Below are 57,671 nucleotides of genomic sequence, written 5' to 3' on the forward strand. Positions count from 1 at the left end.
TGGTCCATAACCATCTTGTGCCCGAGGTGAATCTTCCCTGAAGGCATAAAACCGTCCATAACCGAAAAAGGGGCACCTGTCCTCATGGCTTCTGCAATCTGTTCGTAATCACGGTGCCCGAAGATAACTCTTCTCCGCATATACATATGTGGGGAAGGGATTTCAGGAAGCACATCATCAAATGGAGAAATCCCGAATTCTTCGAATAACTTGGAATAATCATTAATCTCGCTTGAACTCCACGGGTCAAGTTTATTCGTCATTAAATCCCTCATTACTGCCAGTTTTCTGGAGGAAAACCTCAGGCAGACAGCTTTTTCTTACTGAAATATTAAAGATATGAACGCAGTTACAGCTAAACTGCCCTCTAAAATTACCTGCTAATATGTAAATGTTTATCTTCGGGCAGCCAGTTCTAGGCTGATACCGGATTTCTAGCAGGATATTATTTTTCTAGCAAAGTACTTGCTTTCCAGTGGATGCTGCTTTTACTTCTTCTGGCTTGCCGTATCCATATAGAAAAAAACAGGCTAAGTGGAATCTCAGTAAAGATTTCTAAAGTGAAAACACTATAAAAACATATAAAAATATCTCTTAAAGTTTCCCTTTTCATTTTCTGCAAACCTTTTCGAAAGGATATGGCGGTTTTGCTCCTTCCGGAATTCTGTCAACAAACTCCAGAAACTCCGGATCGTGCATCGGGGCCAGGCTTTTCTGCTTCTGGAAGTAAGGATAGCTCCTTATTTTCTTCCAGGCGTCTTTTAAAGATTCTTCTTTTATATTCCCAAAACTGAAAGGCGGATAAGGGCCGGCTTTTACATCTCCGTCTGCCGTTATATGCATCCAGCGTCTGCCTTCCATTGCTCCCAACATCTGACCTTCAAAATAAGTATTCGCAAACATACGCGGGCCATCTGGGCTGGAATTTATCCTGTGGTACATCTCAAGGATATTTTTCCTATCCTCATCAGTAAGTACAGGCTCACCCCTGGTTTTGGGCATCGCCTCCCAGACTGAAAATTCATGGACTCCGAGTTCCAAGGCAAGGGAATAAAGAGCAGGCAGTTCCTTAATATTTGAAGGAGACGCGTGTGTCGTCATTACAACCATGAGCCCGGCTTCAAGTGCAAGTTTTATGGCAGAAACTGCTCTTTCATATGCTCCCCTGGAATTTCGGACAGCATCGTGTTTTTCAGGATCAGTTGAGTAAATGCCCACCATAAGGGAATGGAGCCCGGCGTCTTTCAGACGGAAAGCAGTATCTGCTGAAAAATCCGTGCCCCAGGTGGAACAGTTTACTATAGCTCGTTTTTTGTCCACATACCTTATCAGCTCAAAAACCTCTTCTCTTAAGAGAGGATCATTTTCGGTAAATGTGATAATGAAAGTACCGGATTCCAGAGCCTCATCTATTATTCTTTTTATAGAATCCTTATGAAGCTCGTTTTCAACCGTTCCTAGCGGATATCTCGAACTGTTCTGGCGGGTAAGTTCAATTGATACGGTTTCAGGAATATATTTTCCGAGAGCTATCTGTATCTCCGCAAAAATAAGGCGCTTGAAGGCGGGGCTAGGTATCGGTGGGAGCCAGGCCGAGGCAATAACCCTGTTCTCCTCTACGAGAGCTAGCTTTTCCTCCTTTAAGCGGGAATTCATCTTTTTCAGGATAGGACTAAAAGCTGCTTTCAGGGTTCCGTTTGCCGTAAGTTCCAGGATATCCCCGGCATGCCGGAGGTTTACTGACAGCCCGGGCATCGAGAGGATTTCTATATTTTTCTCCTTTGCTTGAATCTCTCTCAATGAAACTTCCGGCGTATCCTTTTTTTCAGCAGTCATTTTTCCTCACAGGTTCTTGATTTGCCTGTTGGATATTTATAATCAACCCCTTTGAAAAAAGACTTGAGAAAAAACCCTGGTACTGCGGCCTAGCCAGACAGTATAATACAACTCTTTTAAAAAAAGGCTTGCCCACAACCCTTTTGAGTAAATGTTTGACCGCAAACCTTTTCAAAAAAGGTTTGATCGAAAAAGAAACGAGACAATGTTTGGATTTGAGAAACTTATCCCCGAACCCTGTCGGCGTGATAAACCGGCGCAACGGTTTCGACCCAGCGGTTTCGACCCAACGGTTAAGGTTAAGCTGCCCGGGCACGAGAATGTAAGTAATCGGCCTGAGCTGCTTTAAAATATTTAACAAAAGCTTAAACCTCAGGCCCTTTCCGAAAAGGCGAGGTTTCCGCTGATTTTCTTTATTTTCACTTTGACCACGTCGCCTTTTGCGGCTCCGGGCACGAAAACCGTATATTTGTCTATTTTTGCAATTCCGTCGCCTTTGGACCCGACTGCATCGATCCGGAGCTCATAGGTTCCGCCTTCTTCGATGGCATCCCTGACAACTACATTGCTTACCTTTCTCTTCTTGACAGGCCTGTGAGCGCCGCAAGCAGAACACTTCAGGACAAGCACCCTGTCCACCTTGACAAGCTGGGTATCTGGGCGTCCGCATTCTGAACACATAACGTATTCGTCCACATAAGCCTGAATGTTATCAGAGATCTGGGCTCTCGTAAATCTTCCCTGGAAGACTGCACGTGTGCCTTCTATTTTCCCTGCAGTCCCAAGTTCCCTTGTGAGATATTTCATCAAGTGGTCAGGGTCCCGGTTAAGGATATCTGCAATATTTCCGAAGTTCTCAAGAATTGTAGTCTTTCCTTCGGAAAAGATTCTGGGCTCAGGGATTACGAATCGAGCATCCGTAGTCTCGGTATCAGGCATTTTTGCCATTGCACGGTTCAAAAGCTCTTCGTAATCGTACATGTTATTGCTCCTTTTGATATTAACATTTTAACTGGTTACTGTACCAGTTCTGCCCCTTCATCGATAACGATTCTACAGGGAGTTGGAAGCTTCTGTCCTGCATGCCAGAGAGCTTTCTTTGCAGCTGCAAAGTTTTGCTTTTCAACAGCCACTGTGAAGATCTTCTGGAATGGGTTTACCCTTGCTGCAGTACCTACATTCTTCCCAAAAGCCCTTCGCATTCCGCTGGATACACGGTCAGCACCTGCACCGGTTGCCTGCTTGTTTTCCCTGAGGACTTCGTGGGGATAGACACGGAGCTTCATGTAAAAGCCCGTCTTTCCGGTATCTTCAATCAGGTGCCTGTTTGCTGTAATACGGGCTGCTTCGAGAGCAGTGTGCCTTATCTGGCATTTTTCTTCTACAAGCAGGGAGATTTTAATCGGGAAGGTTGTGTTTGCTTTGTCTCCCATGTCATAGTGAATAACCTGACTGCCTGGAACACCGCCCATGTATTTTCTTCTGGTAAATGAGCGCTGCCTCACGTTTCTGTACATACTTCCTGGCTTTCGTACCATAAGCTTGATTCTCCTGAAAGATAATGAGTCTAATTTAATTTAACTTAATTTAGCTTAATTTAACTTAATTTAGCTTAACTTAGTTTCACTAAAGTTTGTTGTAACGGATTCCTTTCCGGTTCCTTTCCGCATATAAATGTTTGCATTAAGTTCATAAAGACCATATAGCAAACGATTCAGTATGAGATATGTGCATATAGAGATACCTGCCTGTATTTACATTTATCTGTAAACCTGCCCTGGTGGACTTCAGCAGGCAGCTACTGTATTTTCCCGGCTCCCTGATAGGGATTCGGAATTGAATTTTTATAACCACTGAAAATTTGTATATTCTGGGCTTAAGCGACTTACTCCCTAAGTACTTAGTGGTTTATAAGGTTTATTGATGGCTCCGGGTACTTCTCCAGAAATCCTGCGAGTAGCCCAAAACAGCCTGAAAGCATCATGCTCCCGAAAGGTGCGGCAAAATGCAGTTTACTTGAGATCTCCGCCCGGATTTCGGACTCCGAAAGTTTTTCAAGCATCTGCCTTTTCGGGCCTGTAACTATTATAGATCTAACCTGTTCAAAGCAAATCTTTTCAATACCAGACTGTTCAAAGCCCGGATCTTCCCTTCTATACGCTCCATGCCCTCCGTCTTCGAAAACTTCTTCAAAACCAAGCTTTCCGTTGGCAAGCCTTATGATGTAGTCCTGGAGTTTCTCAGGGTTCATGAGGGAAGTGTGGTGCTCAAAAACTGCCGTAATTCTGTTTTCATTCACAAGCGCTCCTAGGGTATGCCCGTTTCCAATATTAACCACTACAGACGGCTGTACTGCCGCAGAATCAGTAAGCGCTCCAAAGATGGCAGCAGGCCCGGTATCCATGAAAACTGCCATGGTTTTCCGGTCCCCTACAGCTTTAAGAAGGGAATCAGCCTGGGCTTTCATTCGGGTAAAAGCTTCAGGAATTTCTTCGGGCCTGTAGACAAAGTTCTCAAGTTCTCCTCCTTTTTCAATGAGTTCCCGAAGGAGTTCAAAGCGGTAGACTCTGTTACTCTTTTCAGGGGCATTTCCGTGATCCTGCACTGCCACGGCATAGTTTGTCGGCATCTGAACCTCAAAGGCCGAAAGTGCAGCCGAAGTTGATTCAGGATCGAAGTCCTGCATAACAATTTCCTGTACATTCTTTTCGGATGCAAGTTTTTTTGCTTCCGCTTCGGAGACAATTTGAATCCCAAAAGCTTTCACTTTTTCAGTATTATCATTGATGGTTAGAGCGGCCTGTTCAGTGGCATACACCGGAAAACCTGCCTTTAGATGAGCCCTGATAGCAAATGTTGAAGGGCCTCCTCCCATTATGTTTCCTGTAAATACTATCGCTTTTCCTTTTTTGGTTGTCTTCCGTACCTTTTTCGCAATTATCTGGGTAGGAGAAGGCATGACCATAAGCAGGCTGTTTTCCACCTCTTTCTCAGAATTAAAGAGCAGAATATCCTGCGTACCCGTTCCTATGTCCGCTGCAAGTATGAGCATACCTGAGCATTGGTTAATAACCTATTAAAATGTACATAGCGTAGGAATACATAGAAATGAATTTTTAGATAGGATCTTTTTTGCAAAAAAGGCAAATGCGTGAAAATCTTTAATAAGCGTACAAAAAACAGACTTATTTTATTAAGCTGATCTTATAATAATCATAAAACTAAATTTATATTCCCAACTTTCTAAATGCGACACTGCAAATATATTGCAGTTGCGTACAAAAAGTTTGAGATATGCCTAACTTAAAAAATTAACGGGAAAAGTGAGATTCGAACGCACAAGTTCCTACAAGAATAGGCTCTGAACCTATTGCCTTTAATCTAGCTGGGCAAGATTCATCAAAGATTGCCAGATTCACTGGAATGACAAGTTGGCTGTTTCCCTTTCGGTCACTGGCTGGAATATAATATGTTCTAATTTTCAGGAAACATCGCGGCAGAAGATGTCGATTGTTTTGCCGTCAACCTTAACCAGCATCTTACCGTTCTGAACCGTCAAGGCTTGCCCCGTCTTCCAGTGCTTCAGCCCTCCAGTTATCATTTTTACCACACGCTTCGGAATTACCGACATATTCAGATCCAGATGGATGGGGTTCGGCATCCGGAGGTAGCTATTGTTAATGATCACCAAGGCGACATCATCCGTGGCGATACGCAAGAATGCATAGATAAGATCATCCGACCATAGTGTTATAGTCGTCCCGTATTTGAGAGCTTCATTCCCTTTGCGCAGACGTATAAGATCCCGAGTCCATTCATATATCTCATATTCCTTGTGGTACTGCTGTCTCGGATGATTATTATTACCGATCACATGCCATGGGAAATCGCGGCGTAGGTCGCGGTCATCGCCTGCTTTCCATCCCTCGAGACCGACCTCTGTGCCGTAGTAGATCTGCGGTATTCCTCGCATAGTGAACAGAGCGCCGAGGCAGAGCTTCGTAACCCGGATAGCCAAATCAAGCCCAGCGCCTCCACCTGGGTGTTTAGTCCTAGCATGGCTCATGATGCGCCTTTCTAAGTCGTGGTTATCGAGCAATGTTATGAGCATGTTCGCGTCACGGTATCCACCTTTGCCCGGATTGTCATCATCAAGTACCCCCAGCGGCTCCTCATCGTCCAGCCGTGGACGTGCAATCCAATTCTTGAGACTTTCGTCATAAATTAGAGTGGACCGCAGGGCTGTGCATAGGGGAAAATCGAATATCGAATCGAAGTCATGGTAATTCTGATACTCCAAGAGCTTGCTGACGTCATCCTTGTTTTCATATAGTACCTCCCCTATAAGACATACGTGAGGATACTCCCCGCGGATCTGGGACTTAAAATAATACCAGAACTTGGGTTCTACATGTTTGACGGTGTCCATGCGGATGTTCGTGACATTGCCTTTGATGATCCAATCTTCGATGTTATTGATGAAGTAGTCTAGCACCTCAGGGTTATCGTGGTTGAATTCCGGAAGGCCATACAACTCCTTCTTGATGTCGTCTGTTCCGCCGACGTTGAACCAGGAGGAGTCAAAATGTTCCTTCGCCCCATATCCCGCATGATTTACGACCATGTCGAGCACTACCTTCATGCCCTTAGCTTCGCATAAGTCAACAAAGCTTCCGAACGTGCTCATATCCACTGATTCAGGCAAATGAGTGCCGTCGAGTAGGCGACTATCGACTCGCTCGAAGTTGAGAGGCCAATAGTAGTGATAGGGTTCCGAGTTGTTGTGACTTTTGATGTTCTCGTAAACCGGCGTCACCCAAATCGTCGTCACGCCAAGCTCGAGGAGATAGTCAAGCTTCTCGATAATGCCGTCGAGCGTTCCTCCATGGATGCTCGTGTCTGATGGATCAGCAACCCGTTTGTTCTTGCCAAAGAAGCGGTCTGTCACTATGAAGTAAATGACATCGTCCTGGGTAACCTGCTTGTTCATATCGTTGTCTCCAAAGAACAGCTTGAGTCATTTTGCCTTAGAGGCTGTCTGAATATCGTATTTCTCCTGTTTTTTTACATTTTTTATCCGACCTGATTCTCTATTTATTATATTGATAAAAATATATATTAATTTTTGAGTTATTCTGTCAACACTTTGTAACCCTTACTCAAACATTGATAATGCCGATGGAGAAGCAAGTAAAAGTAAGCAGGAAGTTAGATAACAGGAATATATAAGCGGAAATCTAAATAATAGGAATTTAGATAACAGAAAACTGATAACAGGAATTTAAATAAGAAGAATCTGGTAACAGAAATAAAAATGGAGAATGTGACTTTCATGAAAGAATCCACACCGGAAATTCACAAAAAAGAGGCTAAAAAGTCCTTTTTTTTTGCCTTAATCACAATTTCGACCTCAAGATTTGAAAAATACGGAAACCCCGCTTCGCCTGAGGACGCTGAAGACCTTTCAGGACAAGCCATGAAGGATCTTCTCGAAGCGGCTGGCCATAAGGTTTCCTTTTACAGGCTGATTTCCGACGAAAAAACTTCAATTACCGATGCAGTTTTTGCTGCACTTGACAGCTCCATAGATATTATAATTACAAGCGGAGGCACAGGACTTGCACCAAAAGACATTACAATCGAGTCAATAACCCCAATTTTTGAAAAAGAAATTCCAGGCTTTGGGGAATTTTTCAGGTACAAAAGCCTTGAAGATATAGGAACGTCGGTAATCCTCACCAGAGCTGTGGCAGGCGTAATTAAAGGAAAAGCAGTGTTTTGCCTACCGGGTTCGCCAAATGCCGTGAAACTGGCGCTTTCTGAGATTATCATTCCTGAAGCCGGGCATATTGTCAGGCATGTAAGGGAATAAACATTTATTCTTTTTTACCTTTGTGATCTTAAGTATCCATAAAAAATCATTTCTTCCAACATGCTATTGTATAATTCTATCAAATTGGCTATAGTGATGTTGAAATAAGGATGAGCAGTTCCCAATTTATATTCAATTATGTCAAGAGAACGCTCGTAAAGTTGTAGTGATTCGTTAAGTCTTCCTATTTTGTGAAAGGTGTCTGCGAGATTTTTTAGAGTTGCTGCAACATCTGGGTGTTGTGTATCAAGCGTCTTTTCACGAATATCAAGTGCTCTTTGATAAAGTGGAAGCACTTTTTCGTACTCTCCCATTTCATAATAGAGTAACGCGAGATTATTTAGTGTTGTTGCAACATATGGATGTTCTGGGCCTAGCCCCTTCTCGACTATTTTAAGTGTTCTTTGATAAAGTGAAAGTGCTTTTTCGTACTCTCCCATACTTTTATAGAGGCCGGAGAGGTTGTTTAGTGTTGTTGCTACATCTGGGTGTTCAGATCCCAATCTCTTTTCACAAATGTCAAGTGACCTTTGATAAAGTAGAAGTGCTTTATCATAGCATCCCGTCTGATTACCATAACATCCCATCTCATAATAGAGTAACGCGAGATTGTTTAGTGTTGTTGCAACATATGGATGTTCTGGACCCAGCGCCTTCTCGACTATTTTAAGTGTCCTTTGATAAAGTGGAAGTGCTTTATCATAATTTCCCATATCAGAGTAGAGTAATGCGAGATCGTTTAGTGCCATTGCTACTTCTGAATTTTGTGGGCTAAGCATCCGCTCATAACTATCAAATACTTTTTGATAAAGTGGAAGCTCTTTATCGTAATGTCCCATCATTCGATAAAGTTCGGCAAGACCGTTTAGGGTTGATACAGTATCTGGATGCTGCGGACCCAACATCTTTTCACGAATATCAAGTGTCCTTTGATAAAATGTGAGTGCTTTTTCGTACTCTCCCAAGTGACGATAGAGTTCTGCGAGATTGTTTAGTGTTATTGCAACATCTGGATGTTGTGGGCGGAGTTCTGACTCAAGAATTTGCAGTATTTCTTCATAAAGAGGGATAATTAATTGCCAGAATGCTGCTTTGTCGAATGGATCAGATACAGAAATAAACCATCCGCATAATTCTTCTGCTTCAAGTGTCTCTTTTGCATGGTAGAAAGCTTCGATCAATGCGTTTTCGTGCTCTTGGGTTATTGCTTTGATATCAAGATCTTTTAGTTGATTGCCATAGAAGTCAAGCATGAAATTATGAACTTCTTTTTTCAAATCTGGGTCCTGGTAATCCTGCAGGCTTTTCTTCATAAGCTGGTGCATGGAACATTTTCCTTTATCGTCAATGTCCATAAAAGAGAAGCTATGCAGTTTTGAAAAACTAGTCGCAGGATACCCAGTATTAAATTTCTTGACCAATTTTTTGAATAGTTCACGGTTCCAGTATCTGGGAACCGATAAGACTTTCAGTGTCTCTTTTTCTTCCCTGTCAAGATATTTGACAAACCTGGAGAAAATACCTTCTGGAACCTTTGCAAAGTTTTCCGGTGTGGGTTGCTTTTTTTGCTTTATCTTTCTGTATATATCGATGGAGAGTTCAAGATAGTAGGGTACGCCTTCACTGCTCTCAATGAGTACGTTCTGGATATCCTCTTCAGTGATTCCGCACTGTTTTAACAGATCAAGAGCATCTTTTTCTGGAAGTTTTCCAATTTTACGCTGGTCAAGGTAATTTTGCCAGTCATTATCTACTTCTTCCCAGCGAAGGGATTCTTTTCCACAGATTACCCACAGACAGGATTTTTGTATATTTTCAATAAGTTTTCTGAGCCATTCGTCCCTGGAATTAAAACTTCCCTTGTCTCTTTCTTTTTCCCAGAGAGCTTCATAAGTGTCTATGAAAATGACTGCGGAGTCTGAAGTATTCTTCAGGTGATCAGCAAGGTCATGGGCCAAGTAAACAGGCAACCGTTCGTATATTTCTGTAGATTCGAGATCGGGAAGCTTGGAAAAATCTTCTTTGCGTTTCAGGGTCCATTTCTGATAGCGTTCAGGTAAACTTTTGGCAAGGTTATACACGTTTGGTATCAGGTTTACAGGAACAAATTCGTCGCAGATATCTAGAACGTCACGAACAATGCTAGCCTCTGAGTAGTTTTCTTTTACCAGGGGACTATGGGGGTTGATTTTTTTTCAAGTAGGTGGCAAGGGCAATGTCAAAAGAGTTGAATTTGATGCCGTATTTCTGGCGCAGCTGGCTGGAGAGGACTTCAAGGAATTTATATGGCTGCCTGTATTGTTTGGTAGCGAAGTCTATTGAAGTCCATATAACTCTTGTTTGCCGGTCCGATTCACTGTGTTTTTCGAGCAGGGTTGGAAGCTCTTTTCTAAGGCTGGTTTTTCCAATTCCGGCAACGCCATAATAGACCAGGATACTGTAGTCCTTTTGATCGATGATCTGGAAGGCTTTCTCAAAAGCTTCAATGAACTCTTTCCTATCAACGAATGGACATTCTACTTTCTCCTCAAAATTTGTAGGACAAATTGACACTCAATTCCTCCAAAAATCAGTTCCTGATCAGCGTAAATTTCCGACCTATTGAATTATTATTCAACTCGCCCTATATTACAGTACTGAAATCTTTCAATTAATTTCAAAAATCTCTGTATTAAGTGTCAGGTCTAGTTTCCGGAAACCGGGCCTGAGCTTTTGGAAACATGGGCTGAAATATACACAGGTTTTAATAGAAAACTTATGTGTTTTTCCAAGTTCTGCAACATATATCTGTATCCTTGAATAAGAGAAGTTATTTCAGGATCAATATCTTCTGAAGACTTTCAAAACCCAAAAAAATATGCAATCAATTACTTACATTAAGAAGATAATTATGAATATCAACTATCTTGAAATCGGAGTCTGTGGACTTTCTTGCAGACTTTGCCCTATGTATAATACTGAAGCAAAGAGCAGATGCTTAGGATGCAAGAGTCCTACCAGAATGACTGTTGGTTGCCCATTTATCACCTGTGCGTTAAAAAGAAAAGGAATTGAATTTTGCTGGGAGTGCGAAGAAAGCAACACTTGTGAAAAATGGAAGAAACATAGAGAAATCGGTAAAAAATTTGATTCCTTCAAATGTTATCAAACTCTTGAAGAGGATATTTCATTTATATGTAAGAACGGCATTGATAAATTTGACAAAATACAAAAACAGAGAGAGTATTTACTTAAAGAGATGTTAAAAGACTTTAACGAAGGTCGTTCAAAAAGCTATTATTGTATTGCTGCAACTGTTTTAGAACTTGAAGAACTTAAGAAAGCACTGAATCAAGCAAAAAGAGAATCTTATGGACTTAATGTCAAAGAAAAATCAAAGATTCTTCATTCGATTTTAGATAGTATCGCTTTAAAGAAAAAGCATTACTTAAAATTAAGAAAATAATATATGTTGTATCCTGTGTTATCCCAAAATAATTTCATGTACTCAAGACCTTTAGTTCTCCTATAATTTTTTTTCTTGCCTTTTCGTTGAGTCAAATCAGTAGCTGACATAAATATGGTTTGCTATTTCCTCATCAACAGCATATCTGGTCTGGTCAACCTCAAAAAGATATGAGGGAGACCTTCTGAGTAGGGTAATAGGCATTCCAGGGAGGATACCCATAGCTATTAGCTTCTGTAGAATTCCAAGGTTCTTTGTTTCAAGGTGGTCAATTTTTCCGGCTTTTCTGGGTTCCATTGCGCAGAGAGTTATAGGTTTCAGGGATAAGTGTGAGTTTCTGGTTACCATTTGAAGAACTTCCTTATGGATTGAATTATCTTTGCTTCTTGTACAAGTTCATATCCGCAGTTCGGGCAGCACTGCTTGCTGCAGCTGTGAAGTTTTCCGCAGCCAGTGCATTTCGTTTCATCAGCTTTCTCAAACTCGTTTCCGCAGAGTGGACATTTCACAGGCTCACCCCCAAAGAAGTCAGCAGGGTGTTTACAATAAAACCTGTAAGGAATGCAAACGGGAAAATGAAACCCGAAATTGCAAGGGCGGTTTTAAAACCTCTTTCCTTTATCGTCATCATGAACTGGGCTATACAGGGCATGAAAAGGGTAAGAGTAATAGCTGCAACTAAGAGTTGCACACCTGTCAGTAATCCGGAATCATGCATTCCATAAAGTCCAGCTGCCCCGAAATCTCTCCTGAAAAAACCGAAAAGGAAGACATCAGCTGCATCAGGAGGCAGGCCTATCCAGACTGTTGGGTATTCTATTACTTTCAGGGCAAGGGCAAAAAGGCCTGTTAGCCTGCCTATCCAGATTAGAACACTTGCCAGTACAAATAGGGGAAGAACTTCCAGAAAATACCAGTGCATTCTGGAGTAAGTTTTCGCAAGTATGTTCGAAAGCTTCGGTTTCCTGAGAGGGGGCATTTCAAGTATGAATGTAGGAGCTTCTCCTGGCAGGACTCTGGAAGCCAGGAAACCTATCAGGACAAACTCCAGTATTATTACTACAGTCCAGATAAGCAGGCTCTCAGGATTTCTCGAAAGGACTGAAAGAATAATGCCTAACTGTGCCGAGCAAGGAATTGCAAGAGCCAGCAGGATATTTGCAATAAGCCTTTCCCGCTTTGTTTCAAGGGTTCGGGTAACCATTGTAGCCATTGTCGAACAGCCAAACCCGAGCACCATTGGGATTACTGCCCTTCCGCTGAGCCCTATTTTCTTAAACATACCATCTAGGAGCAGGCCAAGCCTTGAAAGATATCCGGTATCTTCAATAATTGAAAACACAAGGAAAAAGGCTCCCACTATCGGAAGTATAAGGGCGATTGCATATGTTACAGCCTGGGTAAAAATCCCGTATTCTCCTACAAAAAGGTCCTGAAGAGCCGGATAAGGTACAAGTGATACGAACTTTGCAGTTACAAAGGGATTTATGTATCCTCCAAAGACTGTATTTTCCAGAAAATCAACAACGGTTCCAGCTGCAAATACACCTACGAACAGATAGAGTCCAAAGTACAGGATTAAAAACAGTGCAGGTATCCCAAGTACAGGATGAATGAGAATACTGTCGATTTTCTCGGAAAAACCGAGATTGCTATTTTGTATTTTACTTCCATTCTTTCCAGTGCCTTCTTCTGCTCTTATTTTTCCGATTTTCCCACTACTTTCGTTCTCGCTTCTCTCAGGCGTCTCCATTACCTGTTCCACTATTCCGTTTACATGTTCCTGACGCTTTATGGTGAACTGGTAGGAAAGAGGAACTTCAGATATCTTTGAGGCGGCTTTCACAAGTTTCCGGATTTCTTCAGAGCTTTTTTCATGGATTTCATCCCAATATTCTAGTGTTTTTTCAGCCCTGTGCAGGTATTCAAGGGCTGTTCTGTCTTCCTGGAGCATTAGGAGTGAGATAGCTCTTCTTGAGATTCCGGCTGAAATTCTGGCTTCTTTTGCAGGGCCAAGAAGACCTTCAACTGCTTCGATATATAGTTCAATTTCTGAGCCGTAGTCAAATTTATGCCTAAACTTTTGCGCATTGTTTCCAGGGGTAAACTCTGAAATTGTAGCTTTAAGTTCCTCTATCCCTTTTCCCTCGCTTGAAGCCGTTCCTACAACCGGGATTCCCAGGGAACGACTGAGCTCAGATATATTGATTTCAATTCCCCTTTCTTCAGCCTCGTCCATCATATTCAGGACAAGGATGAAGGGAAGCTCGGCTTCAAGTAGCTGAAGGGTGAAAGAAAGCATGCGTCTGAGGTTTCGGGCATCTACCACATGGAGGTAAACTGAAGCCTTTTCCTCAAAAAGCAGAAGTTGAGAGACCCTTTCTTCTTCACTTACAGGGAGCAGGGAATACATCCCGGGTGTGTCAATGATTTCATATTCCCTTTCTCCAATCCTTGCTTTTCCATGGGCAATTTCGACTGAGGTCCCAGGATAATTGGAAACCAGGGTATAACTTCCGGAAAGGGCATTAAAAAGGCTGCTTTTTCCCACGTTAGGATTTCCAATAAGTATAATTTTTGGAAGCCCTTTTCCAGGAACATATCCCTTTTTTCCACAGCAACATTCTTTTTCGGGACAGATAACTGGCAGTTTCATACTTTTACTCTCATTTTTAGGTAACCCTAATTATCGATTTTTCCTATTTAGGCATGCCTAATATTTAAGGTTACTGCAAGTAGTAAAATTCTGTCCAAATTTATTGTCTATTTGAGGACCATAATCTTGATTTTTCTCAGTTAATCAAACATCTATGAGCTTAAGTTCCAAGCTTAGCGAATTAATGAAAATTCAATGCCTTTGAAGAGGAAATACTATGAAATATATAAATATTGTAAACATGTTTGAAAAAAATTGAATGGAAAAAGTCTACTTTGTGATTTTTATTTTAATTCTTCTTATATTTATATTTCTGCTAGTATTATATTCACCAAATATAATTGTTCTATTGTATGTGCTTAAAATTTCCTTTATTGGCAAATCCCATGATATAAAACAGGGTAGAATTTACTATTGTTAGTACCCTCATCAAAATACACTGGATGATTTATTGATAAAATGAATATATCTGCCAACATGGGTGAATTGAAAAACTAACATTTGCAAAATCGATTAAGTTGAAACAGATCGGGGGAGTCAATAAAATGAGTCTAAAAAAGACACTGGGTATTTTGCTGGCATTTTGTTTTTTACTATCAGTTACCGCAGCGGTAGTAGGCGCTAAAGAGATGCCCAATATAACTGAAAAGAAGACAGTCAAAACCGCAGAGAAAGCGAAAAACGAAATGAAAGGTTTTTCTATCGATATCGAAAAAGCCACTTTGGAAAATAATAATTTCCGCAAGGTACTCTATACTGCAAAGCACAGCCAATTGGTACTTATGAGCCTCAAGCCCGGGGAAGATATCGGAATGGAAGTGCATGAGAATGACGACCAGTTTTTCCGCTTTGAAGAAGGACAGGGAAAGTGCATAATTAACGGCAATGAATACGAACTCGGTCCAGGATCTGCGGTGGTGGTGCCGGCCGGCGCTCAGCACAATATTATCAACACTTCGAAAAAGAGTTCTTTGAAATTCTATACGATCTATTCACCGCCTGTTCACAAGGACGGCATTGTACGCGCTACAAAAGCGGAAGCCGAAGCAAATCCAGAAGAATTTAACGGCGTGACTACGGAATAAAACCTTAAGAAGTAGAAATAATGCTTTATTTTCCACTAAACGTTTTTCTTTTTTATTTTTAAGTTAAAGATCGGAAATTCCTCGAAAACATTAGTTTACAAACCTCGCCGATGCTGTTGAATCTGTATCCCAAGTATCTCAACCCTTTTTAATGAATATGGAGCTTATAAGGGATTCCAAATCGATTATTGAGTTTCGAGATAGTCTATATCTATATCTATTAGTCAATATCTTATAGTCAATATCTTATGGACCGATAAGTTTTGTTTATTTCATTTTATTTCTCTGCTCATATCCCTGTAGTATTTGAATAGTTCTTGCCCCCATTTTATTGCCTGTGGTTCGAAGCTTGTCAAATACTGGCGATCAAACCTACCACTTTCATTGAATAATCCCAGGCTCATTATCCGGTCAGAGGCAGCAATGAGAGCTGGAATTTCCACCTCTTTTTTTTCCAGAATGTAAAGGCTTGAGTTTTCCATTTCAAGGAATTCTTTTCCCTTTTCTTCGAAATCCTCTACAAGCCGCAAGTATACCGCTTCGCTCAATACAAGGGAAACTTCAATGCCTTTTCTTGCAAGGTTGAGGAAAAGAGCAGGAAATTGAGGATGAAAATAAGAATAAAACATGTGGATACGGCTTGAGTTGGAAAGGATTTTTACAAACTCCGTATTCAGATCAAAAGTATGACTGAGATCGGGCTCTATAAGGTGATAGTCTCCAAGCTCACTAATCCTTTTTATGAGGTGGGAAGGAATGGGGGCGAGCTTTCTATCAACCCAAAATTCTTCATTTTTCTCAAATACTGATAAAGTATCAAGCAGAGGCTGCATTTTTTCTACAACAATTTCCCCTATCGTGCTGAGCCGGTACATTCCTTCTTCATGTATTACCAGATTCTCTTCTTTTAACATCTTTATCTGTGGGAGAAGAGCTGTCCTGGGCACCTGAAGCTTCTCAAGTATCTCTTCGATATTCTTGGGGCCTTCTTTCAGGAGCAGAAGAAAGTATTTTCTCTTCTCTGAAAATAAGATAAGATCAAGCAAGCCTGGATTCATTTTACAGTCGCCGTCCTGAACTTATAAAAAAGGGTTTCGTTCACCGATTACGTTTTCATGGATTTGTTTTTAAATCCTTTATAAGTGCCAAACTGCTAATAAAGATGTCGAAATTATTTGGAAACTTCGTCCTGTTCCTTCCCAGATTGGGAAAATAGCCGTAATTTAGTGAATTTACGGTAAAAAATCCTCTTTCAACTCTTATCTCCTTTCTATCCATTTTTTTATATGTATCCCGGAATAGATCAATAAGTACAGTTAAGTGAAAAGAACAAATGCAGTATCCTTAATGAGAATTTAACTGATTGCTAGTGTAGTTATATGAAACTTAATACTCAGAATGTTAAATTCAAAATTCTATTCATTCAGATTAGATCCAGAATCTTAACTTACTGCTCTCAGGTTTACTAGGAAACGTTGATATAGATGATGATGAGAAAAGGAAGAATCCAGATGAATGGTGAACAGATCCGAGTAAGTAGCAAACAACTCCAAGTAAATGGCAAATGGTTTCTGGAAACAAATAACCCTTTTATTTATTAGTTATATATTTTTCGTAATAACTTATAATAATGTCTATATTATAATAATGAGAATATTCCATAATTGGCAGGATGGATTTTACAACTGCCAATGTGAGGAAGGAAGGGCAATGGAAAAAGAAAAATTATACAGATTAAAAGCCGAAGCAAACCAGCTTTCCCCTATTCTTAATATCGGAAAGAACGGAGTAACGGACACGCTGGTAGAGGAACTAAATAAGCAAATAAAAGCTAACAGGCTTGTGAAGGTAAGGATACTGAAAAGCGCTGAAGAAGGAAAGGACTTAAAGAATATTGCTGAAGAGATTGCTGCCGCTACGAGATCCACTGTGATAGAGGTACGTGGAAGGACCGTAGTTCTGTATAGGTAAGAATTCAGGTGCAGGAACTAACCTTTTCCTGATTCCAATTTTTAGAGAGCCTTTGAATCGAAAACCTGTTCTTTATTTCAATGAGAATAACTTTTTGCCTTTTAGAATGAAGAATAAGGTTTTTCCGTAGAATCTCTGTAATAGGTTAAAGTCCATAAGTATACAACTGCTTTAATATAAACTACTATATATTTCGTTATGTTGGTAAGTTATTTATGCTGCAAAAGCAACATCGAGTTGCAAATTGTTCGCACACGATTTACAGATATTTCATTCTTTCTGAATAATCCCATGACTTGTATAAGAGTTAATGGATGAATAAACTGAATTTAACGGATGAATAAACTGAATTTAACGGATGAATAAACTGAATTATTGTCTGAATTATTGTATACGATTTCAAAATTCCATGTATGTGCACCTAAAGTGCCTGGAAGTTCCTTGAAACGGTTGAGTCGGGGTATTTCTCCTTTTGTTCTCAGATATACTAGGGCAGAGCAAGCCCCCACCCTCCGGAGAGATTGTTATGCTTGAAGATGAGTATCAACTTGAATTTTTCAAAAATAACGGGTTCGTCCGGAAGCAGTGCCAGAAATGTGGCAAGTTCTTCTGGACACGTGACCTTGATCGAAATACATGTGGAGATGCTCCCTGTGATCCTTATTCTTTTATAGGGAACCCGGCTTTTTCCAGGGAATTTGATATCTCCCAGATGCGTGAGTATTACCTCTCCTTCTTTGAAGAGAGGGAACATACAAGGGTCAATCGTTATCCTGTAGTTGCCCGCTGGAGGGATGACCTTTATCTTACCATTGCATCCATTGCAGACTTCCAGCCTTTCGTAACCTCAGGGCAGGTTCCCCCACCTGCAAATCCCCTCACGATTTCCCAGCCCTGTATTCGCCTTAACGACCTGGACTCAGTAGGCAGGAGTGGACGCCATCTTACAACCTTTGAGATGATGGCACATCACGCTTTCAATAAAAGGGATCACGAAATTTACTGGAAGGAACATACTCTGGAACTCTGTGATGAACTCCTTAATTCACTTAAGTTAGATCCCTTTGCTGTAAGTTACAAGGAAGAGCCCTGGGCAGGCGGAGGAAATGCGGGTCCCTGTGTAGAGGTTCTTGTGAACGGGCTTGAGCTTGCTACCCTTGTTTTCATGGACCTGAAAGCCGACAAAAAAGGCGATATTCTCATCAAAGGTGAGACCTACTCGAAGATGGATAACTACATCGTAGATACAGGGTACGGACTTGAACGTTTTGTCTGGGCTTCAAAGGGCTCCCCTACAATTTATGATGCACTTTTCCCTGGCATAGTAAACGAACTCATGGGGCTTGCAGGGCTTGAGCATGAACTAGCCAACTCCGAGTATGCAAATATTCTGTCCCAGAATGCGCGGCTTGCAGGGTTTATGGATGTCAGTGGACAGGCAAATCTTCTGGAACTCAGGAAAAAGGTTGCCTCGAGCATTGGAATGACCGTGGATAAACTCTCGGCTATAATGGAACCCGTAGAAAAGGTCTATGCAATTACTGATCATACTCGCTGTTTGGCTTTTATGCTTGGAGACGGGATTATTCCCTCGAACGTTAAAGCAGGCTACCTTGCCAGGCTTGTCCTCAGGCGGACTTTACGCATGATGGATGACCTAGACATCAGGACCCCACTTTCCGAGATTGTGGATATGCATATCAAGAATATGCCCGAGTATCCCGAGTTCAGGGAAAATTTCCCGGTCATACAGGATATTCTGGAATCGGAAGAAGAGAAATTCCGTAATACAATGGAAAGAGGACGCAGGATTATCCAGAAATCGGCCTCACACTTCAAGAAAACCGGGGAAAAGATTCCTTTATCCCAGTTAACTGAACTTTACGACTCCCACGGAATCCCGCCCGAGATGGCAAAAGAAGTAGCAGCCGAGATCGGAGTAGATGTGGAGTTCCCTGACAATTTCTATTCCATTGTTGGTGAACTGCATAACAAGGCCGAAGAAAAGGAAGAAGAAGTAATTCCGTTTGCAGACCGGCTTAAACATCTTCCGAAGACAAAGCGCAGCTTCTATGACGAGCCCACGCGCTTGGAATTTGAGGCTGTTGTGCTGGATGTCTTTGACAATAACATAGTGCTGGACAACACCTTTTTCTACGCCGAAGGCGGAGGGCAGCCTGCAGATATGGGAACAATCACTACCGGATATGCGGTATACAGAGTGGTGGACGTCCAGATCTATGACGGCGTAATAGTACACACCATAGAGAACTCTGATGGGGATCTTGAGATTAGCAAAGGTGATATCGCCACCGGAAAAGTGGACGAGAGGCGCAGGATGACTCTTGCCAGACATCATACGGCAACTCATATCGTAAATGATGCAGCCAGGAAAGTTCTTGGAAAACATATCTGGCAGGCTGGTGCCCAGAAGTTTGAGGACCACTCGAGGCTTGACCTTTCGCATTATAAGCATATCTCCCCTGAGGAACTGAAGCAGATAGAGCTTCTGGCAAATCGCACGGTTATGGAAAATAAGCGTGTTATTACGGAATGGATGCCAAGGACTGAAGCCGAGCAGGAATACGGCTTTGGGCTCTATCAGGGTGGAGTGCCTCCAGGAGATAAAATCAGAGTTGTAAAGGTCGGAGATGATGTTGAGGCCTGTGCAGGTACACACTGCGTCAGTACAGGAATTGTAGGCCCGATCAAAATCCTGAGGACCGAAAGAATCCAGGACGGAGTAGAGAGGGTTGAGTTTGCAGCAGGAGTTGCAGCTGTACGTGCTATGCAAAAGATAGATTCACTCCTGGCAGGTTCTGCAAAGACCCTAAGTGTACCTCCCGAACAGCTTCCAGCAAGTGTTGAGCGTTTCTTCGGGGAATGGAAAGACCTCAAAAAAGAAAACGAGAAACTTAAGGAAGAACTTGCCCGCGCCAGGGTTTACAAGTTGCTGGGAGAAGCCTCAGAGGTTGCAGGTCTCAAGGTTATTACCGAATTCATTCCAGGGGCTGATTCTCTTGAACTCCAGAAAATCGCTACCGAGTTCCTGAAAAATGAAGATGTGGTGGCCCTTCTTGCAAGCGACATCGAAGGCGTTAAGCTCGTAGCATCTGCCGGACAGAAAGCCTTAAATTGTGGAGTCAATGCTGGCAGTCTTGTCCGTGAAATGTCGAAGATTGTTAGCGGAGGCGGAGGCGGAAAGCCGGCCCTTGCTATGGGCGGTGGAACTGACCCTTCCAGAATTCAGGATGCGCTTGCTCGTGGGCTTGAACTCGTAAAAGAAGCCTGCAAAGAAGTCTGCAAGTAATGGAAATATCGGGCTTTTAATTCCCGAAATTTCTTCTTAATCTTCTTACTTTTTTTATTTTTTTATTTTTATTCTTCTCAATCTATTCTCTGCTTATTCAATTATTCTACCTTTTAGCTACATCTCTATCTTTCAAATTTTTTCAGCCTCATCAACCCTTTTTTCATTCGTTAAATATAACTTCGCAAAGGATCGCAGTTCCATCTTTTACAAAGAGATGCACGGTTTTATTTCCTTCAAGACCTTTTTCAACCTCGTTTCGGACTTCCCAGTAATCTCCGGGCTTCACGCCTGCTCTGAGCACAACACTTCCGACATTCTGACCTTTCAAGAATTTATTAATCTCCTTTGGTTCAAAGGGGCAGACTTTTAGCACAAGGTAATGATTTTTGATCATGGATTGCTTTATCAGGGCATCTGAGGTCAATAAAAGCCTTTTTTTGTCAACTCTGAATTGTTCAAAACTCCCCATAAAAGGCCCAGCCATCTGCATCATGGATTCCACAAGCTCAGGCAGCAGCCCGGCTGCAACTACAGATGGTTCAGGTTCGTAGGCGTTGAGTTTCATTTTGTCAGTTTCCTTTATTTGGGGGAGCCCATACCTTGAAACCAGTCCTTCGCCTGCAGGCAGAGCCACAGCCATGCGGTCATACTGCTTTAGCCCACCGAAGTAAAGGGTCAGACGGTTGAGCTGCCCGTCCAGTGAGATATATTCTTTTTCGCAGTCAAAAGGAATCCTTTCAGGCGGCATCTGGGGCGGGGCTTCAAAAGCAAAATTTCGGGTTTTTTCACCGTAAGCAGCCAGCACTTTCGGAATCCCCGGCTCAAGGCTTGAGACCTTTCTCTCGTTTTCTTCGGCCGGCCGGAAGGGATCAGAAAATATCACATCAACGGCCGGGATCTGCTCTATGACTTTCGGGTCAAGGGCGTCTCCGCAAATGAATTTCACATTATCAAGCCCGTACATTGCACAGTTCTGTTTTGCATATTCGATTTTTTTGGGGTCGATTTCCACTGCATACACGAACTCGCACTGCTGGGCAAAAAAGACGGTTTGTCCTCCTATCCCGCAGCTGATGTCAGCCAGAACCTTACATCTCAAACGCTGCGCCCTGTAACGGGCAATGGGCTCAGGGGTTGCAAAGCGCAGGCTTTCCTTATCCCCGTGCATGGGCTTCTCAAATTGTTTTCTCCGTGCCACGTCGATCAGGAGTAGTAGATAGTTTATGAGATTTAAAGGCAACTGAAAGGGAGGGTAGTTGAAATTCTCTACAAGCGATCACTCATTTTATCCGCATTCTGGTCAAGACTAAGGCTGGCTAAAAACGCAGGTCTTATTACTTTATTTTTAATCCACTTTGGAAATGATCACGACGTAGTTTTTCCCGTATTTTTCGGCACAGGCCGGACAGGTAGTATACCACATATACCATTTCTTGACTTCGAGGCCCTGATTTTTTGCGTAGGCTTCAAAATCCTGGCACCATTCTCCTGTTTTTTCGAAGTCTCCCTCATAGACTTTGCTCAAAAATTTCCCATTTAGTGTTACGTTTTCGGCGCCGTCCACTTCTTTATCAACAGCCAGGTAAAGATCCATGTTGCTTTCTGAGGTATGGTCCGACAAGCAGAGCCAGTCCGGCATTTCTGCACCTGCCCTGGCGACTTTCTCGTTCATCCGCATTATTACCTCTCCAAAATTAAGAGGCATGTAAAACTGTGTGGTAACCGAGTCCTTGACGAACCTTTTATTGTTCCATTCAAACAATTTTCCATCCCAGGGGGAGGGGTCAAACCGAGGACAACATTCCGGAGTTTCGATTTTGGTGGTCATAATTTTACACCCTGCTAAGTAATAACTTTTGATGTTATTTTAGATTTTGGTTTTACTTCTTTAGAGGACGTCGCGTCTATACCTCAAATTTTATAAAATTTATTGTATATTTTGTATTTTTAGATGGTAAAACGGAAAAGATGCCAATATTTCATTTGAGCCTTTACCGAGGGTTTTCGAAAATGGATCTCAGTCTAAATTTTTGCTCAATTTTTGTTTAGCAGGTCTTGCTCATGAGTTAAAAAAGGAATAAAGGACCGAAACGGTAGAAGATTAGAAAAAAGAAATGGAAAGATGGAGTGCTCAACTACACTTGAAACAATAGGAATTTACTGAATGAGGCCTTTTTTACTGCCTGAATTCCCAGCCTGATTAATTGCATTAACCATGCTCAAAAAATTTGTACCAGCTTGCTTTAACTTCCCTCTTACAGAATAACCATGTTTTTCGTATAACTTTAGAGCTTCTTTGTTTTCAGGTTTAACGATCAATGAGGTCCTGGAAATGCCAAGTTTATGAGATTTGAGGGTTGCTACCTTTAACAATCTGCTCCCAACCCCACACGCTCTGTACTGTGGATAAACGGCAAGTGAATCTATATAATATTCTCCAGGTTCTGCCTCTTTTGTTTTTAACATAGGAATTACTTTTCCATGGTAATCCTCGGTATTTGATTTATAAAACTTAGGGAGTTTTTCTACCAATAATTTATTCAAACGTGGAAAATGGTCTGAGGGAAACGACAAAACTAAACCTGCTATCCCGTTACTTCCCTCTGCGACATGTATATTTTGATAACTCAAAATATTGTCAGGCTGTTTATAGAATTTTTTAATAACCTCTTGAACAGCCTTCCGATTAGTAGATCCTGCCAGCACATAAGCACATTCTCCCCAGGCCATACAAATTAATTCTGCTGCTTCATCTGCATCTTCAATTCTGGCCTGTCGAATAAACACAATTATCAAACCTCCATAAATAAAGTTAATATTATAATTTGTTCTCTTATTATTCTAACATTATTTGTTTTCTTACAATCTATTCAAAAATAATTTATTCTATAAACAAGAAAGTTTCAGAACTACTTTTCATGATCGGAAACTTAATTGATAATTCCAAATTCGAAATTTAAAAAAGTATATTTGAGTTTTGGAATCAGCTCATAAGTATCAGCTCATTATTATCTCACTTGTTATTTTTTAAATTTTGAAGAATGACCCAAACCTGTTTGAGGCTATATTCGACACTAAATTCTTGAAGAATCAAGTCTTGCACTTCTCGAGCTAGCCAATTATCCCGTTCTTTAAGCATTTCCTTTAATTGTGTTTTCTGGAAATCTGAGAGTTTTGAGGGGCTTCCGCCTCTAAATTTAGGGATCAAGCCTTCGTAACCCTGAGAGTTCCATCTCTGTTGCCAGAGGTTCCCATTGCTTCTGGAAATTCCAACAATATTTGAAGCCTCTTTAACACTTTTGCCTTCATAACGGGCTTTGATAAATATGAGGCGTTGGACAACCCGACAATTTTTTTCAGCTTTGATCATTTGAACAAGTTTATCGTAACTTAGATGGCGAGTTATTGGGATTTGTTCAGGCTTGGACACACCTAATATAATATATTATATGTATTAAAGTTTATGTAAACAGCTGTAATAGTTCCACTTCTAAACCTACAGTATTATGGCATTTTTCAAAATTAAACGGCTATGCTTCAATTCTTATTTTTGTGGGGTTTGTTTTTGAATCCATGTAGATTACAAAATATATGATACATTAGTTGAGCCTCATTCCTTTTATTGGATCTTGCTCACGAATAACTCTCATTTTAAAGGAACGTGTGGACTTGGCATTGTTTCAATCCTTGTTTTATTGGATCTTGCTCACGAATTGTTCTTACAGTTGCGAAGTCAACCACTGAAAGCGGTTTCAATCCTTGTTTTATTGGATCTTGCTCACGAATGAGATGATCCAGAGTATAGAATTCTATCATCTGTTTATAAGTTTCAATCCTTGTTTTATTGGATCTTGCTCACGAATAACGCTTGCATTCTGACAGTCCTTTATCATCTGTTTATAAGTTTCAATCCTTGTTTTATTGGATCTTGCTCACGAATACCTGATCCTGATTTTGATTTCTCACCGAAAAAAGTTTCAATCCTTGTTTTATTGGATCTTGCTCACGAATCGCCTGCAACGTCGGGGGATGTGGAATCCTTTACAACAGTTTCAATCCTTGTTTTATTGGATCTTGCTCACGAATAGGTTAGGAGAATTAGCAACCCTAGATATGCAGGTAGTTTCAATCCTTGTTTTATTGGATCTTGCTCACGAATCCCGGCATCAGATTACGAATTAGCTCTTTATAGTTGTTTCAATCCTTGTTTTATTGGATCTTGCTCACGAATAAACCTACAATTCGTCTAATTCTGACTAAATAGGGGGGTTTCAATCCTTGTTTTATTGGATCTTGCTCACGAATTTAGATAATGGTAGAATAAACGATAGAAACGTTATAGTTTCAATCCTTGTTTTATTGGATCTTGCTCACGAATTGAAGGGGACATCCTTGCTTGCCTGAAAGACAGTTGTTTCAATCCTTGTTTTATTGGATCTTGCTCACGAATTCTTCAGCACTTGAAAGTTTGAAAAATACTGCAAGGTGTTTCAATCCTTGTTTTATTGGATCTTGCTCACGAATCTTATATTTTTCTTTTAATTCATCGTCTATAGAATCGTTTCAATCCTTGTTTTATTGGATCTTGCTCACGAATAGCATTGATTCCCAGTAACCCTTCCGCGTCTTATGGTTTCAATCCTTGTTTTATTGGATCTTGCTCACGAATCGGTATACATTACCCGCTTGTTGGTCGATCCACCGGTTTCAATCCTTGTTTTATTGGATCTTGCTCACGAATCTATAACAAGGAAAAGAGGAAAAAAATTATGGAGGAAGTTTCAATCCTTGTTTTATTGGATCTTGCTCACGAATTATAGCAATCCTCGTTGGAGGTGAGTGGGACTCTGGTTTCAATCCTTGTTTTATTGGATCTTGCTCACGAATCCACCACCAAACCAGTAGGTATGAGCTAATTCTTTCGTTTCAATCCTTGTTTTATTGGATCTTGCTCACGAATGCTCATACCCGAATATCCTGCGTTAAATCCAACCTGTTTCAATCCTTGTTTTATTGGATCTTGCTCACGAATACCCTAATTCTATCAGCCTCGTTCCTATTTGGACATAGTTTCAATCCTTGTTTTATTGGATCTTGCTCACGAATCGTTTAGTTCCATTTAATACCTCATCATTTTTACAGTTGTTTCAATCCTTGTTTTATTGGATCTTGCTCACGAATATTTTGAGGGATATATGATGAAAGAAATTAAAGATCTTAAGTTTCAATCCTTGTTTTATTGGATCTTGCTCACGAATGGGTTAATCCGTTTGTTTTTAAGTGCTTCTTTGTTCTGTTTCAATCCTTGTTTTATTGGATCTTGCTCACGAATATTTTCATTTTATTCTTCCTTCTTGGCCCTCACGTTTCAATCCTTGTTTTATTGGATCTTGCTCACGAATTTTTTTTGCCTCGTCTTTCTCAGGGACTTCAGGGGAAGTTTCAATCCTTGTTTTATTGGATCTTGCTCACGAATCCATATTCTTATGGTTATGCATATGAGTATGAGCGGTTTCAATCCTTGTTTTATTGGATCTTGCTCACGAATCATAGGGAAACAAAGCTTTGAAAATACCTAATTTTAGTTTCAATCCTTGTTTTATTGGATCTTGCTCACGAATTCACCACGATAAAATCACAAGAGAAAGAAAACACAGTTTCAATCCTTGTTTTATTGGATCTTGCTCACGAATAATCAAAGTCCTGCTGGTCATGGCCGTCTAAGAAAGTTTCAATCCTTGTTTTATTGGATCTTGCTCACGAATATATTGTTAAGGAAGGCATTTCTGAAAACAAAGGGTTTCAATCCTTGTTTTATTGGATCTTGCTCACGAATTTATGGAATTTCGGAGCTGATATACCTGCTTTTTAAGTTTCAATCCTTGTTTTATTGGATCTTGCTCACGAATCCTCTTTCTTTTTTCAAAATCTTCTCTTGTGTAATCGTTTCAATCCTTGTTTTATTGGATCTTGCTCACGAATGAATCCAAGGAGACTTTTCTATACTTTTCACATTAGTTTCAATCCTTGTTTTATTGGATCTTGCTCACGAATTTAATTTCCTTTTTCGTGATAACAAGATAGCAGGAAGTTTCAATCCTTGTTTTATTGGATCTTGCTCACGAATTTCGAATTGTGACAGTATCAGAAGACATATAGAGTGTTTCAATCCTTGTTTTATTGGATCTTGCTCACGAATAGGGCAAAAATTTCCTTTATTTAGCTAGAAAAGGCCTGAAATGAACTAAATTTTAGGACTAAAAATCTTGTTGGAAAATTATCAAACCCTTTATAAATACAAGAAAAACAGGGCTTCTAGCGGTTTGGAAACATTCTATTATATGCCTTTCTTTCTATTTAACTTTTATATTTTAAGGAGTTTTAAGTAAATCTAAAGGCCGGTTTAATTCAATAATGTTTTTGCTATTTTTTAAAACATCGAGTTTAAACTATTTTCTTTACCCAGAAAAATCTATTCAATCCAAAACTAACAAACGAATGATAATAATATTTTGTACTATTTAATTCTATACAATCACCATATTAGTGTTACATACATTTAGGAATGTATTTATAATAAAAAGAGTTTAGTTTAGTTCATCTTAATTTTTGTAAAAAAAGTATTACTATTGCACTATATTTTCTTCGAAACATGTTATTTTTACGGATTTGAGATTACTGAAAGCACTATTGTAGTAGTACTATTTCAATTCTAATATTATGAGAAAGGAGGAGTTTAGATTAAGAAAAACCAGCAATATTTCTTAATAGGGGCAATAGCCATAATTGTTGCGGCCGCTTTTGTTTTTATGTCGACTGGTGAGCCAGACAACCCGAATTATCAGGTCTCTGATGAATCTGTTTCCGGGGGTTCGGATGAATTAATTTCTGAGGGCTCGGATGAGCTGGTGGCTGCAGTAGGAACCCACGGCGGGGAGCCGGAAACCGGTTTTAACCCAATTACTGGATGGGGCTCTAGTCGCGAACCGTTAGTTCAAAGCACTCTCTTTAAAAAAGATAGTAATGGTTCTCTGATTAACGATTTAGCAACAGGGTATTCTGTTAGTGAGGATGGGTTGACCTGGACTGTTAAAATCAGAGATGATGTTAAGTTCCATGATGGGGTACCTTTAACGGCCAGCGATGTAGCATTCACTTTTAATAAAGCGGCAAATTCCAGTGGAAAACTTGATCTCTCCATGCTGGACAATGCGGTAGCCCTCGATAATTACACGATTGAATTCAAATTAAATGATCCGCAGACAACTTTCATTCACAAGCTTGCCGTGCTCGGAATTGTGCCGGAACATGCTTACAATGAGAGTTACGGAGATAATCCAATAGGGTCGGGCCCATACAAATTCATACAATGGGATAAAGGCCAGCAGGCAATCTTTGAGGCAAATCCGGATTATTATGGCCAGAAACCATACTTTAAAAAATTGACTTTACTCTTCATGCAGTCCGACACAGCTTTTGCGGCGGCGAAATCAGGACAGGTTGACCTTGCCGAAATTCCTTCTTCTTACGCTAATCAAAAAGTAGATGGAATGAAAATGATATCCTTTGATTCCGTTGATGCGCGGGGAGTAAGCTTCCCAATGCAGCCCGATACAGGCAAGAAAACGGAAAATGGCTACTCAATCGGAAATAATGTAACTTCCGATCCTGCGATAAGAAAAGCCCTGAGCATTGGAATAGACAGGCAGGCTTTAATCAATGGTGCATTAAACGGACAAGGTGAAGAGGAATTTACGGGTGTGGATAAATTACCGTTCGGAAATAAGGAAGCTGCTTTTGAAGATGGAAATATCGATGAAGCAAAGAAGATTTTAGCGGATAGTGGTTGGAAAGACACCGACGGTGATGGAATCCTTGAAAAGGATGGGTTGAAAGCCGAATTTACTTTATTGTATTATTCAAATGCACAGGATAGACAGGCATTAGCCGTTTCATTGAGCGAGGAAGCCCGAAAACTTGGCATAAACATTAAAATTGAGGGCAAAAGCTGGAATGAAATCGATACTCTGGCGCATTCAACTCCGATAGTTTTCGGTTTCGGTTCACTTGACCCGACTGATTTATACCTGAAATACTACAGCAAAAGCTACAATCCTTCAAACTACAACAATATAATAATGTACAACAATTCGATCGTGGATAATTATCTAAGGACAGCCATAACCAGTACTGATCAGGATACTGCCAATAAAAACTGGCAGCTGGCTGCCTGGGACGGAACAACAGGCTTTTCTGCAAAAGGAGATGCTACTTGGCTCTGGATTGCAACTGTTAATTACCTGTATGTTATGGATGAGGATTTGGATATCGGGACTCCAAAAATCCAGCCTCATGGTGCTGATGCCTTCGGTAATATCCTGGAATGGAAACGCACAGAAAACTAAACCCAAAGCTGGATTTCAGCAAAGCTGAGGAGCAAAACTCCTCAGATACTTTTTTGACGAATTTGCTTAAACTAGTATTTGTCCGTTTTTAGATTACTGTTCTCTTTTTCTATAAATTCGTCAGCTTGCAAGGGGCGCGTCAACGCATCAACTACTTTAATATGCAGAAAAACACGTAGAATTCTTTATTTAGTATTACTAAACTCCTTAAAACTACGAATTAGTAACACATAAATTTCGAAATGTATTTATAGTAAATTGTTTTTAATTGATTTGTCTTAATTTTACCATAAAAAGTATTATTTTATTGTCACCATTAATCAAGAAAATCTTATCCATAATATAAAATTCTGAATCATATGAATAAGCCAAAAATCCTTGCTTTACAGTTCAACTCTTGCTTAAATGTTCATGACTCTGGTAAAATAGAGGAGGTATCTATATTAAGAAAAACCAACAGTATCTACTGGTAGGGACAATAGCCGTAATTCTTATGGTCGCCTTTGTTTTTATGTCGACTGGTGAGCCAGACAATCCGATTTCCCAGGTTTCTGATGAATCAGTCTCCGGCGATTCGGATAAATTGGTTTCTCAGGGCTCGGATGAATTAGTGGTGAATGTAAATTCGCATACTGGTGAACCAAAAACAGGATTTGATCCGCTTCTGGGATGGGGGTGCGGGCATGTAAATTTTGAGCCACTGATACAAAGTACTCTTTTTAAATCAGCTGACGATGGAAGCATAATAAACGATCTTGCTACAAATTATTCTGTCAGTGAGGATGGGAAAACTTGGACTGTGCATATAAGAGATGATGTCAGGTTCACTGACGGTGAAAATTTAACCGCAGAAGATGTAGCATTTACGTTTAATACCGCAATTGAAAGCAACTCCGAACTGGACATGAGTAATCTCGAAAAAGCCACGGCAACAAATAATACTGCAGTTGAATTCCAATTGAAAGAACCTCAATCCAGCTTCATATGGAGACTCAGATACGTTGGGATTGTGCCAGAACATGTATACAAAAAAGAAACCTACGGATCGAATCCGATTGGATCGGGACCTTATAAATTCGTACAATGGGATAAGGGGCAGCAGGCAATCTTAGAATTAAACGAAGATTATTATGGCGAAAAGCCGTACTTCAAAAAAATAACCATGCTATTTTTAGACAAAGATACTGCGTTTGCAGCGGTAAAATCCGGGGATGTGGACGTAGCTGAGATTGAAATTAGCCATGCGAACCAGACCGTAGAAGGATATAAGTTAGTATCTCTTCCGGCAGCAAGGGCACAGGGACTTTCCTTCCCTATGCAGAATAACACTGGTCAAAAAAGCCTTCAGGGAGATCCGATAGGCAATAATGTCACAGCCGACATAGCAATTCGAAAAGCCTTGAACGTCGGCATCGACAGAAAAGCCCTGCTTGAAGGAGTGATTTATGGAAAAGGAGCTGTAGAATATACTGGAGTAGACCAGCGGGACTTCGGAAACCCTGAAGCCAAAATCAATGATTCAAATCTCGAAGAAGCCCGAGAAATATTGGAAAACGCAGGCTGGAAAGATACCGATGGCGATGGAATCCGGGAGAAGGATGGAACTAAAGCCGAATTTAAACTATACTATTCTGCTTCTGATCAAACAAGGCAGGCTCTATCGGTAGCTGTAAGTGAGCAGGCCCGGAAATTAGGTATAAAAATAGACCTTGTAGGCGCAAGCTGGGACGAAATATATGCTAATCAATACAGTTCTGCTGTTCTATACGCTTACAGCAGTATAGATACCTTTAATCTCTACCTGCAGTACCACAGCAAGGTAGCCGATGACACCTACAAAAATCCCGGGCTTTACAATAATTCTGTTGTAGACGGCTATTTGGAAGCAGCTTTAAGGTCTACAGATCAGGATCAGGCTACGAAATACTGGCAGCTAGCCGCATATGATGGAAATACCGGTTTTGGGCCTGCAGGCGATACGACCTGGTTATGGCTTGTAACAATTGATTATCTCTACATGGTGGATGAAACCCTGGATATGGGTACCCCACAAAGAAACGCAGGAGCAGATGTTTTAGGAAATATCTATGAATGGAAAAGGATAGACGCAGCCAGCTTGACTTCTAAATAAGGAATTATCCTGCAACTATGGGAGATTAACCCTGTAACTATGGGTAATTAATCCTGCAATTGGCGAGTAATCAATCCTGTAATTAGTGAGTAATTGAGCCTTCAGTTAGCGAGTATCTGAGTCTGGATATCAGAATACAGACTCAGCTATTCACTTTTACCTCTCTTTTATTCACATCTGGGTTTGATGCGACTGATTGGAAAAGGTAACAAAAACTTCTATTTTACCGAATTTAGTTCTATTCTGGCTTAAAAAAGTACGAAAACACTTCACAATTCCTGGAAATTGTCCACAGACTGACTGGTAGTCATGTTAAAATGGAGATCATTATAAAATAATTACGTATGAGGGAGTAACGTGTCAAACAATGAAAAAATAGCAGGCTTTGTCGGAAAAAAGGCCCTCAGGTTGACAAGTCTTTTGATTGTAGTTTGTTTTGCAAGTTTCATGCTTATCCAGTGTTCACCTATAGATCCCGTTAGAGCCTATATTGGGGAAATGCCAGTAACCGCAGAGCACAAAGCTAAACTTGAAGCTTACTGGGGGGTTAACACCCCTCCGCAGGATAAATTCCTGAACTGGGCTGGAGATATTCTTAAAGGAGACTTTGGGACTTCACTGATTTTTAGAATTCCAGTTATTGACGTCATTAAAGAACGATTTACAGCCTCCCTTGTTCTTATGGGGGTTTCATGGCTGTTTTCAGGAATTTTAGGTTTTGTTTTAGGAATAATCGCGGGTGCAAAGCAAGGCACATGGGTCGATAAGGCAATAAAGACTTATTGTTACGCTCTGGCTGCTGCCCCAACCTTCTGGCTGGCACTGGTGCTTCTCATGGTGTTTTCTGTGTATCTGGGCTGGTTCCCAATAGGATTAAGTGTACCTATAGGGGTTACAGCCGACGATGTGACATTTTTTGACTGGTTTAAGCGTTTAATTCTCCCTGCACTAACTTTGAGTTTATTAGACATTGCTAAAATTACAATGTTCACTCGGGAAAAATTAATCGAAGTTCTATCCAGTGATTATGTCTTATTTGCAAAAGCAAGAGGTGAAAAAGGGCTGGATCTGGTATTGAGGCATGGGATTCGAAATGTTGCGCTTCCGGCCATTACTCTGCAGTTTTTAGGATTCAGTGAGTTGTTCGGGGGCACAGTCCTGGTTGAACAGGTCTTCTCATATCCTGGGATCGGGCAGGCCGCAGTAGCAGCAGGACTGAGATCCGATGTACCGCTGCTTTTGGGAATCGTCATCTTCAGTGCTTTATTCGTTTTCTTCGGAAATCTGATTGCTGATATTATCTATGAATTCGTTGACCCCAGGATAAAACAACAGGAGGCGTCAGTATGAGTACGGCTGTTGTGACCGTTAACAGGGGATTATTTCGAGGATTAAACCTGAGGCAGAAAACGCTTCTGATAATAGGCTCCACCTCACTTTTATTGCTTGGAATTGTGGTTTCCAGCGTGTTTTTAGGCGGGGAGCCGTTACAGACTAACTTTGGCTCTAAAAACCTTGCCCCATCTCTGGAACATCCATTCGGGACAGATTGGATGGGAAGAGACATGTTTGTAAGAACTCTGGAGGGACTGGGTCTAAGTATATTAGTTGGAGGGCTCGCTTCCACAATCAGTACTGTACTGACCGTAATTTTAGGATTACTTTCAAGTGCAGGAAAGACTGCAGACTCTTTTGTGTCCTGGCTAGTAGATCTGTTTCTTTCAATTCCGCATCTGCTTTTAATAATTCTCATTTCCATCGGGCTCGGAGGGGGAGCAACAGGGGTCATCATCGCAGTGGCATTAACACATTGGCCTAGTTTAACAAGGGTCGTAAGAGCAGAAATCAAGCAGCTGAAAACCCAGGAGTATATTCATATCTCCAGAAATCTTGGCAAATCGAAATGGTGGATAGCTTCAAAACACATTCTGCCTCATCTGGTTCCCCAGATCCTGTTAGGCACGATTTTAATGTTCCCACACGCTATTTTGCATGAAGCTTCAGTCACATTCCTTGGGTTTGGGCTATCACCCCACGAACCGGCAATTGGTATAATTCTGTCTGAATCTATGAGGTACCTCTCAGCAGGATACTGGTGGCTTGCATTTTTCCCAGGATTGTCCCTGTTAATTGTGGTCCTGGCATTTGATATGATTGGAGAAAATTTAGGAAAGCTGATGAATCCGAAAAATGCCCATGAATAAATTTCTTCCATTATTGGATTAGAGATTTGCTGGATTCCGTTATTGAATTATTAATTTGCTGGATCAAAAATGGATCGGGTAAAAATATATTAGAGTTACATTTGGAGAGTGTGAAATATGGGAAATAAAGCTGAAATTAATCCTGAAAAAGAATTAAACACTGAAAAAGAGTTAATCACTGGACTTGGAACAACCTCTGGAAATATGAAAAAAACTGAGGCTCTGTTAAAAGTAGAAGACCTTTCACTTTCGTTCACTCAATATGAATCTGGACTTAGACAAACCGAATTGAAAGTAATTTCTAATTTGAGTATTCAGGCTTATAAAGGCGAAATTCTGGCTATTGTAGGATCAAGCGGATCCGGTAAAAGTCTTCTGGCTCATTCGATTCTAGGAATTTTGCCTTCAAACGCGAAGCTCGATGGGAGGATAGAGTACAATGGCGCAGAACTTACCCAGGAACGAAAAGAAGAAATGAGGGGTAAAGAAATCGCCCTGATTCCGCAAGCCATAACCTATCTTGATCCTTTAATGAAAATCTCGAATCAGGTTATAGGATGTGTTGAAAAGAAAAATGAAGGTTTAATGAAGAAACTTCAGAGAGAAATTTTCCAGAGATACACTTTAAAGCCCGAGGTCGAAAGAATGTTTCCTCATGAGCTCTCAGGAGGGATGACCCGAAGAGTTCTGGTTTCCACTGCTGTAATAAGCTCTTCAAAGCTCATAATTGCGGATGAACCAACCCCGGGCTTAGATGAAAAAACTTTGAATGAGACCCTGAGCTACTTTAAAGACATGGCAGACAAGGGCTGCGCAGTGATACTTATAACTCATGATATCGAGGCTGCATTAAAAATTTCTCACAAAATTGCAGTATTCTACGCTGGCACGGTTTTAGAAGTCGCTAATGTTGAAGACTTTAAAAATAATGGTGAGAATCTAAGGCACCCATACACCCGTGCACTCTGGAATGCCCTTCCCCAGAACAAATTCCAGGCAATCAAAGGCCATCAACCAATGCAGGATGAAGTCATTGATGGATGTATCTTTTATGAAAGATGTTCCAGAAAGAAAGCTCTCTGTGCTCAGGGGCTTCCTCAATTGAAACAGGTAAACGGAGGAATGGTGAGGTGCAATAATGCATCTTAAAGGTGAGAACGTAAGTTTCGGATATAAAAGAAACAACTTGATTTTAAAGGATGTTAACATTTCTTTAGGCAGCGGAGAGGTATTAGGCCTAATTGGGGATAGTGGAAGCGGAAAATCAACTCTCTGTAAGATCTTGGCTGGCTACGAAAATAAATATCAGGGGAAAGTAACTCTAGATGAAAAAGAAATTCCGCCAAAAGGCTATAATCCGGTCCAGCTTGTCTTTCAACACCCTGAAAAAGCTGTAAACCCTAAATGGAGAATGAATGATATTCTAAATGAAGGACATTTTGTTTCACAGGATATTTTAGAGGCGTTTGGAATAAAAAATAACTGGCTTAATCGATGGCCCAATGAGCTTTCCGGGGGAGAACTCCAGAGATTTGCCCTTGCAAGAGCTTTAAGCCCTAAAACCAGGTTTTTAATCGCAGATGAAATAACTACAATGGTAGACTCTATTACTCAAGCTCAAATCTGGAATATAGTTTTGGATATAGTCGAAGAGCTTAATATCGGAGTACTGGTCGTAAGCCATGACAGGAATTTAATCAATAGATTATGCAACGATACCGTTTATTTAAAAGATATTAATAATACTTAATAAAGTCCTTTACTTATAGAATGAAGGGTAAATCCCAAGGGTTTTAATCTGGAGATATGGCGACAACACGGCATTTGGCCTTGTTCCTGTCTCCTCTTTAGGTAACCTCGAACATTGCCTCTGTTGCATCAGGCCTCGCATATCGAATATCCTTTCACGGAATCATGTCTCTTATGAATCATGTCTCCTATATCTGTATAAAACGGACTGAAAGCGGCCTTCAGTATTCAAAAAATGAACTTTATAATTCCAGAAATTCTATTTTAATTAGAAAAGAAAATGTAAATGAAGGGAGGGTTTAGTTATTCTCCCTTTATTATCCTTACAATGTCGTTTCCGACATCCGAGGTGGTACTCTTGCCGCCCATGTCATAAGTTTTTACTTTGCCATCCAGGATATTTTTCTGAATTGCATTGACTATGGTGTCTGCTGGTTCCTTTTCTCCGAGCTGTTCTATTAACATGGCACCTGCCCAGATTGTGGCAATAGGATTGACATTATTCTGGCCCTTGTACTTCGGGGCTGAACCGTGAATAGGCTCGAACATGCTTGTGCCTTTCGGGTTGATGTTTCCGCCGGGAGCAAGGCCGAGGCCTCCCTGGATCATGGCTCCGAGATCGGTGATGATATCTCCAAACATGTTCGGGGTTACGACCACATCGAACCATTCAGGGTTTTTCACAAACCACATAGTGATTGCGTCTACAAAGTTAAAGTCCGTGGTAACGCCTGGATGTTTTGCAGAAACTGCATTAAATTCCTCTCTCCAGAAGCCGTAGATATCGGAAAGCACATTTGCCTTATCAACGGACGAAACATGCTTTTTCCGTTGTTCGGCAAAATCAAAGGCGTACTCGATAACCCTCTTTGTGCCTTCTTTGGAGATCAGTCCTATCTGGTATCCTATTTCTTCGCTATCAGTCTCGATATCAAGTCCAAATTTTGCGGAGTAGAGCGTTCGCTTGACTTCAAGAAGGTCTTTGCTTTCTCCTTTTTTTGCCCTGCCGCCGATCCCTATGTAGAAGTCCTCGGTGTTTTCTCTGACAACTACGAAATCGATATCTTTTGAGGTTTTGTCTTTGAGGGGAGTCCAGACTCCGTCAAGGAGTTTTATCGGGCGAAGGTTGACATACTCGTCAAAGTAAAAGCGTGCAGTTAATAAGATTCCCTTCTCAAGGATGCCAGGAGCAATCCTGGGGTCTCCGATAGAGCCAAGGTAAATGACAGGGTATCCAGATAACTCTTTTAAGGTATCTTCGGAAATTAATTCTCCCGTCTCAAGATAATGATCTGCTCCATGCGGGTATTCAATCCATTCTACATCAAAACCAAATCTTTCGCCAGCGGCATCTATGACCTTTCTGCCTTCGGCGATAATTTCTGGGCCAATCCCGTCGCCCGGGAGGACCGGAATCTTATACTGCGTCATATTTATACTCCTTTCTTATTTACAGGCAAAGCTGCCTTTTTATTGTGAGATATCAAACGCGGACAGGGCTGTCTCAGGACAGCTTTCTCTTTGTTAACGCTCAGAGACCAGTTTCCTGGCATATTCTATAAGTCCTCCCTCATCCACGATTTCACGCACGAAATCAGGGAGAGGGGTTGCCTGGTAGGTCTCACTTTTTGTCTTGTTTACAATAACTCCTGTGGCAAGGTCTACTTCAAGCTCGTCTCCGTCATCGATCTTGTCAGTATCAGGGCATTCCAGGACAGGAACTCCGATATTAATTGCGTTCCTAAAAAAAATCCTTGCAAAAGACTTTGCAATTACACAGGCTACCTTTGCTCCTTTAAGGGCTAGGGGCGCGTGCTCACGTGAGGAGCCGCAACCAAAATTGCTTCCCGCGACCACGATATCATTTTCATGAACGTTTTTTGCAAATTCGGGGCGCACGCCTTCAAACGTGTACTTTGCAAGCTCTTCAGGGGTATTGTAAATTAGATACCTTCCGGGAATTACTGCGTCAGTATCAACGTCATCTCCGAATTTCCAGGCTCTTCCTTTCATAACATCACCGGTCTTTTGTTGCAATTAAATGCTGCTCAATTAAATGCTGTTATATTAGAATTCTTACAGCCTGAACTTAGCTGCATTCATAGGGTTGAAGTGTCACAGGTAATATTTAAATTATTTTCTGGCATGATATAAAAATTGGTTAACAATCCCGACCTTTTTACTCCTGAATTCCCCCGGAAAATCTACAAAAGTCAGTTCCTTTTATTGTTTAACTGCACTTTATCTGCTTATCTCTTCAGTATGAGGTTCAGGAATACTTGGTTCTCTTTCTCCGTGCCAATTTAGTCTCGGGCTGATGCGCACAAGATAGCATAAGGTTTCAGGGCACCAAGATAAGCGGTAGCTTCCTGTGAGTGGTCAAGTGCCACGTAAGTTTCAATGGATTTGAACCCCTTTCAGGGATTCTCTTCACTTCCGAGTACAAGCAGTGTCCCTGTAATTTTTCCCCAAATATATGCCCGATCTCGCCTGACCTCTTTGCTTTTGATTTTCGGCATTTAATAGTATCGGACTGAAAACTATCTAATATAATTTATTCACGCTGCCTTGTATAAAAAGGATACGTCTTTTAAAACTCTAAATTCCTAGAAATGACTCTTAAATAACTCTATAAATTCCTAACTAGATTCTCAAGATTTAAAATGACTCTAAATTATTTCAAAAAACTCGAAAAACTCGCATACCAAGATACTCTAAATTCAGAATATTTAAAATTTAAAATATTTTAAATTTAGAGGTTGAGATATAAGCTCAATCCTGAAAAGTAAGCACAACTAATTCGCCTGATAAAAGTTTTCTCTCAAGCCTTTTTAAAAAAGACTTACTTAGGATAAAGGCTTACTTAGGATATTATCTTATCCAACTGACCTGTTTGAGCTGCGATTTTGATTTCCCGAGCTATTCTCCTTCCAGTTGAGAGATTCTCCTCCATCAGGTCAGCATAAGGAGAACCTGAAACGTAAAGGTTTGTTCCTGCAACAATTCTGGCCGATATTTCAAAGACTTTAATCTCAAGCGTATCCGTAAAGACGGTTTCAAGACAGAAAGCCCCTATCATCCCGCCAAAAAGGCCCAGAGATTCTTCAACTACCCTTTCTCCAAGAGAGAAAATCAGGGGTAAGAGGGACTCTCTTGCTACAAGGGGCATATTTCCTGTAACTACATAGGTCGGGCGGATTCCAGCTTCTACGAGTTCTTTGGGTGAACCGAGCCTGAAGATTTCGTCCGCATTGGATTCTACCCTGCGGTCCATGCTCAGAAGCTCAAGGCTGCCCTGGCTTAAAGTGTATCCTTCGTTTCGGATTGGAGAATAGAAGTAGTGTAGATAATACCGGGTTCCGGTGATAAATTCCTGAATCGTGTACTTCTGGGTTTTATCCACGAGTTCATTGAATTCTTCGTAGGTTTTTGCGACAAAGAAACCTTTTCCTCCTTTTGCTCCGTCGTACTTAACCATTACAGGTCCATTGATGTCGTGAGGATCGTCGATTTTCTTCGGCATATGAATGCCTGCTCCAAGCAGCCACTCACGTTCTTTATCCCTGTCCGACTCCCATTCGAGCACAGCCCGGTTTCCAAAGGTAGGCACGGCCATCTCTGCAAAATTTTCCGTACCAAGATAAGCAACGACTGAGCCGTGTGGAATAATGATAGTATTTTTCTTTCTAAGCTCCTCAGCCTTGTTCATTATATCGGCATAGCTATCAACGATAAGGTACTCATCAGGTTTTGCTTTGGGAAATGCCTCATAAAATTTTGGAGGCTTGCCGACGCAGATTCCCAGAGTTCTGAAGCCTTCTTTGCGAGCTCCGTCAAAAATTTGAAGGCTCGAGTGGGAGCAAATTGTTGCGATTGTAATATTTTCTAAATCATAATTTTTCAGAAATTCAAGAACCTGCTGTTTTGTGATCATGATTGGTACCAGCGGAAAATTTAGATTAGTATATACAATGTTATATTTAAGGTTAAGGGCTGGATTCTATATCTAGATGTAGTAGTGGATGTATATTCGCCCACAAAAATAAAACTTTATATTGGTTCGCGGGAACTAAAGTATACTTTGAATTAAAAATAGACAGGTTTTTAATCTAGGACGTAATTATGGACGGGCTTGAAGATCAAGAGGGCTTAACGGAAACAGACGAGCTCCCAAAGGGGTCTGAACAACTGGAGCGAGATGGCAAGGTTCTTGTTCTCCCGGTAAATGGAGACTCCAGAAAGATCACTCAGATTCTTTCCAATGAAACATCATTAAAGATTCTGGAATTGCTCGGGAAAAAAAGTATGTCTGCAACCAATATTGCAGAGGAGCTTGAACTTCCCCTTACTACTGTCAAGTATAATCTTGACTCCCTTATAGAATCCGATCTTATAAAGATCAAACAAATAAAGTGGAGCAAGAAAGGAAGGCAGGTAAAGATCTACGAGTCAGTGGATAAACTGATTGTCCTCGTTCCTTCAAAAAGCTCTATAGATAAACTTTCTCTTGTAAGCCTGCTGCAAAAGTATCTCGGAGTAATCGGAGCTGCCTTTTTTGCAGCTGCAGGTATAGAGTATTTTTCAGCCTATATGCAGGCAAAAAGGATAATTGATGCAACTGCTCCTTTGAGAATGAGGATAACAGAAATACCTGATGAGTCTTCTCCGGAGCAAATGGCTCTGGGAATAAACGAAAGCAATAACATAAGCCCTAAAATAGCTCTTGACCAGCAGGTGTCTGAAGGAGCTTCGAATGCAAGTTCTGAGGCTCTGGAAGCCGGAGCAGGAAATCTCTCCTCTGGGATGGAAGCTGACCCAACTCAGGGAGTTTCTGAAGTCCCAATGTCCGTACCGGAGGGTTTAGATTCTGTGCAGGGAGTTTCTTCTATCTCTTCTGAAGGGTTAGTTCATGTAGGTGGAATTCGCGAGCTTTATGACACGCTTTCTCTTCACCCTGGATTTTGGTTCCTTTTAGGGTGTATTTTTATAGTAGTCCTGCTGATTGTAAGAGAAGTCTATTATAAGAAAAGATCCAAGTAGAGATTCTTATGAGAGTCGCTTTAAAACTTGCATATATAGGCACCGAGTTTCACGGCTCCCAGATTCAGCCCAATGTCGAGACCGTGGAGGGAGAACTTTTCAAGGCTCTTCGGAATCTCGGAATTATAGAAAGCCCCAAATCTGCGAATTATACCTGCGCCGGAAGGACCGATGCCGGAGTTCATGCTCTTGGACAGGTTGTCGCTTTTGACACGGACAAACTGAACCTGGCAATTCCAAGGGTAATAAATTCCGAACTTCCCTCAGGAATCTGGGTCTGGGCCCATGCTGAAGTGCCCCGAAGCTTTGATGCCAGAAGAGATGCAGTTTCCAGGCATTACCGATATGTGATGAGCGGGAAAGAGTACGATATCTCTAGAATCCGGGAAGCTTCAAAACTGCTGCTTGGAACGCACGATTTTGAAAATCTTTCGCGAACCAATGGAGAAAAAAGTACAGTTCGAACCATAGAAAGGATCGACGCTCGCGTAGATGGAGAGCTTATAAAAATAGATGTTGTTGGGAATAGCTTCCTCTGGAACATGGTCAGAAAAATCGTAACTGCTCTTTCCATGATAGGAAAAGAGGTACGTGATAACGACTGGCTGCTCCAGATGCTGAATCCGGAGATTTATGAAGAAGGAATCGAGCCTGCTCCTGCCTACGGATTGACCCTTCTGAAAGTGAATTATAACGAGAGAATAGAATGGATTGATGACAACTACTCTATCAGGAGAGCAGGTGAGCAGAACCAGAAACGCATCCTCAGGCACAGGGTTATGGCAGAAGTGTTGGAAGAACTGATCTCCCATGAGTAAAAAATGCCTTTACAGGGATCCTTAATGTTTTGAATTTCATCTTGATTCTACTTTTTATTTCCCTTTTTTGACTTTACTTTTGCTTTGATTCTTCATTCCTTCTAATTTCTTACTTGATCCTTCATTCCCGTTTGCCATTCTCATTCTTCAATTCTTTCTGAAAAATAGTTATTGTCCGGGTAAGACTTCTATGTACTCTCTGGGCATAAATATCGAGAACCTTAAGCCCTGCCTTTTCTCCATATTCTGCTGCAGCTTTATCTGAGACTACAACTGCGATACCCCCGGGCTTAAGAACACGCTCGATCTCGTTAAGCGCACAGGAGTAAAGTTCTTCCAGGGACTCGGCAACAATTGCTGCCGATCTGCCGTAGGGTGGGTCAGTAACGACTGCGTTTATTGTCGCTTCCTTTAACGGAACCCTGCAGGCATCTCCTTCCATCAGGACATAATCCAGTTTAAAGGCTTCAAGGTTCATGCGAGCGCCCTTTACAAGTTTTTCCTGGGCATCGATTCCTATAACCCTTGCTCCCACAAGCCCTGCTTCGACAAGAATTCCCGCAGTGCCGCAAAAGGGATCCATAACGAGGTCTCCTGGTTTTATTCCCGACAGGTTTGCGAGGGCGCGTGCAACTCTCGGCATAAGGACACCAGGATGGAAAAAAGGTTTATTCTGCGGAGTTCGGGCTTCATATGCACTTCTGTCGACAGATGACAGGAGAGTTCCGAACACGGCTTTCTCACTAAGGATCACCCTGAATTCTACGTCTGGTTTTTTCAGGTTTGCCCTGAAGCCTTTCCTGTAAATGCATCCTCCTACTTTCTGTTCCAGAAATTCACCCGGAAAATCCACATGGTGTTTGATTCGCTTTGCTCTGACCACAAAACTTTGTCCTTCCCTGATGTAGCCTGATGAATCAAAGCCTTCTGCAAGTTTCAGGATTGCATCCGGAGTATTTTCGGCAATCCCAACAACTTTCAGAATATGGTGGGTCATTGCCAGCCTGTCAGTTATCGGGCCTTGAAGGATTTTTTCTACATCCTCTTCTTTACCAGTTATTTCCACCACAAGGCACTGGTCAATAATAGTATGGGGTCGAAAATCAAGTCCCTCGATTTTTAGACAGGCAAATACTTCGGCAGCGGGCAGTTCTTCATGTTCTCCAGAAAGTTCAAAAGCGTATAACATTGGTGATCCGAAATAGGTTGATAATTATAAATTGGAAACAACATCCACACCATACAGTGCGGAAGTAAATACAAAACTCCGTGCGTGAAACGTGAAAGTAGTTATTAAAAGTAACTGATGGAGTTGGTTGTGGTTATTTTTTCATAGTATTTTAAGAAATGGAGATATAATAAAATAAGTTTTAAAGTATTGATTCCAGGTATATAAATAAATGGGTAAAAATGGACTCAATAAGTGTCTAAACAAAAGCATAATGCGTAATTGAGCTTGTTGTACGATAGAAACATACTTATGCAAAACATTTTGTTTAGGCTGAAGAGTGAAACAGAGGGATCGAATAGCTCTATAGTCTTGGAGATCTCAAATCTTTGATCTAAAGTATATGAATGGATAGTCGACATTGTACTTATAAGATAAACTGAGACAACATATGCTTTGTAAGTTACTTAAAAATTTCAGAAATTTAATATATGACTCATTGAATACACCATTATATCTTATAGGTGGTGTGCAATGTCTGGACTAATTCCTGTTGAAGATTTATTTATCAATAGAAATGAAAGCGGTACCTGGCAAAATGACATTTCTGATAGCAAAAATGAAGCACCTGATACCAGAGAGCGAACCGTAATACTTGATGAAGAAATTAAAGCATTAGAAAGACAAATAGAGAAAGATATTGAGAGATTTAGAGATCTCCGAAAGAACCGTTGTTTGCCATTTTTTATTGACACGATTGAATTTGAAGTGGTAGATGATATTTTCGATGCTTTACGAGAGAAGTATAAAGACTGCGATGGTAAACTTGATGTCATAATCGATTCAAGTGGCGGAGATATTCACGCAGCATACAACCTAGCTATGTTATTTAGAAAATATGGCTATAAAGAGTTAAATTTCTTCGTTCCTAGATGGGCAAAAAGTGCAGCGACTTTGATAGTTTGTTCAGGTGATAACCTTTATATGAGTCCTATCGCAGAACTAGGACCACTTGATCCACAGATCAGTCAATTTAATCCTCTGGAACGGAGATTAGAGGATTTTTCACCATTGCATCTAGGAGCTACTTTGGAGCTGATTCGTAACGAGTTTAAAGCTGGTAATAAAGATCTAGCGAATGGTTTGTTGCAAAGATTGCAATTTCCTCTTACGCTTGGTTATATTATTAAAAGTAAAGAAGTTAGTCAAAATTATATGTGTAAGCTGTTAGGTTCAAGGTTGCTTAAAAACCTTACACCTAATGAGATAAAGTCCATTGCTGATAAATTCACAGAAAGTTATCCTGATCACTCATATTGTATAACAACAAGTGAATTAAATGAAATTGGGATTAATGTAGTCAAAGAGCTAGAAGGTCCTGAACTTGATATAATTTGGAACATTTACAAGTCGCATGCTAAAAAACAAGATTTACAGGATGAAAAAAATTCACTTGAGAGCAACAAAAATCTAGACGGTTTTAGAAAAACTGGATCGTCTGGAAACGGAAATAAACGAAGAAAACATATAAGGAAATGGGGGATACCGTGATACAAGATGATTACCAAGACAAATATGTTTATATAATGGATATATTAGCAAAGCGTGGAGAGATTTCTGAAGAAGAAATAAGGTCATTGCCAATTTTTACAAATAAATTGGAATCCAGAACCATTATAGAGGCATTAAAGCATGATTCGAACTTAAAAATAATTACTAAAAAAATTTCAGAATGGCCAATGTTAGAGTGGCAAAAAGTGTTCCGAATTTCCCCCTGAAATTTATCAATTTTAATATATAATATCTACTTTTTTAAGTTTTATCAATAATTCTCCGTTTATAGATAATATTTTAGTAAAAGATTTAAGTCTTTACTTTTATACAGTTTGCAATCCGAAGAACTTATTATAAGAGCTGGTAGACATTAATTTAATTACTATACCGTTTAGCGAATTAATAAAGAGTATAGATAATGGAGAAATTGATAAAAAAACAGTAGACAATATGTTAGAAGATTTTTCTTGTACAAGAGAACCATTTATTGAAAATTTTGTCAGAAAAAGTTGTTATCAATCTGAAAAAATGCGGTCTTCTAAATCATATTTTATATTGGATGAGGATGAAAAAGATTACCTACGTGCTTTAGGATTTTACTCCTTAGCTTTGAAAGCTTTTTATATAAGTGAAGGTATGAGTAACAAGAAAAAAAAGAAGTTGGGTGTAAAAGATAACCAAGCTCATATCGCCACTTACTATATTGGTTTACTGGCAAAGAACGAGAATTATAGTGAAGAAATAGAAGGAAAGCTTATACTAGACTCAGCAATGGGTAAAATTGCTAAAGCCATGAGGCATGTAGGAGGAAAAGTTACGTGGGTAGAAGCAAAGAAGAAGAATCAAAAAGTTATAGAATTTTATATAAATAATGGATTTCAGGAGTTTCAAACCGAACAACAAGAAGACGGGGAACACTCACATTTAGCTAAAATTATAGAACCGGAATGAGCGGGCTATAAACTAAACATTTTATCAGTCAGAGATCAGTATATAATAAAGTAAACGCAGGTTATATGTATTACATATGTAATACACTATTGTATCCCACCATACGTAGCGGCTTGTATATTGGAGGAATGTTAGTGGTTGGAAAATATTTAGAGGAGAATTGTTTGCACGTTACAGATCCAGAAGCAGTAGATAAGTTACATAAATTATTAAATGCAAAGCCTACGCTTATTTCGTCAAAGGTAATATGTAACAAATCACGTAAAGAAAGAGCCGCGTTTTTAAGTCAAATAAAAAAATCAACTTAATTAATCGTAACTACAACAGAGTACTAAGATTTTCGAGTACCAAAAAAAGTGTAAATATTTATTTCAAAATCGTGTTCGAGACACGAAATCCGTAAACTTTGCCTTAGTGCGTATCATTAAAGGCAGTCTCTTCCCTTAAAACATTTTTTCCAGAGCTTCCCTGCCAGTCATTCCGGGTTCGATCCCGAGTTCCCTGGCGAACTGGGTTACTTCAACGACCTGGGCTTTGAGCATATCTTCAAAACTCTGTACGCCTTTCACTTTCGCTGCCGTGTCCCCAAGAGCCTCTGCAGCATTTACATTGAGGTATCCGCACATCAGGAAGCCTTTCTCTGCCCTTATAACCAGAAGAGGGTATTTTTGCATCTCAAAGCGGAGGCCAAGAGCACACCCATTTTCAAGCTGAATCTGTTCGATAAGCATATTTTTCACAATAGCTTCAAGCCAGATTAACTTTTTGGACTCAGATAAAACCGTATAAAGATGCCTTTGAAAAATTCATAGGATTTCTTGGCTTCTACAATCTTTCCGGCAGCTTCTATCTTATTTTCCTCTTCTTTACTTTTATTTACTGCTTCTTGCTCAATGCTTTCTTCTCTTTCCTGTAACCCGGCTTTATAGCTTTCATTTTCCGAAATCCAGAGAGTTATATTTTCTTCCGGACCGAAACTGCCTTTAAGCACTGTATGGTTATTTCCTGGTTCCTGACTCTTGTTATTCAGCCCTTCTGTCCGCTCTACATTGAAGTCTAAAGGCAAAGTGATCGTAATATTTGAGTTTGGAGTGCCCATAAGCCAGATATCTGTACCCTGATTAACCTCTTTCTCGAAAATATAATTTACACTCGCATAATTAGTAATTGATGAATCTTTTAAAACATTGCCCAGAGCTTCCTTTGAGAGATAAAAGTCAACATCCGTCACTTTAACGGGGTCTGAAGTGCCATTGAGCTTTACATCAGGTTTGGTTTTTAAGGCTTCTTTCGTTTGATCCCTGAGAAAGGTTTCCGCTTTCAGGATTTCCCATGCATTGACAAATTTATCTTTGTTTCCTGTTTGCATGTCTATGAAATTCCTGAAAATGATAGATTCATTGCCTGTAATTTGTTCTTGATATTCCCATGTCATTCCATTCCTTTCCAGTGTAATGTTATTACTGGGTACAAAGGCAGCAGTACAGGGTTCTGCCATAAAAACAGGCATAAAAAGGCTTAATAACAGAAAACCGGTTAAAAAAAGGTTGTATGCTTTCAAGGCGCTCAACTCGTGTCTTTTTCAATATTTGACTCCTTGTTAACCTTTACACTCTTTTTTTTCTTTATTCCCGGTTTTGTTTTCTCTTTATCTTCAATTCTATTTTCTTTTTCGGATTTTACTTTGTTGTAACCTCGCAGCCGTCATGGGTTATTATTATGGTATGTTCGGCCTGGGCTACAAGCCCGCCAGTACTTTCGAGAAGCACAGGATAGGAATGAAGAATTCCTGCTTTTTCAAGCTGAAGTAATGCGAAATCCAGTCTGTCGGATTCAAGCCAGCGCTTTGCAAAAGGCAGCTCTCTATATTCTTCTACCTGTTTCAGGACATTTCGGACTGCAGGCATACGGACCGGCTTTTTCCTTATAAGGCTGTATATCTCGGCCCAGTTTCCGTCGTGGACAGTACCTGCTCCATCCGTTGCAAAAGGCTCAATTGCAAGCACGTCGCCTTCCTTTAAAATCGCTCCTCCTTCCACATGCCGGTTAGGAACAGCAGGATCATCATGAGCTTCGTACTCGGAAAGTCCATGACCTGTCAGGTTTATTATCGGGTTAAGTCCGTAACTGCGAATGCTGTTCTCTATTGCAGCCCCAATTTCCCCTGTAGAAATTCCTGGCTTTGCAAGGTCAATGGCTACGGCAAGAGCTTCCTCGGCGGCTTTTAAGATATCGGAATTTCCTGACAGGTCAACAGTCACAGCCGAGTCTGCAATATATCCATCTACATGGACCCCTAGATCCAGCTTAACCATATCCCTTCCAAAAACGTCAGTATCTCCTATCTTTGGGGTTGCATGTGCAGCCTCTTGATTTCTTGAAATATTGCAGGGAAAAGCCGGTCTGCCTCCCAGCTCTATAGTCCGGTTTTCAACAAACTCTGCAACTTGCAGCAGAGAGTTTCCGACCCTGATCATCTCCACAGCTTCGGCCCTGACAGTTTTCAGGATCCTACCTGCTTCTCTGTATTTCTCAAGGATCTCTTGCTTATTGTGCACATTATCAGTCATGTTACCCCTTGTCAATGATTTTATTAGATCTTCTAATTCCTGAATAATTGATTGAGATTTTAATGGAACATATTTGAATTATTGATACTTTTACTGCAATTTTATGAGCAGGCTAATATAGTTAGATGAAATGTAAACGAAATATAACAGATCCTTTAAATTGTAAACCTGTTATACTACAAATCTCTTTTCCAGCCCTGTAAGATTCTGGTATCCATTTTCAGTGACCAGGACCATATCCTCGATTCGTATTCCTCCTATTCCAGGGTAGTACAGCCCAGGCTCGATAGTGATCACATTTCCTGCCTCAAGTAAAACTCCGTTTTCTCCTACACTTGGTAATTCATGTATGTCAAGTCCAACTCCATGTCCTGTTGAATGAATAAACCCGACTTTTGCACCACTTCGGTAGGTATCGTATCCGTGCGCTTCGAAGAAGTCGCAAACAGCGTTATGAACATCAGATGCTTTTACTCCTGGCTTAACCATTTCAAACCCTTTTTTCTGGGCTGCAAGCACAGTTTCGTACATCTTTTTGAGCTCTTCCGAAACCTCTCCATGCAGGACTGTGCGTGTCATGTCCGCAAAATAACGTTTTTTCTTGCTTCGCGGGAAAATATCCAGGATAATTGGGGCATTTGCCCTCAGAGGGCCGTCCGTAGTTCCATGAGGATTTGCCGTGTCCTTGCCGCATGAAACAATAGTCTCTTCGGCCTCGCACCCGTAGTCAAGAAGAGTATGATCTATAACCGAAAGCACTTTAGTCCCTGTCAGTACCTCCCCTGCGTGATAAAGAAATCCTTCTTTTTCTTCTGCTCCTGCTATTAAGGTTATAGCAGCTTCCATAGCCTTTTCTCCTGCCATCTGGGCATATTTTATGGCTTCAAGCTCTTCCGGCCTTTTCAGGCTCCTGATTTGTCTGAATGGACTTTTTATAGGCACTATTGAGAAGCCTGCTTCCGTGAGAAAGTTTGATTCAAATACTGGGAAATCGTAAGGTACTGCGACTTTCTTTATCCCTTTTTCTGCAAGCAGCTCGGATATGCAGGCTGCATAGGCGATAGACGGGTCTTTTTTCTCCTTTACCTTTTCCCTGTAGCCCAGATCCTGAGTTGTCTTTATTGTCGAAACTCTTGACTCTATTTCGGCTCTTCCTTTTTCCATATCTGAAATAAAGAGTACTTCTTCTCCGGCTGCTGTTTGCAGGTAAGCGAAATCGTCGGAAGCCAGGAAGCGAGTTACATAATAAATATCGGAATTATGAAGATTCCCTATCATAAGATAGGCATCGGTTCCTGCCTCTTCAAGGGTCTTTTTTATGCTGAACTCTGGTTCGGTCATGCAAGATAATTCTGGCTTTGTGCATAAAGGTCTTATTGTCAGGTCTTTTTTCCTTCCATTCGTAAGATGGCCTCTTTTAACTCATGGTTCAGAATAAGAAACTCTTCAAGCATCGCAAAATAGCGGTTAAGAGAAGCTGTCATTTCATCCGAGAACCTGAGAAAACATGCATATTTTCTCCTTCCCAGCTCTTTTACCCAGGATTTATTCTCAGGTTCCACTTCCAGCAGTTCCCAGAAAATTTCTGTGGCACAGCCAAGGATTCTTCGAACGCTTGAGGGCACTTCCTTTCGAATTTTTTCCTTTTTAAATTCCACGTAGTCCTTGGAAATATCCGGCTGAAACATTGCGTTTCTATGAATCCAGTAATCATCGCGATTGAGATAAGTTTCTACAATGTTTGAAATTTTGGGGAATAACTCCTTTAGGTCTAAACTTGATTCACCTTTTGATCCACTGGGATCTTTGTTGTCATATCTTAAGTTCTTGGGAATAGACGCATTTTCTGGAAAATGTACGGTCATTTCAATTTCTCTTTGAATCCATTCTGAGGTGAAGTTTTTGGTAGCTTCAATAAAGATGAGAGCCTCAATCTCCATTTTTCTCCTGGTAGCTTCCAGTCTTTCACATGTGCTGTTAATTTTTTTCCTAGAATCGTTCGGGATATCGGATTCAGTCTCTATTCTCGTGCCCTCCTTCCCTGTTAATTTTCTAATTTTTATGTATTTTCTCGTACATAATTTCCTTTTATATTATTCTCAGGATTATTTCCTAAGTCTTTAATATTCTCTCTATAGGTTTGGGACAAGCTTGAATAAGTGAGAGAAAAAAATAGATTGAAGGGGTAATATTGGAACTTAACTGATTTAATCTGAGCAGTATGAGTAGGTTAGATAAAAAAAGAATAGAAGACGAGTTGATAAGAGAGAAACAATAAAAAATGGTATATTTTTAATAAATAATAAACAATGGTAAATTTTAAAGAAACAATAAATAACGGTAAATTTTAAAGAAAAAACAAGTGAATGATTAAAACAAAAGCAAGCGTAAAGATTAGAAATTGCTGATATGACTTCCAATCTTTTAAAATAAAAGATAAAATGTTATTACTCTTTGTATTCTTTAAAATAAATTAAATAATGTCCTATATTCAAAAAAATAAAGCGCCCGGACCGGGATTCGAACCCGGGTCGGAGCCTCGACAGGGCTCCATGATAGGCCTCTACACTATCCGGACACTTTGGTCTCTTCTGCTACTGTTTTTCGCTCGCATTGCGAGCAAAACTTAAATGCTTTTTTAATATATAAATGTTCCCGTTGAAGCTTTTCGATTCTGGATACTGCTTTAGGTCCCGCCTCCCAGACTCGAACCGGGGACATCGCGGTGCCTGCGCGGAAATGAACGGGTAATTTTACCCGCACGAGCCGAACTACAGCCGCGCACTCTACCACTGAGTTAAGGCGGGACTATGTATGTTAATCCACTGCTACACTTCTTGAGTGCACCATCTCATATATGGTGATGATATATATGTTTTACGCTGGATGTGGGCTATATGGGCACTTTTATAATATATTTATATTATAAGTTCATTCCATAGCCTGTTTCATTCGTGATTCTGATAAGTTTTCAGGAGTGTTCTCATAGCTCAATACATAGTTACAATAATATTATGAAAAGAACCGGAAGGTTCTCCTCATAAATATCTATCTTATTTAGAAAGTGTTTAATTCTCCTTTAATTACCATCTCGGTAATCTTTGTCACATTGGAAAGCCAGTCATCCATAACAACTTCGGCTTCGGCTTTGACCTTCGCAAAAGAAGTGCCTTCTTTAGGAATAATCTGTGCACTTGCTACAAGTGGCTGGTCAATTGGTTTTCCGATCTGGGAAAGCAGCCTGATATAAACGTCCTGGACTTCAGGAACCTGCTTTACAATATCGCGTGCCATCTGGGTTGAAAGGAGGTTGTAGATCTTGCCTATGTGGTTAATCGGGTTCTTTCCGCTGGTAGCCTCCATACTCATAGGCCTGTTTGGCGTAATAAGTCCATTACAGCGGTTTCCACGCCCTACCGAGCCGTCGTCTCCCATTTCAGCTGAAGTGCCTGTAACTGTGAGGAAAACACATTTTGTTTTCAAATTATCTCCGGTGTTAATGCAGACCTTCACATCGCGCTCAGTATACCTCGGGGCGAGTTCTTCAACATATGTCTGCATTTCCTGGATCATATTTATATAGCTGTCAAAGTCGTCAATGTATCTTCCGATCATGCCGCTGCATATTGTAAGGGTTATATCCTCTCCATCCCTGAGCCCCATGACCTTCATATCTTCTCCGATTGCAGGCATGCGTGACTTAAGGTCTGTGAGCAGTTGCCTTTCGGTATTATATACGAGGTTTTCAAGCTCGGAAAATGGAGCGTGCCCAACACCGAATGAGGTATCATTTGCAACTGGAACTCTGTCTCTTTTGAAGACATCTCTGAGGTCTGAAGACCCTGTTCCGAGTTTGCAGTCCATGATAACATCTCTTTCGAGATCCATATTTACAAGGGTATTCTTAAGATATTGTCTGGCAGCTTGTAGGGCCACAGAATCGGTAGCAAGCTCGACCCCTTCGAACTCCTTTGTTGCCCTGCCTACTAGCAAAATATATATTGGCTGCAGGATTTCCCCGCCCCCGAATTTGGGACTGGATCTCCCGGCTACAATCTGGGTTTCGTCGGTATTATGGTGAAGTACGGCTCCACATTTGCTTATGTATTCCCTGCATAGTGCGCGACTTACAGCCTCGGCAAGTCCATCTGATATGCTGTCAGGATGCCCTATCCCTTTACGTTCTACAAGCTCTATCCGTTGCTTCTCAATAGGGGTTTGGAAGAGCTCCTCCACTTTGATATTCCGGGCCATTTGGATCCTCTTTTTTCAAAATCGATAATAGTTTTATTATTAAATGTTGATGTTATTGATTTACTATTTTTCGGTCAGTTGTATCATCAGTCTGCTATTCTTAGCACCCTGTTCTGATCAATTCTTCTGTTGCTATGACATTAATAATATTTATAACTCGAGAGCAAGTTTCTATTAAATTACTATGCCTATATAATTTTTCCTCTGCGTTCATTACTGAAAGTAATAATTTCTCTAAAAACAACTTCCTATAAATCGATTTTACCTTCAATATTAAACGCTTACTCCTGCCTCTCTTAATTAATTAACAATGAATTGGCTTTTTATCTATGACCCTGCCTTTCTTAAAGGAAAACTTCCATGAGATCTTACCGTGAAGTCTATATTAGACAAGAGTATTCTGGATAAATGTTTTTACTTGGATGAGCTTACCCGAGGAAATATTTCTCGGCAGATTACTAATAGAGGACATAACAGATGATTCGCGTTGCAATACCCAATAAAGGGCGCCTTTACGAACCCACAATCTCTATTTTCAAAGATGCAGGGCTCCCTGTCAGTGGAGGGGCTGAAAGTCGAAAGCTTTTCGCAAAAACTACAGATCCGGATATCCATATTCTCTTCGCCAGGGCCGCTGATATCCCTGAGTACGTACAGGACGGAGCTGCAGACGTTGGTATTACAGGCATAGATCTGATTACGGAAAGGGGAGCAAAGGTTGAAACCCTCTTGGACCTTAAATTCGGGAAAGCTAACCTTGTCCTGGCAGTCCCTGAGGATTCTGATTTCCAGAAAGCCCAGGATCTTGAAGGCCGAAAAATCGCAACTGAGTTTCCGGAAATTACAAGCCAGTACTTCAAAAAGCTTGGAGTAAACGTTGAGGTTATAAAGGTCAGTGGAGCCTGTGAAATGACTCCACACGTGGGGATTGCGGACGCAATCGTGGATATCTCAAGTTCCGGAACCACCCTGATGATAAACCATTTAAAAGCTATTGACACCGTTTTTTCTTCCACAGTCTACCTGATCGCAAATAAAGAAAGCCTCAAGACAAAGGAAAAAATTCTGGATATCAAAACTGCACTGGAAAGCGTGCTCAATGCAAAGCAGCGGCGTTATCTTATGATGAATGTCCCCGAGTCATCACTCCAGTCAGTAAAAGAGGTCCTTCCAGGAATGTCAGGCCCAACGGTTATGAAGGTCGAATCCAGTAAATTGCCCGGAGAAGACATTCTTGCAGTTCATGCGGTTGTGGATGCAGACCTGATTTTTACCATTGTAAATAAGTTGAAGAAAGTTGGTGCACGTGACGTTCTTGTCGTACCTATCGAAAGAATAATGCCCTGAAGAAAAATGACCTGAAAATGAGGCTTCAGGAAAGATAAATAAAAGAGAGTTCTCTAAGACGTGTCGGAGATGTGACTTTGGTTTTTGAAGTGATTCCTGCGGTGGATATGAGGGGCGGAAAATGCGTTCAGCTTGTTCAGGGAATACCTGGAAGTGAAATTGTATCCCTTGACGATCCTGTTGAAGTCTCCCTTGACTGGGTTAGAAAAGGGGCAAAGACCCTTCACCTGGTAGATCTGGACGGAGCAATTGAAGGAGAGCGCAAAAATGCCCCTATAATTGAAAAAATAGTCAATGCCTGCCGAGAAAAAGGGGTGAGAATTCAGGTTGGAGGAGGCATTCGAAGCTTTGAGGATGCAGCTTCTTTGCTTGAGCTTGGGGTTTCGAGGGTGATTCTTGGAACTGCTGCTCTCCAGAACCCGGAACTTGTAAAACAGCTCTCCAGTGCCTTTGGAAAAGACAGTGTAACCGTTGCCCTGGATGCAAAAAACGGAAAAATATCAATAAAAGGCTGGACTGAGGAATGTGCACAAACTCCTGTAGAAATGGGCAGAAAGTTTGAAGAACTTGGTGCAGGTAGTCTGCTTTTTACAAATATAGACACTGAAGGACTTTTGCAGGGAGTAAATCCTGCCCCTACAAAAGAACTTGTAGAGTCTGTCAGTATTCCTGTAATCGCATCCGGAGGAGTAAGTTCTCTGCAAGACCTGCAGGTTCTGAAGAATACCGGAGCAGCAGGAGTTGTGGTAGGCAGTGCTCTTTACACAGGCAGGTTCACACTTGAAGCTGCGATTGAAACAATCCTGCATGAGTGAAATGAACCTTGTTTTTGTTTTTTGGCAGAGCTTTTGACATATTTTTGGCATAATGCGTAATTATACTTCTTCAATCTTCCGCAAAAGCATTGAGAAAGAATTAACAGGCAGCTAGATAGAAAGTATTTATAAATTTAAAGAGAATGTGGTGCTGTATGAGAACAGGCAAAATTTCCCGCAAGACAAAAGAGACTGATATCCAGCTTGAACTGAACCTTGATGGCTCAGGGATTGCCGATATCAATACAGGGATTGGGTTTTTTGACCATATGCTTACTTCTTTTGCAAGACATGCAGAATTTGACCTTAAGGTACATGCGGATGGTGACCTGTATGTCGATGAACATCACCTTGTGGAAGACACAGGAATAGTTCTCGGAAAAGTGCTTGCTGAGGCGCTAGGAGATATGGCAGGAATTGCTCGTTTTGGAGAAGCCAGAATTCCAATGGACGAAGCCCTTGCCGAGGTTGCCTTGGATGTAGGCGGGCGCAGTTACCTTGTCCTGAAAGCCGAATTTACAGCTCCTCAGGTGGGACAATTCAGCACCCAGCTTGTAAAACACTTCTTCGAAACACTTGCCTCAAATGCAAAAATTACTATCCATGCAAGTGTCTATGGTGATAACGACCATCATAAGATCGAAGCTCTCTTCAAGGCTTTTGCCTATGCTATGAAACGAGCTGTAAAAATTGAAGGTAAAGAAATAAAGAGCACTAAAGGACTTCTATAACGCCGTGTCCCATCACCCTAGTTCCGTCACCCTAGTTCCGTCACCCTAGTCCCGTCTCGGGAGGACGGTGCCCTTTTCGCTCACTTCGTTCGCTCAAGAGGGCTGAGTTATAGAACAGAAGTCTTTCGCATTTTCATACTTTCTGCAGTTGCTTCCTCTGAACCGAGTAGACGCAGGATATACATCAAAACTTGATTTAATGTATAATTTTACCTGATTCTGTAGATTTAGCATAGTTTTTTCGTTTCCTGTCTCCTCAAAAGTTAGGCAAGCTAACTTTTTTATTCCTGAAAATGAATTTTATAAATGGAATTTGGGGGAATGAAATGAAAATTCTTTATGTTTACGCACACCCGGAACCTAAATCTTTTAATGGCGCTTTAAAGGATACAGCTCTTGCTGCCCTGCAGGAGAAAGGACATGAAGTGAAGCTCTCAGATCTTTATGCAACGAATTTCAATCCTGTACTCAATGCGGGAGATTTTACCGAAAGAAAAAAACCAGATATCTTCAAGCCGTTCTTTGAAGCGATCCAGGCCTACAAAACAGGGGCTTTTGCGCCTGATATTAAAGAGGAGATGAAAAAAGTAAAATGGGCTGACCTTCTGATTTTTCAGTTTCCGATTTTTTTCACTTCCATGCCAGCTATAATGAAAGGCTGGATTGATCGCATCCTGGCTCCTGGGTTTGGATTTAATCCGGTTACTAACAATGTCTACGATACCGGACTCTTTAAAGGAAAATCCGTAATGCTTGTTACAACTACTGGAGCTCCGAAAGAAATGTATTCTGAGGGAGGAGCCCACAGAGACTTGAATAAGCATCTGGAGTCGATAACTCACTGCATTTTTGAATATATGGGAATGAAAGTGCTTCCATCTTATATCATTTACGAAGTGGGCAGCATATCCAGGGAAAAAGGAACTGAAATATTGGAAAATTACAGGCAGAGAGTATTTGAATTTTGAATGGGAAGGATAACATCTTTCTTTTTTTGAGAATTCAGAGCTGGTGAGCAGCCCAAACATTCCAACTACTTTTGTAACGTTTTCACCTATATTTTATAAAAACCTATATTAACCGTTATGTATGTTCAGACATATCACAAAAGTCCACATACAGATATGGATCTAAAGATTTGCTCTAAGGAGCTTATGAAGGGAATTTTTGAGGTAAAGTATGATAGATTTTTTTGAGTTTTATTTTTACGAGGATTGCCCCTATCAGGATGAAAGCGCAGAACTGCTAGGGCTTGAAGGCAGAGGAAAACTGAGGATAATTTCAAGAGAAAATGGAACTTGCGCCTGTGCCGGCGACCTGGCAGAATATTATGAAAGAAAAAATCTGAAAGCTTTGAATTTTCTTCGAGATGGGGAGCCTTTCAAGCCTGGGGATACGATTTTTGAAGCCGAAGGAGACCTTAAACTCCTGTTCAAATTTTGGAGGGTTTCCCAGACATTTCTCTCCCTCATGTGCGCTATTGCCACAAAAACAGCATCTATGGTAAGCTCAGGCAGAAAGGCAAATCCTGACCTTATCATTGCAACAAGCCGAAAGACCCACCCCGGGTCCCGGATATTTGAGCTTAAAGCCGTCCGGGCAGGTGGAGGAGATATTCACCGAAACTCCCTGAGTGATTCCATCCAGATAAGCCAGAATCATCTGGATGTTGCCGGAGAACTGGGAAAACTCAGGTCTATGAAAAAGATAGAAATCGAGCCCAGAACGAAGGAAGAAGCATTTAGATATGCCGGAATATCGGATATCATGCTCCTTGACCACCTTTCTCCGGAAGAAGTTCAAGAACTCGGGCCTGAACTTAAGAAACTCAACCCGAAACTCGAACTTGCAGTCGGAGGAATTGAAGCATCCAAAATTCCTGAATACGCTCCTTTTGTCGATATTATTGTCATAAGCGCTCCCTATTATGCAAATCCGCTTGACTTCACAACGAAAATAGAAAGGATATGAATCGAGGAAAAAAGAGAAACGGAAGGAGAATATGAAGAAGAGATCTCCATCAAAAAACAGAGTTACGGAGGAAAATAGAGGTATGGAAGAGTATAGTGTAGTAGCAGCCCTCATAAACGAACTCAGGCAGAACTTAGGGTCTGCCCTTGAAGAAATAAAAGTCGAAGATGTCCGCATAGGCCTTGCCTACACCGGAGTCCTGATTTCCGGAAATTACGGAGGTGTTGCCTGCACTCCGCTTTACGAATTTTCCGGTTGTCCTGCTCTGGGTTTTACGGAAACCATAAAAGGCAAAACTGCGGATAAAATGCTTGAACTTGCCCTGTCCGAAAATCCACTTGAAGCCGCGGTCGGGATTGCAACCGTAAATGCGCTTTCCCAAATGTTGAGAGAGCTTGAACCTGAGAACTTTACTGTATCAAACGTAGATGTCCTTGATCTTATAAAACCCGGGGATCGGGTTGCAATGGTAGGCTATTTTGGTCCCCTTGTCCCGAAGATCCTGAAAATAACCGAGAAATTCACGGTCCTCGAAAAGCGTGAAATCGAATCTCCTGAAACCCGGACTCTATCTTCGGAAAAAGCCAGAGAAGTCCTCCCTCAATCGGATGTGATAATTATCAGTGCGAGTACTCTTGCCAATAGGACTTTTGACGAACTCCTTTCCCTCCGGGGTACAGCAAGGGAAGTTATCCTTCTCGGCCCAAGCGCCCCTCTTTACCCTACTCCATTTTTCGAGAGAGGAATTACTGCATTAATGGGAACCCGAATTCTTGATCCTATGATTATGCTTACTTTGGTAAGTGAAGCAGGAGGAACAAAAAAATTGCATCAGTGCTGCGGAGCAAAGGTTGCGTTTAGAAGAAGCAAATAAAAAGAAAGGGAATTATTCTTGAGGGAAAAAAGGTATAAATAGCCTGAAAAATCTTTGGAAATCTCTGGCAAAGTAAAGCTTAAAAAATAACTGTGAGCGCTTAATGATCAGCAACGATAAAAGCCCTAAGGTAACCATTATTGAAATCAAGCCTGGAGTTTGATTGGTTGTCTTGTTGTCAACCGTTTCCTCTTCGTTATCCAATACGTTGGTTTATTATAAGCATCGTTCGTCGAGTGGCTATGGATCCGGAATTATTTTTGACTTTCTCGAAGATCTGAAGGTCATAGTCCGGTAGGTCATAGTCCGGTAACGGAAGATCCTCCTCATCCGGTTCCCATATAAAAACCACAGGTACCTCCCTTATACCTTCCTGCGGTTTGCAGTAACTATCAATTTTCTGATGAATCTCGCCAATTCTTGAGTCGCCTACTTCTTTTATGCAGTAATTTATGGGAAAACTACTACATTTTCTGGCTTGCTCTCTAGCATCTTCTGACCGGTTGCTCTCCGCAAGGCTAACCCTCTGAGAGAATACGGGTATGTACTCACGATTATGAATAAAAAAGGCCTTATAAGAATTAGAGACAATATTAACGCTTATCTAGGGGAGTGATTAACGTGGTGCAGAATGAGCAATTGTATGATAAGATCAAGGAAGCTGTTAACGCTATTCCGATGAAGATTGGCTTTGAGAACATAGATGGAATTTCTGAGTATGTTACAAAGCGCGTTTTAGTTGGATATGCACTTGTCCAGTATACAGTACAAGAAAAGGATTTAGGCAACAGGGAATTTACGAAGACATTTGTTAAATCAAATCCAGTATATCAAGATGGCTCAGTCAGTGGTATTTACGGTGTTGACACTTATATCGGGAATGAGGAAACTGTAATTGGTATTGTGCCGGC

At 40.8% G+C, this 57,671-nt stretch carries 53 protein-coding genes, 2 tRNA genes and 1 CRISPR repeat array (2 of these 56 running past the window's edge); of the genes, 25 read left to right on the forward strand and 30 right to left on the reverse strand.

The window, feature by feature from the left end; genetic code table 11:
- Positions 1-263 carry the beginning of a tryptophan--tRNA ligase gene (locus BP549_RS01970; protein ID WP_292377666.1) on the reverse strand. The gene continues 1,213 nt to the left of window position 1, outside the view, so only the first 263 of its 1,476 coding nucleotides appear in the window; its start codon is at positions 261-263; its stop codon lies beyond the left edge, outside the window.
- 346 nt (positions 264-609) lie between these two features.
- Entirely contained in the window at positions 610-1,836 is a 1,227-nt protein-coding gene (locus tag BP549_RS01975) for a radical SAM protein (RefSeq protein WP_292377668.1), read from the reverse strand.
- A gap of 151 nt (positions 1,837-1,987) precedes the next feature.
- Between BP549_RS01975 and BP549_RS01980 the strand changes: the two genes are divergently transcribed.
- Complete coding sequence (locus BP549_RS01980; RefSeq protein WP_292377670.1) at positions 1,988-2,185, forward strand: hypothetical protein; 198 nt, start codon at positions 1,988-1,990, stop codon at positions 2,183-2,185.
- Positions 2,186-2,208: 23 nt separating this feature from the next.
- Here BP549_RS01980 and BP549_RS01985 read toward each other — a convergent pair whose 3' ends face one another.
- The 4 genes from BP549_RS01985 to BP549_RS02000 all read right to left on the reverse strand — a co-directional run bounded on the left by BP549_RS01985 (position 2,209) and on the right by BP549_RS02000 (position 6,826).
- Complete coding sequence (locus BP549_RS01985; RefSeq protein WP_292377672.1) at positions 2,209-2,817, reverse strand: translation initiation factor IF-2 subunit beta; 609 nt, start codon at positions 2,815-2,817, stop codon at positions 2,209-2,211.
- 35 nt (positions 2,818-2,852) lie between these two features.
- On the reverse strand, positions 2,853-3,374 hold the full coding sequence (locus tag BP549_RS01990) for a 50S ribosomal protein L16 (RefSeq protein WP_292376868.1): 522 nt from the start codon (positions 3,372-3,374) through the stop codon (positions 2,853-2,855).
- A 362-nt stretch (positions 3,375-3,736) separates the two neighbouring features.
- Complete coding sequence (locus tag BP549_RS01995) at positions 3,737-4,888, reverse strand: DUF1786 domain-containing protein (protein WP_292377674.1); 1,152 nt, start codon at positions 4,886-4,888, stop codon at positions 3,737-3,739.
- A 429-nt stretch (positions 4,889-5,317) separates the two neighbouring features.
- On the reverse strand, positions 5,318-6,826 hold the full coding sequence (locus tag BP549_RS02000) for an alpha-amylase family glycosyl hydrolase (RefSeq protein ID WP_292377676.1): 1,509 nt from the start codon (positions 6,824-6,826) through the stop codon (positions 5,318-5,320).
- 342 nt (positions 6,827-7,168) lie between these two features.
- Between BP549_RS02000 and BP549_RS02005 the strand changes: the two genes are divergently transcribed.
- Positions 7,169-7,708 carry a MogA/MoaB family molybdenum cofactor biosynthesis protein gene (locus tag BP549_RS02005; RefSeq protein WP_292377678.1) on the forward strand — a complete coding sequence of 180 codons (540 nt, stop codon included), beginning with the start codon at positions 7,169-7,171 and terminating at the stop codon, positions 7,706-7,708.
- A gap of 14 nt (positions 7,709-7,722) precedes the next feature.
- Here BP549_RS02005 and BP549_RS02010 read toward each other — a convergent pair whose 3' ends face one another.
- Together BP549_RS02010 and BP549_RS02015 are read right to left on the reverse strand one after the other, a co-directional pair.
- Complete coding sequence (locus BP549_RS02010; protein WP_292377680.1) at positions 7,723-9,789, reverse strand: tetratricopeptide repeat protein; 2,067 nt, start codon at positions 9,787-9,789, stop codon at positions 7,723-7,725.
- A 94-nt stretch (positions 9,790-9,883) separates the two neighbouring features.
- Positions 9,884-10,261, reverse strand: a complete 378-nt coding sequence (locus BP549_RS02015; protein WP_292377681.1) for a hypothetical protein — start codon at positions 10,259-10,261, stop codon at positions 9,884-9,886.
- Between the two features lie 337 nt (positions 10,262-10,598).
- Between BP549_RS02015 and BP549_RS02020 the strand changes: the two genes are divergently transcribed.
- Positions 10,599-11,153, forward strand: coding sequence for a DUF3795 domain-containing protein (locus tag BP549_RS02020; protein ID WP_292377682.1), 555 nt, complete (start codon positions 10,599-10,601; stop codon positions 11,151-11,153).
- A gap of 96 nt (positions 11,154-11,249) precedes the next feature.
- On the opposite strand, the gene BP549_RS02025 is transcribed toward BP549_RS02020, so the two are convergent.
- The 3 genes from BP549_RS02025 to feoB are packed head-to-tail and all read right to left on the reverse strand — an operon-like array spanning position 11,250 to position 13,809.
- Positions 11,250-11,501 (reverse strand): FeoA family protein, encoded by a 252-nt coding sequence (locus BP549_RS02025; RefSeq protein ID WP_292377684.1) that lies wholly within the window; start codon positions 11,499-11,501, stop codon positions 11,250-11,252.
- Complete coding sequence (locus BP549_RS02030) at positions 11,495-11,662, reverse strand: hypothetical protein (RefSeq protein ID WP_292376862.1); 168 nt, start codon at positions 11,660-11,662, stop codon at positions 11,495-11,497. The genes BP549_RS02025 and BP549_RS02030 overlap by 7 nt, the downstream gene beginning before the upstream one ends.
- Positions 11,659-13,809: a ferrous iron transport protein B gene (feoB, locus tag BP549_RS02035; RefSeq protein WP_292377686.1), complete on the reverse strand. Its 2,151-nt coding sequence runs from the start codon at positions 13,807-13,809 to the stop codon at positions 11,659-11,661. The genes BP549_RS02030 and feoB overlap by 4 nt, the downstream gene beginning before the upstream one ends.
- 545 nt (positions 13,810-14,354) lie before the next feature.
- Between feoB and BP549_RS02040 the strand changes: the two genes are divergently transcribed.
- Entirely contained in the window at positions 14,355-14,894 is a 540-nt protein-coding gene (locus BP549_RS02040; protein WP_292377688.1) for a cupin domain-containing protein, read from the forward strand.
- A 272-nt stretch (positions 14,895-15,166) separates the two neighbouring features.
- On the opposite strand, the gene BP549_RS02045 is transcribed toward BP549_RS02040, so the two are convergent.
- Together BP549_RS02045 and BP549_RS02050 are read right to left on the reverse strand one after the other, a co-directional pair.
- The gene (locus BP549_RS02045) at positions 15,167-15,952 is read right to left on the reverse strand and encodes a helix-turn-helix transcriptional regulator (protein WP_292377690.1); all 786 of its coding nucleotides are present in this window, start codon (positions 15,950-15,952) and stop codon (positions 15,167-15,169) included.
- 55 nt (positions 15,953-16,007) lie between these two features.
- On the reverse strand, positions 16,008-16,172 hold the full coding sequence (locus BP549_RS02050) for a hypothetical protein (protein ID WP_292377691.1): 165 nt from the start codon (positions 16,170-16,172) through the stop codon (positions 16,008-16,010).
- A 432-nt stretch (positions 16,173-16,604) separates the two neighbouring features.
- Here BP549_RS02050 and BP549_RS02055 point away from each other — a divergent pair, with 432 nt between their 5' ends.
- The gene (locus BP549_RS02055) at positions 16,605-16,865 is read left to right on the forward strand and encodes a YhbY family RNA-binding protein (RefSeq protein WP_292376857.1); all 261 of its coding nucleotides are present in this window, start codon (positions 16,605-16,607) and stop codon (positions 16,863-16,865) included.
- 526 nt (positions 16,866-17,391) lie between these two features.
- A complete protein-coding gene (gene alaS, locus BP549_RS02060) occupies positions 17,392-20,175 on the forward strand; it encodes an alanine--tRNA ligase (protein WP_292377788.1) in 2,784 nt (927 codons plus the stop codon).
- A gap of 163 nt (positions 20,176-20,338) precedes the next feature.
- Here the strand turns inward: alaS and BP549_RS02065 are convergent, their stop codons facing one another.
- The 4 genes from BP549_RS02065 to BP549_RS02080 form a co-directional block, all read right to left on the reverse strand.
- Positions 20,339-21,346 (reverse strand): class I SAM-dependent methyltransferase, encoded by a 1,008-nt coding sequence (locus BP549_RS02065; protein ID WP_292377694.1) that lies wholly within the window; start codon positions 21,344-21,346, stop codon positions 20,339-20,341.
- Between the two features lie 177 nt (positions 21,347-21,523).
- Entirely contained in the window at positions 21,524-22,006 is a 483-nt protein-coding gene (locus BP549_RS02070; RefSeq protein ID WP_292377695.1) for a hydrolase, read from the reverse strand.
- A gap of 329 nt (positions 22,007-22,335) precedes the next feature.
- Positions 22,336-22,965 carry an N-acetyltransferase gene (locus BP549_RS02075; protein ID WP_292377791.1) on the reverse strand — a complete coding sequence of 210 codons (630 nt, stop codon included), beginning with the start codon at positions 22,963-22,965 and terminating at the stop codon, positions 22,336-22,338.
- Positions 22,966-23,191: 226 nt separating this feature from the next.
- Positions 23,192-23,608, reverse strand: a complete 417-nt coding sequence (locus BP549_RS02080) for a helix-turn-helix domain-containing protein (protein ID WP_292377697.1) — start codon at positions 23,606-23,608, stop codon at positions 23,192-23,194.
- A gap of 247 nt (positions 23,609-23,855) precedes the next feature.
- A CRISPR array of direct repeats spans positions 23,856-26,377; the repeat unit is 37 nt; unit sequence GTTTCAATCCTTGTTTTATTGGATCTTGCTCACGAAT.
- A gap of 610 nt (positions 26,378-26,987) precedes the next feature.
- On the opposite strand from BP549_RS02080, the gene BP549_RS02085 reads away from it, so the two are divergent.
- From BP549_RS02085 to BP549_RS02110, 6 genes are all read left to right on the forward strand, one after another.
- Entirely contained in the window at positions 26,988-28,583 is a 1,596-nt protein-coding gene (locus tag BP549_RS02085) for an ABC transporter substrate-binding protein (protein ID WP_292377699.1), read from the forward strand.
- Positions 28,584-29,094: 511 nt separating this feature from the next.
- A complete protein-coding gene (locus tag BP549_RS02090) occupies positions 29,095-30,714 on the forward strand; it encodes an ABC transporter substrate-binding protein (RefSeq protein ID WP_292377701.1) in 1,620 nt (539 codons plus the stop codon).
- Positions 30,715-31,071: 357 nt separating this feature from the next.
- On the forward strand, positions 31,072-32,064 hold the full coding sequence (locus BP549_RS02095; RefSeq protein WP_292377702.1) for an ABC transporter permease: 993 nt from the start codon (positions 31,072-31,074) through the stop codon (positions 32,062-32,064).
- Positions 32,061-32,918, forward strand: coding sequence for an ABC transporter permease (locus BP549_RS02100; protein ID WP_292377704.1), 858 nt, complete (start codon positions 32,061-32,063; stop codon positions 32,916-32,918). Before BP549_RS02095 ends, BP549_RS02100 begins: the two co-directional genes overlap by 4 nt.
- Positions 32,919-33,122: 204 nt before the next feature.
- Positions 33,123-34,067 carry an ABC transporter ATP-binding protein gene (locus tag BP549_RS02105; RefSeq protein ID WP_394339057.1) on the forward strand — a complete coding sequence of 315 codons (945 nt, stop codon included), beginning with the start codon at positions 33,123-33,125 and terminating at the stop codon, positions 34,065-34,067.
- Positions 34,057-34,668 (forward strand): ABC transporter ATP-binding protein, encoded by a 612-nt coding sequence (locus BP549_RS02110; protein ID WP_292377710.1) that lies wholly within the window; start codon positions 34,057-34,059, stop codon positions 34,666-34,668. The genes BP549_RS02105 and BP549_RS02110 overlap by 11 nt, the downstream gene beginning before the upstream one ends.
- Before the next feature lie 302 nt (positions 34,669-34,970).
- Here the strand turns inward: BP549_RS02110 and BP549_RS02115 are convergent, their stop codons facing one another.
- From BP549_RS02115 to BP549_RS02125, 3 genes are all read right to left on the reverse strand, one after another.
- On the reverse strand, positions 34,971-36,098 hold the full coding sequence (locus BP549_RS02115; protein ID WP_292377712.1) for an isocitrate/isopropylmalate dehydrogenase family protein: 1,128 nt from the start codon (positions 36,096-36,098) through the stop codon (positions 34,971-34,973).
- A gap of 93 nt (positions 36,099-36,191) precedes the next feature.
- The gene (locus BP549_RS02120) at positions 36,192-36,680 is read right to left on the reverse strand and encodes a 3-isopropylmalate dehydratase small subunit (RefSeq protein ID WP_292377713.1); all 489 of its coding nucleotides are present in this window, start codon (positions 36,678-36,680) and stop codon (positions 36,192-36,194) included.
- An 850-nt stretch (positions 36,681-37,530) separates the two neighbouring features.
- Positions 37,531-38,601, reverse strand: a complete 1,071-nt coding sequence (locus BP549_RS02125; protein WP_292377715.1) for a formate--phosphoribosylaminoimidazolecarboxamide ligase — start codon at positions 38,599-38,601, stop codon at positions 37,531-37,533.
- 188 nt (positions 38,602-38,789) lie between these two features.
- Here BP549_RS02125 and BP549_RS02130 point away from each other — a divergent pair, with 188 nt between their 5' ends.
- Both BP549_RS02130 and truA read left to right on the forward strand, forming a co-directional pair.
- Positions 38,790-39,707 carry an ArsR/SmtB family transcription factor gene (locus BP549_RS02130; RefSeq protein WP_292377718.1) on the forward strand — a complete coding sequence of 306 codons (918 nt, stop codon included), beginning with the start codon at positions 38,790-38,792 and terminating at the stop codon, positions 39,705-39,707.
- An 8-nt stretch (positions 39,708-39,715) separates the two neighbouring features.
- Positions 39,716-40,525 carry a tRNA pseudouridine(38-40) synthase TruA gene (gene truA, locus BP549_RS02135; protein ID WP_292377720.1) on the forward strand — a complete coding sequence of 270 codons (810 nt, stop codon included), beginning with the start codon at positions 39,716-39,718 and terminating at the stop codon, positions 40,523-40,525.
- 121 nt (positions 40,526-40,646) lie between these two features.
- Here truA and BP549_RS02140 read toward each other — a convergent pair whose 3' ends face one another.
- Positions 40,647-41,714: a TRM11 family SAM-dependent methyltransferase gene (locus BP549_RS02140; RefSeq protein ID WP_292377722.1), complete on the reverse strand. Its 1,068-nt coding sequence runs from the start codon at positions 41,712-41,714 to the stop codon at positions 40,647-40,649.
- Positions 41,715-42,227: 513 nt separating this feature from the next.
- Here BP549_RS02140 and BP549_RS02145 point away from each other — a divergent pair.
- The 4 genes from BP549_RS02145 to BP549_RS02160 all read left to right on the forward strand — a co-directional run bounded on the left by BP549_RS02145 (position 42,228) and on the right by BP549_RS02160 (position 44,506).
- Positions 42,228-43,244, forward strand: coding sequence for an SDH family Clp fold serine proteinase (locus BP549_RS02145; protein WP_292377724.1), 1,017 nt, complete (start codon positions 42,228-42,230; stop codon positions 43,242-43,244).
- Positions 43,229-43,471, forward strand: coding sequence for a hypothetical protein (locus BP549_RS02150; protein ID WP_292377726.1), 243 nt, complete (start codon positions 43,229-43,231; stop codon positions 43,469-43,471). The genes BP549_RS02145 and BP549_RS02150 overlap by 16 nt, the downstream gene beginning before the upstream one ends.
- A gap of 226 nt (positions 43,472-43,697) precedes the next feature.
- Positions 43,698-44,198, forward strand: coding sequence for a hypothetical protein (locus BP549_RS02155; RefSeq protein ID WP_292377727.1), 501 nt, complete (start codon positions 43,698-43,700; stop codon positions 44,196-44,198).
- Between the two features lie 134 nt (positions 44,199-44,332).
- Entirely contained in the window at positions 44,333-44,506 is a 174-nt protein-coding gene (locus tag BP549_RS02160) for a hypothetical protein (RefSeq protein WP_292377729.1), read from the forward strand.
- A gap of 135 nt (positions 44,507-44,641) precedes the next feature.
- Here BP549_RS02160 and BP549_RS02165 read toward each other — a convergent pair whose 3' ends face one another.
- The 8 genes from BP549_RS02165 to BP549_RS02200 form a co-directional block, all read right to left on the reverse strand.
- On the reverse strand, positions 44,642-44,929 hold the full coding sequence (locus BP549_RS02165) for a YunC family protein (protein ID WP_292377731.1): 288 nt from the start codon (positions 44,927-44,929) through the stop codon (positions 44,642-44,644).
- 26 nt (positions 44,930-44,955) lie between these two features.
- On the reverse strand, positions 44,956-45,708 hold the full coding sequence (locus tag BP549_RS02170; protein WP_292377732.1) for a hypothetical protein: 753 nt from the start codon (positions 45,706-45,708) through the stop codon (positions 44,956-44,958).
- Between the two features lie 169 nt (positions 45,709-45,877).
- A complete protein-coding gene (gene map, locus BP549_RS02175) occupies positions 45,878-46,768 on the reverse strand; it encodes a type II methionyl aminopeptidase (RefSeq protein ID WP_292377734.1) in 891 nt (296 codons plus the stop codon).
- 171 nt (positions 46,769-46,939) lie between these two features.
- Positions 46,940-48,109, reverse strand: a complete 1,170-nt coding sequence (locus tag BP549_RS02180; RefSeq protein WP_292377735.1) for a M24 family metallopeptidase — start codon at positions 48,107-48,109, stop codon at positions 46,940-46,942.
- Between the two features lie 38 nt (positions 48,110-48,147).
- Entirely contained in the window at positions 48,148-48,708 is a 561-nt protein-coding gene (locus BP549_RS02185; protein ID WP_292377737.1) for a hypothetical protein, read from the reverse strand.
- Between the two features lie 565 nt (positions 48,709-49,273).
- Positions 49,274-49,346, reverse strand: a tRNA-Asp gene (locus BP549_RS02190).
- A 113-nt stretch (positions 49,347-49,459) separates the two neighbouring features.
- Positions 49,460-49,575 (reverse strand) — tRNA-Tyr (locus tag BP549_RS02195).
- A gap of 250 nt (positions 49,576-49,825) precedes the next feature.
- Positions 49,826-51,022 (reverse strand): methionine adenosyltransferase, encoded by a 1,197-nt coding sequence (locus BP549_RS02200; RefSeq protein WP_292377739.1) that lies wholly within the window; start codon positions 51,020-51,022, stop codon positions 49,826-49,828.
- A gap of 477 nt (positions 51,023-51,499) precedes the next feature.
- On the opposite strand from BP549_RS02200, the gene hisG reads away from it, so the two are divergent.
- The 6 genes from hisG (at position 51,500) to BP549_RS02230 (ending at position 56,760) form a co-directional block, all read left to right on the forward strand.
- Complete coding sequence (gene hisG, locus BP549_RS02205) at positions 51,500-52,369, forward strand: ATP phosphoribosyltransferase (RefSeq protein WP_292376827.1); 870 nt, start codon at positions 51,500-51,502, stop codon at positions 52,367-52,369.
- A gap of 77 nt (positions 52,370-52,446) precedes the next feature.
- Positions 52,447-53,184 carry a 1-(5-phosphoribosyl)-5-[(5-phosphoribosylamino)methylideneamino]imidazole-4-carboxamide isomerase gene (gene hisA, locus BP549_RS02210; protein WP_292377741.1) on the forward strand — a complete coding sequence of 246 codons (738 nt, stop codon included), beginning with the start codon at positions 52,447-52,449 and terminating at the stop codon, positions 53,182-53,184.
- 155 nt (positions 53,185-53,339) lie between these two features.
- On the forward strand, positions 53,340-53,915 hold the full coding sequence (gene hisB / locus BP549_RS02215) for an imidazoleglycerol-phosphate dehydratase HisB (RefSeq protein WP_292377742.1): 576 nt from the start codon (positions 53,340-53,342) through the stop codon (positions 53,913-53,915).
- Positions 53,916-54,241: 326 nt separating this feature from the next.
- On the forward strand, positions 54,242-54,883 hold the full coding sequence (locus tag BP549_RS02220) for an NAD(P)H-dependent oxidoreductase (RefSeq protein ID WP_292377743.1): 642 nt from the start codon (positions 54,242-54,244) through the stop codon (positions 54,881-54,883).
- A 211-nt stretch (positions 54,884-55,094) separates the two neighbouring features.
- A complete protein-coding gene (locus BP549_RS02225; protein ID WP_292377746.1) occupies positions 55,095-55,886 on the forward strand; it encodes a nicotinate-nucleotide pyrophosphorylase in 792 nt (263 codons plus the stop codon).
- Between the two features lie 82 nt (positions 55,887-55,968).
- A complete protein-coding gene (locus BP549_RS02230; RefSeq protein WP_292377747.1) occupies positions 55,969-56,760 on the forward strand; it encodes a Rossmann-like domain-containing protein in 792 nt (263 codons plus the stop codon).
- Between the two features lie 196 nt (positions 56,761-56,956).
- On the opposite strand, the gene BP549_RS02235 is transcribed toward BP549_RS02230, so the two are convergent.
- Complete coding sequence (locus BP549_RS02235; protein WP_292377748.1) at positions 56,957-57,112, reverse strand: hypothetical protein; 156 nt, start codon at positions 57,110-57,112, stop codon at positions 56,957-56,959.
- 269 nt (positions 57,113-57,381) lie between these two features.
- On the opposite strand from BP549_RS02235, the gene BP549_RS02240 reads away from it, so the two are divergent.
- Positions 57,382-57,671, forward strand: partial view of a hypothetical protein gene (locus BP549_RS02240; RefSeq protein WP_292377750.1) — the 5' portion only. It continues 214 nt past the right edge of the window; the window shows 290 of its 504 coding nt (coding positions 1-290); it begins with the start codon at positions 57,382-57,384; its stop codon lies off the right edge, out of view.

The sequence above is a fragment of the Methanosarcina sp. UBA289 genome, assembly GCA_002496565.1.
Taxonomy (GTDB): domain Archaea; phylum Halobacteriota; class Methanosarcinia; order Methanosarcinales; family Methanosarcinaceae; genus Methanosarcina.

Bases quoted from the DNA above. Each gene is read 5' to 3' on its own strand.
- BP549_RS02165 (WP_292377731.1), bottom strand. From the start codon at position 44,929: ATGCTTATCGAACAGATTCAGCTTGAAAATGGGTGTGCTCTTGGCCTC.
- BP549_RS01995 (WP_292377674.1), bottom strand. From the start codon at position 4,888: ATGCTCATACTTGCAGCGGACATAGGAACGGGTACGCAGGATATTCTG.
- BP549_RS02100 (WP_292377704.1), top strand. From the start codon at position 32,061: ATGAGTACGGCTGTTGTGACCGTTAACAGGGGATTATTTCGAGGATTA.
- BP549_RS02110 (WP_292377710.1), top strand. From the start codon at position 34,057: ATGCATCTTAAAGGTGAGAACGTAAGTTTCGGATATAAAAGAAACAAC.
- BP549_RS02140 (WP_292377722.1), bottom strand. From the start codon at position 41,714: ATGTTATACGCTTTTGAACTTTCTGGAGAACATGAAGAACTGCCCGCT.
- BP549_RS02150 (WP_292377726.1), top strand. From the start codon at position 43,229: ATGGGGGATACCGTGATACAAGATGATTACCAAGACAAATATGTTTAT.
- BP549_RS02170 (WP_292377732.1), bottom strand. From the start codon at position 45,708: ATGCCTGTTTTTATGGCAGAACCCTGTACTGCTGCCTTTGTACCCAGT.
- BP549_RS02055 (WP_292376857.1), top strand. From the start codon at position 16,605: ATGGAAAAAGAAAAATTATACAGATTAAAAGCCGAAGCAAACCAGCTT.
- BP549_RS02120 (WP_292377713.1), bottom strand. From the start codon at position 36,680: ATGAAAGGAAGAGCCTGGAAATTCGGAGATGACGTTGATACTGACGCA.
- BP549_RS02025 (WP_292377684.1), bottom strand. From the start codon at position 11,501: ATGGTAACCAGAAACTCACACTTATCCCTGAAACCTATAACTCTCTGC.
- BP549_RS01980 (WP_292377670.1), top strand. From the start codon at position 1,988: ATGTTTGACCGCAAACCTTTTCAAAAAAGGTTTGATCGAAAAAGAAAC.
- BP549_RS01975 (WP_292377668.1), bottom strand. From the start codon at position 1,836: ATGACTGCTGAAAAAAAGGATACGCCGGAAGTTTCATTGAGAGAGATT.
- BP549_RS01985 (WP_292377672.1), bottom strand. From the start codon at position 2,817: ATGTACGATTACGAAGAGCTTTTGAACCGTGCAATGGCAAAAATGCCT.
- BP549_RS02105 (WP_394339057.1), top strand. From the start codon at position 33,123: ATGAAAAAAACTGAGGCTCTGTTAAAAGTAGAAGACCTTTCACTTTCG.
- BP549_RS02185 (WP_292377737.1), bottom strand. From the start codon at position 48,708: ATGGAGATTGAGGCTCTCATCTTTATTGAAGCTACCAAAAACTTCACC.
- hisB (WP_292377742.1), top strand. From the start codon at position 53,340: ATGAGAACAGGCAAAATTTCCCGCAAGACAAAAGAGACTGATATCCAG.
- truA (WP_292377720.1), top strand. From the start codon at position 39,716: ATGAGAGTCGCTTTAAAACTTGCATATATAGGCACCGAGTTTCACGGC.
- BP549_RS02230 (WP_292377747.1), top strand. From the start codon at position 55,969: ATGGAAGAGTATAGTGTAGTAGCAGCCCTCATAAACGAACTCAGGCAG.
- BP549_RS02085 (WP_292377699.1), top strand. From the start codon at position 26,988: ATGTCGACTGGTGAGCCAGACAACCCGAATTATCAGGTCTCTGATGAA.
- BP549_RS02220 (WP_292377743.1), top strand. From the start codon at position 54,242: ATGAAAATTCTTTATGTTTACGCACACCCGGAACCTAAATCTTTTAAT.
- BP549_RS02125 (WP_292377715.1), bottom strand. From the start codon at position 38,601: ATGATCACAAAACAGCAGGTTCTTGAATTTCTGAAAAATTATGATTTA.
- BP549_RS02040 (WP_292377688.1), top strand. From the start codon at position 14,355: ATGAGTCTAAAAAAGACACTGGGTATTTTGCTGGCATTTTGTTTTTTA.
- BP549_RS02155 (WP_292377727.1), top strand. From the start codon at position 43,698: ATGTTAGAAGATTTTTCTTGTACAAGAGAACCATTTATTGAAAATTTT.
- BP549_RS02145 (WP_292377724.1), top strand. From the start codon at position 42,228: ATGTCTGGACTAATTCCTGTTGAAGATTTATTTATCAATAGAAATGAA.
- alaS (WP_292377788.1), top strand. From the start codon at position 17,392: ATGCTTGAAGATGAGTATCAACTTGAATTTTTCAAAAATAACGGGTTC.
- BP549_RS02005 (WP_292377678.1), top strand. From the start codon at position 7,169: ATGAAAGAATCCACACCGGAAATTCACAAAAAAGAGGCTAAAAAGTCC.
- BP549_RS02090 (WP_292377701.1), top strand. From the start codon at position 29,095: ATGTCGACTGGTGAGCCAGACAATCCGATTTCCCAGGTTTCTGATGAA.
- BP549_RS01990 (WP_292376868.1), bottom strand. From the start codon at position 3,374: ATGGTACGAAAGCCAGGAAGTATGTACAGAAACGTGAGGCAGCGCTCA.
- BP549_RS02115 (WP_292377712.1), bottom strand. From the start codon at position 36,098: ATGACGCAGTATAAGATTCCGGTCCTCCCGGGCGACGGGATTGGCCCA.
- BP549_RS02065 (WP_292377694.1), bottom strand. From the start codon at position 21,346: ATGCACGGGGATAAGGAAAGCCTGCGCTTTGCAACCCCTGAGCCCATT.
- BP549_RS02000 (WP_292377676.1), bottom strand. From the start codon at position 6,826: ATGAACAAGCAGGTTACCCAGGACGATGTCATTTACTTCATAGTGACA.
- BP549_RS02070 (WP_292377695.1), bottom strand. From the start codon at position 22,006: ATGACCACCAAAATCGAAACTCCGGAATGTTGTCCTCGGTTTGACCCC.
- BP549_RS02200 (WP_292377739.1), bottom strand. From the start codon at position 51,022: ATGGCCCGGAATATCAAAGTGGAGGAGCTCTTCCAAACCCCTATTGAG.
- BP549_RS02050 (WP_292377691.1), bottom strand. From the start codon at position 16,172: ATGGATAGAAAGGAGATAAGAGTTGAAAGAGGATTTTTTACCGTAAAT.
- hisG (WP_292376827.1), top strand. From the start codon at position 51,500: ATGATTCGCGTTGCAATACCCAATAAAGGGCGCCTTTACGAACCCACA.
- map (WP_292377734.1), bottom strand. From the start codon at position 46,768: ATGACTGATAATGTGCACAATAAGCAAGAGATCCTTGAGAAATACAGA.
- BP549_RS02020 (WP_292377682.1), top strand. From the start codon at position 10,599: ATGAATATCAACTATCTTGAAATCGGAGTCTGTGGACTTTCTTGCAGA.
- BP549_RS02130 (WP_292377718.1), top strand. From the start codon at position 38,790: ATGGACGGGCTTGAAGATCAAGAGGGCTTAACGGAAACAGACGAGCTC.
- BP549_RS02225 (WP_292377746.1), top strand. From the start codon at position 55,095: ATGATAGATTTTTTTGAGTTTTATTTTTACGAGGATTGCCCCTATCAG.
- BP549_RS02045 (WP_292377690.1), bottom strand. From the start codon at position 15,952: ATGAATCCAGGCTTGCTTGATCTTATCTTATTTTCAGAGAAGAGAAAA.
- feoB (WP_292377686.1), bottom strand. From the start codon at position 13,809: ATGAAACTGCCAGTTATCTGTCCCGAAAAAGAATGTTGCTGTGGAAAA.
- BP549_RS02180 (WP_292377735.1), bottom strand. From the start codon at position 48,109: ATGACCGAACCAGAGTTCAGCATAAAAAAGACCCTTGAAGAGGCAGGA.